Origin of the sequence: Corynebacterium lizhenjunii (assembly GCF_011038655.2) — a bacterium.
In the GTDB taxonomy this organism is placed as follows: domain Bacteria; phylum Actinomycetota; class Actinomycetes; order Mycobacteriales; family Mycobacteriaceae; genus Corynebacterium; species Corynebacterium lizhenjunii.
In genome coordinates this window covers 2,524,265-2,581,512 of the sequence record NZ_CP064954.1, presented here as the reverse complement: position 1 = coordinate 2,581,512, position 57,248 = coordinate 2,524,265, and the positions used below count along the sequence as shown (strand labels likewise).

The following is a 57,248-nucleotide window of genomic DNA, read 5'->3' as shown; positions in this document are numbered from 1 at the left end:
AGCGGGTCAGGTTTGGATAGGCGTTGCAGCATGGGTACACAGTGTACTGGCTGCGCAGGGTCTAATTAACGATATTGCGCACCGTAGAGCCGTCTGTTTCTACCTGGTATTCCGTCATTCCGCGTCCGGCGGGACCGCTGAGGACTTCACCGGTGGCAAGATCAAAGGTGCTGAAGTGGGAGGTGCAGATGGCATTGCCACCATCGATCTTGGTGATCGCATTGTTCTGGTGCGGGCAAGTTTGCGAGTAGGCCTTGAACTCGCCTTCCGTGGGTTGGGCGAAGATGACGCCGTCCAGGATAATGCCAGATCCCACGGGGATTTCAGTGGCGCTAATCTCCGCACTCGCCTCTTTACCACAGGCTGCCAAGTAGGCGCCGGCGAGCGTGGTGGCGGTGCCGAGGAGAAACATTCGTCGGGAGCAGGTTTGAGTCATGCCTCTACCCTAGCGCGTCTGGGCGCTCTATGAGGTTTCACGTGAAACCATGCAGAATGGGAATGACGTGAGGCCCCGCGCAACACTGAAGCCCTGCGCAACCTGAGGCCCCGCGCAACGAGGGGCCTCAGTGTTAGCAGCGAGTTAAAGCGAGAGGAACTTAAACTCGGCTTCGTAGTCGGAGCTGTACGCGTCGTGTGGATGATCGTCCGGCTTCATCTCGTGATCATGGTGGTAGTCAGCGCGCTGATGCTTGGCCCAGCTGTTTTCATGATCCAACTCCACGCGGCCCAGAGTGGTCTTACCGCCCTCAAGGTGATCCAGGGACCAGTCCTTGATCTCGGTCCAGGTGGTTCCACCATAGTCGCGGGAGCCGAGAGCCACGCCGATGTCAGAAATGAGGGTATCGGCAAGCTCCTCCAGGTTGTCGCCTGCGTTCTTGATCTTGCTTTCAATTGAATCTTCGTCAAAGTCGATCACCAAGAAGGCATCACCTACGCTGCGCACACACTCGTCAACATCAATGCAGTCATAACCAGCCTGGGTCAGGTTGGAACGCAGACCGCTGGCGTTGATCAAGTGCGCGGCGGAGCCGGAGGCAGCAGCGGTGGTACTTCCTGCGGTCTCGCTTGCGGAAGAAGTGGGGGCGGCAGAAGCGGAGGCCGCTGCCGAAGTGGTGGTCTCAGTCGGAGTTGCGGTCACGGTAACCGTCGAGGGGGACTCATTTCCGGGAGAGCAAGCGGCCAGGGCAAGTGAAGCTGCGCCGAGGATGGCGAGCGTGCGGAATTTTTGCATGCCCTCCATTGTGCCTTTAGAACCGGCCGATGTCATCCCGCCGCCCGGTTCCAGCTGAATTTGTGAGGCTTTAGGTCCACACTCCTCCTGCCTAAAGGATCTTCCCCACCCCTCGACAATCTTCCTCCACGCCTCTAATCTGGTTGGTGGTTCACAAACGCGGAATGCTCGGGGGTTGTTTCAGCTCCCGAGACTATGTGAGAGTGTAAGGTTATATCCCGATACACCTGATTGTTCCGACGCGTTGAATTCAACTTTTCAGTTCTGCGGCGAATTGTGGCGGGAATGACTCGCAAATCGACCCATCCCCATGGGACCCCCATCATTAACCGAATAGCGCCACAGTGCTAAAAAGGCGGGGACGGTTATACCGTCCCCGCGCACCTAGTTTTCGCCGTCAGTTATGGTCCTATTTGTGATCCGCTTGCTGGGCAGCCTGACGCAGCGCGCCCAGGTCCACTGCCGGAGCCGGTGCGGACTCGGCCTCCCCGTGGCCACCACAATTGCAGCTCTCCCCGCAGCCCCCCGCGGCATCCTTCTGGTTCTGGTGGAAGAGGTAGGCAGCACGGGCGCCTAAGTTGGCGCCCACGGAAACCGCCAGGACGGCGACTATCACGCTCACGATCGGCAGCAGCCACATCCAGCCCTGTGCAATGAAGGCGACGAGACCGCCAAAGAGTAGAGAGAGTCCGCCCAGTGCCCACACCGGACCGGCCACCGCGTGGGAGACCTCCCAGGCTTCTTGGGAAGCACGGGCCTCCTCCACGCGTAGACCAAAAACATTATTTCCCGGTAAGCGCTTGAGTGCAGCTAGCCCACCCACTATCAACAGAAACGCAGCGAACACCAGGAGGATAACACCGAAAACAGCCATGCTTAATAGTTTAACCGGCCTGGCAGGCAGAGGAAGCATCGGCGGCAGGGGCGCGGGAGAGGCATCGGCAGGCTAAGGATAGATATTATTCGCGCAATTTATAGGTATGCGCTGCCTGCAGGTACAGTCAATAACTGTTCGAGTGACAGATATTGTGATGTTGATTGTCGTGCGCTAGCGGCGCGGCAATCGGCGCAGGCTCGTACACCCATCTGTTCGTTTTGTACCTGTACTCTTTGTGGAAAGCGCTCTCATGACTCGCAAGAAAATTTCAGACAATCTGCTGCTGAAGATTGTCTTTGCCATCATCTTAGGTATCGCGTTCAGCTTCTTTATGCCAGAGTGGCTGGGCCGCGTGTTCGCCACCTTCAACGGGCTGTTCTCCGGCTTCCTCAGCTTCTTTATTCCGGTGCTGATCTTCGCCCTGGTGGCGCCGGCTATCGCCGGCCTGGGCCGCGGTGCCGGGAAGTGGTTGGGCATCACTGCGGGAATTGCCTATGGCTCCACCATTCTATCCGGCATCATCGCCTACGTTTTTTCCATTACCCTCTATCCCGTCCTGCTGGCGGGGCAGAGCATCAATACCGGCGTTTCTGATATTGACGAAGGCGCGCTGGCGCCGTACTTCACCGTGGAGATGCCCGCGCCCTTTGAGGTGATGACCGCCCTGCTGCTGAGCTTCTGCGTGGGCGTGGCCATGACCACCGTGAAATCCGAGAACCTCTTCAACCTGACCAAGGAACTCGAGGCCGTGGTGATCAAGGTGATTTGGGGCTTTGTTATCCCGCTGCTGCCGCTGTACATCTTTGGCATGTTCCTCAGCCTGGGCATGAATGGCAACCTGGCCGATGTCTTGGTGGCGTTCACCAAGGTGCTCATCGCCGCCGTCATCATGAGCGTGCTTTACCTGGTGTTGCAGTACCTGGTGGCTGGTGCCATCGCGGGCCGCAATCCTTTTAGCGCCCTGAAGGTCATGGCACCTGCCTACTTCACCGCCCTGGGTACGTCCTCGTCCGCAGCCACCATTCCGGTGACGCTGGACTCGGCGCTCAAGAACGGCATCTCTAAGCCGGTGGCCGGGTTTGTGATCCCGCTGTGCGCCACTATTCACCTCTCCGGCTCCATGATGAAGCTGACGCTCTACGCCTTCGCCATCGTGTACCTGACTGGCATGGATGTCAGCTTGGGCACCGCCCTGGGCTTCATCTTCCTGCTGGGCATTATGATGGTCGCCGCCCCGGGCGTTCCCGGCGGTGCCGTGATGGTGGCCGTGGGTCTGCTGCAATCCAACATGGGCTTCGATGACTCCCTGGTGGCGTTGATGATTGCCGCCTACATTGCCATCGACTCCGTGGGCACCGCAGCCAACGTGACCGGCGATGGCGCGATTGCCATGATCGTTGACCGCTTCGCGCGCGATAAGATTAGCGACCTCGAAGCTGAGGAGGATGCCGCAGCGGCCGCCACCACTGCGGAGACCGCCTAGGCTGTCACGGTTGTCTAGGCCAGGCGCGTCGCGGCCTTCATCGTGGCGACGAATTCCGTAACATCCGCGGCTAGGGCCGCAACATCTGCCACCTGGTGTGAAGCATCCAGGTGGCTTTCGATGATCTTGGTCAGTGCCGAGCCGGTGATGGCCCCGGCGGCGCCTGCGTGCACGGCAGCAGCCACGTGCTCCGGGGTGGAGATACCAAAGCCCAGCAACACCGGGGCGCCGCCAAAGCGCGCCACATTCTCCACTACTTCTTCCAGGCCCAGGGTCTGGGATTCTTTCTCCGTGCCGGTCACGCCATCGCGGGAGATGGCGTAGATATAGCCACGGGAGTGCTTGGCCACCCCGGCCAGGGTCTGCTCGGAGGCGCGGGCCGGGGCAATGAAGATCGGCGCAACACCGGCGCGCTCAGCAGCCGCGGCGAAGGGGGCGCCTTCTCGCACGGGGACATCGGGAAGCAAAATGGAGTCTGCACCCGCGGCCGCAAAGTCGGCGTAGAACTTGTCCAAGCCGCGAGTAAAGGCCACGTTGCCGTAGATCAGCAGGCCCAGGGGCAGCTCCGGGAATTCGGCGCGGATGGCGCGGACTTGCTCCACGGCGGCATCGACGGTGGCACCATTGTGTAGCGCGCGCACGTGGGAGGCCTGGATGGTGGGGCCGTCGGCCACGGGGTCGGAGAAAGGTACGCCGAGCTCCAGGGCGTCGGCACCGCCAGCTACTGCGGCACGCACCACCGCCAGGGCGGCTTCCGGGGTGGGGTCCCCCAGCATGATGAAGGGGACGAAGGCGCCCTCGCCGCGCTCGCGCAGGGCGGCAAAGAGTTGCTCATAACGGCTCATTAGTTGTCCTCCTTGGACACGTATTCAGGGTGTTGCTCCAGGGTGCGGCGCACGTGATCGATGTCCTTGTCCCCGCGGCCGGACAGGCACACCAAGATGGTGATGTCTTCTTCCTTGCGCTTGAGGGCGTAGGCCAGCGCATGCGAGGACTCCAGCGCGGGGATTATGCCCTCGGTGCGGCTGAGGATCTGGAACGCCTCCAGGGCCTCCGCGTCCGTGATGCCGACGTATTTCGCGCGGCCAGTCTGCACCAGGTGGGCGTGCTGCGGGCCCACGCCCGGGTAGTCCAGACCGGCGGAGATGGAATAGGACTCCTCCACCTGGCCGTCCGCTGTGCGCATGAGGTAGGAGCGTGCGCCGTGGAGAATGCCCACGGTGCCATTGTTGATGGTGGCGCCATGCTTCCCGGAGTCCAGGCCCTGGCCGCCGGGCTCCGCGCCCACCAGCTCCACGGACTCGTCTTCGATGAAGTCCGCAAACATGCCGATGGCATTGGACCCACCGCCCACGCAGGCGACAACCACGTCTGGCAAGCCGCCGGTGCGCTCCAGCATCTGCGCCTTGGCTTCCTCTGAAATCACCTTGTGGAACTCGCGCACAATGGTGGGGAACGGGTGTGGTCCAGCTGCGGTACCTAGTAGGTAGTGCGACTCGTGGAAGGTGGCGGTCCAATCGCGCAGGGCCTCATTCACCGCGTCCTTGAGGGTGCCGGAGCCGGCATCCACCGGGACCACTTTGGCGCCCATCAGCTCCATGCGGTAGACGTTGGGCTGCTGCCGGGCAACGTCTTTAGCGCCCATGTAGATCACGCACTCCAGATCCAGTAGCGCGCACGCCAACGCGGTGGCCGTGCCGTGCTGCCCGGCGCCGGTCTCGGCGATAATGCGCTTCTTGCCCATCCGCTTGGCCAGTAGTGCCTGGCCAATGACCTGGTTGGTCTTGTGGGCGCCGCCGTGCACCAGGTCCTCGCGCTTGAGGAAGATGCGCGCCTTTCCGCCCAACTTGGTGGCCTCCGTCAGCGGGGTGGGCCGGCCCAGGTAGTCCTTGAGGTACCCAGCCAGCTCCGCCCGGAACTCTGGGTCATTCTGCGCGTCCACAAACGCGCGCTCCAGTTGGTCTAGTGCGGGAATCAGCGACTCCGGCACAAACTGCCCGCCAAATTCCCCAAAGTAAGCCGGCAGGAGGGTCGCCCGCTCCGCCGATGTTTCACGTGAAACCGTCATTTTTTATCCTCTGTTGTTGTGCTGAATGCTCTCGCACCGCCGCCCGGAGGGGCTTAAGGCGCGTCCGTATACGTGCGAATGATGGAGAAGGTCTGCGCGATGAGCCCAGAATCCTTCACGCCCGGAGCCGTCTCCACTCCAGAATTAATGTCCAGGCCCAGCGTACCCACTGCCAGGGCTTCCTTGGCATTGTGCTTGCCGATGCCCCCTGCCAGCAACGCCAACTTCCCTACCGCAGGTGACACCGTGCCCCAATCGAAGGCGGTTCCGGTACCGCCCGCGCCGGAGTCCAACACCAGACGCTCCACGTACCCGGGGGCGTGCGGGCCGTCGGCGCTGAGCTCCGCCAGGTGTTGGGCTAGCTCCGGTCCGTGCTCGGCGGTCATGTCGATGGCGCGCCACACCTGCCGCCCGTCGGCGACGGCGCGCACTGACTCGATCAGCTTGGTCTCCGCCTGGACACTGCCTTGGTAAGGGGCGTGGATCTGCAGGGCGCTGATGCCGTCAAGGGCCAGCTCCTCCCAGCCGGTGGTGCGCCGGGAGACGGCGACATAATCCAGGCCGGGCTCCTGGGAAATAATGGCGGCGGCTTGCTCCGGCGTGACGCTGCGCGGTGAGGAAGCCTCAAAAACCAGCCCGCCATATACCGCACCGGCGGCGCGGGCGGCCTGGGCGGTGCGCGGGGAAGTCAATCCGCACACCTTATTTTCCCCAAACGCCAGCAGACGGCAGGCGCGGTCCACGTCCGGGGTGCCGGTGAGTTGCGAGCCCACCAGGAAAGCGTGCGCGTGCGCCCCCAGGCGGCGCACCGTGGCGTGGTCCCGAATGCCGGATTCCGAAACCACCACGCTGCCCTCCGGAATCCCACCGGCCAGACGCGCGGTGCGCTCCAAGTCAATGCTCAAGTCATGCAGATTGCGGTTATTAATCCCAATGACGTCCACACCGAAAGCCCGCGCGCGCTCGACCTCCTCTGCGGTAATCGCCTCCGTCAGCACATCTAGCCCTAGCGAATCCGCCAGGGCCTTGAGCTCCCGGAAGGTCTCATCATCCACAATGGACATCATCAACAAGATGGCGTCGGCGCCATAGTATCGTGCCGCATAGACCTGAATGGGATCAATGATGAAGTCCTTACATAGCACCGGCAGGTGCGTGGACAGCGCCACTGTTTGCAGGTGGTCATAGTCCCCGCCAAAGCGCTCCGGCTCGCAGAGCACCGAAATCGCAGAGGCATAGCGCGAGTAGATCCGCGCAATCGCGCCCGGCTCGTAGTGCGCGCGAATTACCCCCAGCGACGGCGAGGAGGACTTGCATTCCATAATGAAGCGGTTGGTTCCCCGCAGTGCTTCCGTAAAGGAGCGCTGCGAGCGCGGCAGGGCGTCCAAGTCCACGTGCGCGAGGCGCTCACGGATGGCGGGCAGGTGCGTGCGCCGCGCGGCCACAATGCCCTCGAGCACTGTGGGCAGCGCCGCCTGTTGGCTCTGGTCCATCTCCCCTACTCCTTGACCGTCGGCTCTGTCGCAGGGGCAGGCTCAGCCACAGGCGCAGGCTCAGTCGCTGCCGCCACGGATTCCTGCTGCGCCCCGTAGTTTGCGGCCTCGTGCTTAGCCAGCCACTGCTCCACTGCGCCGGAGGAAATCAGCTCCTTCGCGCGCTCAACGCCGTGCGCAATGCTGTCCGCCTGGCCGTCGAGGTAGAACATCGCCCCGGCGGTAGCCGCGATGGCATCCACGTGCGCGGGCTTACCTTGGCCTGCAAAAACCGCGCGAATGTGGCGCGCATTTTCCGCACCGTCCCCGCCGGCTAGGTCTGCAAGCTCGTGCTTGCCGATGCCCATTGCCTCCGGCGTAAGCTCATAGCTGTCAATGTTGCCATCCTTGAGCTCCCAGACAGTGGTGGTGCCATGGACGGCGATCTCGTCCGTGCCCGCACCGTGGACCACCAGGGCGCGCCGACGGCCGAGTTCACGGAAGACCTGGGCAATGAGCTGGCCTTGGGCGGGATTAGCAATGCCCATGATCTGTAGTTCCGGCCGGGCGGGTGAGAGCAGCGGGCCCATGGTGTTAAACAGCGTGGACACCCCTAGTGCCTTGCGCACTGGTTGCACGTGGGCCACCGCCGGGTTGTAGGCCGGGGCGAAGAGGAAGGTGAAGTTGGAGGCCTCAAATTGGCGCAGGGCGCGCTGTGGGTCTAAGTCCAGGGGGATGTTCAGGGCTTCCAGGACGTCGGCGGAGCCGGATTTGGAGGAGACCGAACGGTTGCCATGCTTGACCATTTTCACCCCGCCAGCGGCAGCCACCAGGGAGGCCGCCGTGGTGATGTTGATGGTATTGGCGCCATCGCCACCGGTTCCTGCGGTGTCCATTAGGCCCTCGCCGGTGACGGGGAAAGGATAACCGGCCTTGAGGAAGGCCTTGGCGGCACCAGCGACATCGGCAAAAGTCTCGCCCCGAGTGCGGATGTGGGTGAGCAACGCGGCGATGTGAATATCATCGTAATCCCCCACGGTCAGCGGGGTGAAGACCTCCACGGCCTCCTCCACGGTGGGAGCACGGTTATCCAGGAAGCGGCGCAGGGTGGTCAGGGAGTCAGTGTTTGTCATCAGTATCAACCTCTACTTGTGGTGGATGGGTTTAGCAGTGCGCACCTAGCGGGCGGTCAGTTGCGCAATGCAGCGCTCCAGCATGATGGGACCGGTGGGAGTCAGCACAGATTCCGGGTGGAATTGCACGCCCAGGGCCTTACCGTCTAGGGTCTCTGCGGCCATGACTACCTCGCCAATGTCCGTGGCGGTCGTAGCCAAGGCGCGCATGCCCTCGGGTACTGCGGTACAGCCCAGCGAATGATAGCGAGCCACCGGAACCTGGGTGCCCACGTAGTCTGGCTGGTCCGGCTCGGTATCAGTGGTTAGTCCGGTAAAGATGGGGTGCACCGCGCCCGCCGGGGTCAGCGTCATGGGAACGGAGACGCCATGCACCGGGCCGCAGGGCTCTACGGTGCCACCGTGGCGGTGCAGCAAAGCCTGGAAGCCCAGACAGATCCCCAGTACGGGGATCTGGCCCAGCACGCGGTCGAGTAGTTCCATCATGTTGCCCGCCTGGGTGGGGTGGCCCGGGCCGGGCGAAAGGCAAATCAAGTCCGGGCGGGCAGCCAGCACCTCATCGACCGGCACGGTATTACGAAAGACCGTGGTATTAAACCCAGCCAGGGCGTCTACCAGGTTGTAGACAAAGGAGTCATGGTTGTCGATCAGCACGACGTGTGGGCCGGTTGCGTTCATTAGCGGATCACCTCCAAGGTAGCGTGGTGGGCTTGGGCAATGGCGCCCAGGACGGCGTAGGCTTTGTGCAGGGTTTCATCGGCCTCGGATTGAGGGACGGAATCGCGCACTACCCCGGCGCCGGCTTGGACAACGGCGCGGCCATTCTTCACGTACGCGGAGCGAATCACAATGCAATTATCCATCGAGCCATCGCCCTTGAGGTAGCCCACTGCCCCACCATAGGAGCCGCGGCGCGTGCCTTCTGTCTGGCGGATGAGTTCAGTCGCCCGCAGCTTTGGCGCCCCGGTGAGCGTGCCCATGTTCATACACGCCCGGTAGGCGTCCAGGGCATCAAAGTCCGGGTGCAGCGTGGCGGTGACCCGGGAGACCAGATGCATCACCCGAGAGTAGCGATCCACTTGCAGTAGCTCTGCTACTTGGCGGGTCTGGGGCACGGCCACCCGCGCGAGGTCATTGCGCGCGAGGTCTACCAGCATGGTGTGCTCGGCTACTTCCTTGGCGTCGGTGCGCATGCCCAACTCATTGCGGATATCCAATTCGTGGTTTACGCTGCCATCGGGGTTCAGCCCGCGCGGGCGCGTGCCCGCAATCGGATAAAGCTGCACCTGCCGCGACTCTGCATCGAATTTCAGATTCGATTCCGGGGAGGCCCCAAAGAGCTCATAGTCCTTGCCGCGGACATAGAACATATACGGCGAGGGATTGGTGGCGCGCAGGGTGCGGTATGCGGCGAAAGTATCCGGGCAATCCAGCTCAAAAGAGCGTGCGGGCACTACTTGGTAGATGTCCCCCGCGTCAATGTCTTTTTGTAACTGTGATACAAAGCCGCGGAAGGTGGCATCGTCTACCGATGCCACCGCCTGCAGGCGATCCAGTCCCCCACCAGGGGTACCTGCGGGGCTGGGGGTTGCGGGGGCATCGGCAAGCTCAAGCTCTGCGGCAGTGGTAGCCGCGCGCTCCAGATCGGCCTGCAGCGCTGCGGGATCAACATTGACCCCATGCACGGTGGCCTGGCCGGTAAGGTGGTCGACCACCAGCAAGGTCTGGGCGACGACAAACTCATAGTCGGGATAATCATTCGGCCCCGGCGCCACCGACGGCAACTGCTCAAAGGTATCCAAAAAATCAAAGGCAAACCCGCCGCCCACAAAGGGCAACATCGCGGACTGGTAGCCCGCGTCCAGCTGCACGCTGCGCAGGACCTCCACGGTGGAGACGTCTAGCAGGCGCTGGCGCTCGTCGGCACTGTGGGAGCGGGCGAAGACAAACTCCTCGCCGTCGGCATACTCACGCAGCTGCTCGCGCAGGCGCTCACGCATAGCCTCCCCCGTGGGGGTCAGCGCGTGGACAGCGACCCGCTGGCCGTTGCAGGTAATCCGCAAGGCGGCCTGAACAATGGCCAAGCACTTGAGGTTCTTCTTTGACTCAATGTCCGCGGCCTCAAGCAGCAAACTATCGTGCGGGGTGGCCAAAGCCTGGAAAAGCTGCGCGGTATCAGTGTGGTAGGTGATGTCGCGCGAGCTGGTATGAAACGTCGCATGAGCCAACGGCATGGGCGCCCTTTCGCAGTAACGGGATGATTCTGACTAGATTTCTGTTGCTTGTTCTATTTTGTCAGGTCCGCGCGTTCTGCGAGTGCTCGGGGTTTAAAAACCGCCACAGGCCCGCAGTGCGCGGGCCCAAAATTTAGGGGAGCTGAAAACTGGCCCGCAGATTATGCGCGCCACCACCAGGACGCAGCCGCGGCCCGGTGTACCGGAAAGAGGATTCGGAGGTGTTTCACACCGCACACCTTAGCACAGTTTGAGGCTGGGGCAATATGGCTGCGCACGTGGCCAGCCGTCGGGGCAATATGGCTGCACACGCTGGTTGAAGCCGAAATTACCCCCTTTAGGACCCCCAAATGCGGCATTTCTACCGGCCAGCAGGTAAATTACCGGTCACATCAAACATTTCTTCCACTACAAGAAAGTCGACATAATGAAGATTCTTTCCCGTCCCCGTAAGGCTCTGGCGCTCATCGGCGCCTCCGCCCTCCTGCTCGCAGGCTGCTCCAGCGACTCCGGCTCCACAGATTCCACCCAGGGTGGCAAGGACGGCGAGTCCTACTCCATTGGCATCAACCAGCTGGTCCAGCACCCCGCTTTGGATGCTGCCGCAGAGGGCTTCAAGGAAGCCTTCGAGGAAGCTGGCGTAAACGTAGAGTGGGACGAGCAGAACGCCAACGGCGAGCAGTCTACTGCCCTGTCCATCGCCCAGCAGCTGGCTGGCAAGAAGCACGACCTCAACCTGGCCATCGCCACCCCGGCAGCCCAGGCTATGGCCAAGACTGTCAAGGACACCCCGGTGCTGTTCACCGCCGTCACCGATGCCGTGGCGGCCGAGCTGGTGGCCTCTAACGATGCCCCCGGTGGCAACGTCACCGGCACCTCCGACATCGCCCCCATCGAGGAGCAGGTCAAGCTGCTGCGCCAGCTGGTGCCGAACGCCAAGAGCATCGGCGTTGTCTACGCCTCCGGTGAGGTCAACTCGCAGGTGCAGGTGGACGAGCTGAAGAAGGTTGCCTCCGGCCTGGGCCTGGAGGTCAAGACTCAGACTGTCACCTCCGTTAATGAGATCCCGCAGGCTGCCCAAGCGCTGGGAGCGGTGGACACCATCTACGTCCCTACTGACAACATGGTGGTCTCCGGCATCGCCTCCCTGGTCAAGGTGGCAAATGAGAAGAAGATCCCGGTCATCGGCGCTGAGGCCGGCACTGTGGAGGGCGGCGCGGTAGCCACCCTGGGCATCGACTACGAGGCCCTGGGCCGCCAGACGGGCCAGATGGCCCTGAAGATCCTGCGCGAGGGCGCAGACCCGGCCACCACCCCGGTGGAGACCGCCAATGAGTTCACCTACGTGGTAAATAAGGAAGCCGCGAAGGCTCAGGGCGTTGAGATTCCCGCTGAGATCCTGGAGCAGGCTGAAACCGTATGATCGGCGCGCTGGAACTAGGCCTTATCTACGCGGTATTGGCCATTGGCGTTTATCTGACCTTCCGCGTGCTGGACTTTCCGGATCTGACGGTGGACGGCTCCTTTACCACCGGAGCCGCCACTGCCGCGGTGTTGATCTCCAACGATGTCAATCCCTTCGCTGCCAGCGTGGCCGGCTTTGCGGCGGGCTGCGTAGCCGGTCTGGTCACCGGCTTGCTGCACACCAAGGGCGGCATCAATGGGCTGCTGGCCGGCATCTTGACCATGATCGCCCTGTGGTCCATCAACCTGCGCATCATGGGCAGCGCCAACATTCCGCTGCTGTCCACGTCCAGCGTCTTTGACCCCGTGCTGGACCTGATGGGGACCTGGGCGGGCGTGGGGCTCCTGGCGGCATCGGCAGCAATTGTGGTGGCCGTGGTGGTGTGGTTCCTGTCTACCGACCTGGGCCTGAGCCTGCGCGCCACGGGAGATAATGAACAGATGATCACCTCCTTTGGCGTGTCTACCGATGCCACTAAGATGCTCACCCTGGCCTTGTCCAACGGCTTCGTGGGCTTGGCGGGTGCCCTGGTGGCCCAGTACCAAGGCTTTGCGGATATTTCCATGGGCATTGGCCTGATCCTGGTGGGTTTGGCTTCCGTCATCGTGGGTCAGGCACTGCTGCCCCAGCGCAACATGTGGCTGGTGGTTGGCTCCGTGGCTATCGGCGCGGTGGTCTACCGCCTGATCATTTTCGCCGCCTTGTCCGTGGGCCTGAACCCGAATGACATGAAGCTGATTAGCGCCCTGCTGGTGGTGGCCGCCCTGCTGCTACCCCGTCTGGGTGGCAGCGGCAATCTGCTGAAGCGAAAGGGTGCTCGTGCTTAAGATTTCTGGAGTATTCAAGACCTTCTTCCCCGGCACCGTCAATGAGCGCCGTGCCCTGGTGGACATCGACCTGGAGCTTGCCCCCGGGGACTTTGTGACCATCATCGGCTCCAACGGCGCGGGCAAGTCCACCCTGCTCAATTCCGTGGCCGGGCGCCTGCCAGTGGACCAAGGCAGCATCTCTATTGATGGCCGCGACGTTACCCGCCAGGGCGAGCACACCCGTGCCCGCGTGGTGGGCCGCGTCTTCCAGGACCCGATGGCTGGCACCGCCCCTCACCTGACCATTGAGGAAAACCTCTCTCTGGCCTATCTGCGCGGCAAGCCGCGGGGCCTGAAACTGGGTCTCAACTCGAAGCGCCGTGAGCTCTTCCGTGAGGAGCTGGCCAAGCTGGAGCTGGGTCTGGAGGATCGCCTGTCTGCCCGCGTGGGACTGCTTTCCGGCGGCCAGCGCCAGGCCCTGTCGCTGCTGATGGCCGGGTTTACCCGCCCCAAGGTCATGTTGCTGGATGAGCACACCGCCGCTTTGGACCCCCAGCGCGCCGAGCTGGTGACCGACCTGACCCAGCGCATTGTCGCCGAGGGCAACCTGACCACCCTGATGGTCACCCACAATATGGCCCAGGCCCTGCGGGTGGGCAACCGCCTGATCATGATGCACGAGGGCAGGATTATCTACTCTGCCGATGCCCCTACCAAGTCCCGCTTGCAAGTCGAGGACCTCATGGCCGAGTTTGCCAAGATCAAGGGCGCGACCTCCGACCGTACGCTCTTGCAGTAGCGCCGCCTGGCGGCGCAGAAGATGCGGCCGTAGCCCGCACTGTTCATCCAAGAGAAAAAGGCCGTGGTTTCACGTGAAACCACGGCCCTTTTGTTGCCAGCCCTGCGCTGTTAGCGGTTACGCAGCCGGTGCTGGCATAGGACTTCAGCCACGTGCCCCAACACATTGTGGAATAGCAGATTCTCTAGAAGTTCGGGGCGGATTGTCAATAGAGTAGACCAACGTCTACTCTTCCCGGTTTTCCTTGTTCCATGCAGATGGGGCCAGTTGGCTCAAAGCGAAGTCGCAGATAAGGAGAAACCATGGCTTACTCACCACCAATTCAGAAGTTTGCCGGGAACACTCTAAGTTTGGCACGTTGCGGGAGTAAATAAGATGCACGTTCCAAAATCACGATCTCTGATTCCTCTCGGAATCGCCGCAGCTGCAACAGTGCTCCTGGTCTTCGACGTTATCACCCCGAGCGGGTTTCTAGGGGCTGCAGGCGTCATGTTGATCGCTTCTACCATCGTCTTCATAATGGCAGTTGTAGGCCCACAGAAGGATGAAGAAGGGAGGCAGCACACTGACGGTTCTTTTTGACGGGCTAATGGTCAAAATGTGTTGGTGAATTTGTCTGTTTCTGTGCTCCGTGCTGGTGGTATTAGGAATGATTTACTGTTCTGGGGTAAATGAGCGGTCAATGCACTGAAATCCCACAGGCCACCGGCCAAGTGTGATATGGGGGCGTAGACGATGAGGGGATGAGTACTAAACATCCCCCATGTCCGGTGTGCGCCGGGCGAAGTATCAAGCATGGAACGACTACGAGTAGCCGCCAGCGTTGGCGCTGCAAGGAGTGCGGGCACACCTTTACCCGTTGCCACGACGACGCCGGCCAAGCGATGTGGTTTAGAGTCTTCGTTGACTGGCTCACCAGCGGAATTTCACTAAACACGCTGGCCAAGATACACAAGGTGAGCGTGTCGACACTCCAACGCCGCTTCGCTACCTTCTGGTACGTGCAACCACCAATGCCAGCAGACCCCCACCGGGTCTATGACCAGGTCTTTATCGATGGGACATACTTCAACACAAAATGCCTGCTTGTCCTAGCCGACTGCGACCATGTCATCTCATGGTTCTGGGGATACACCGAAGATTCCTGGGCCTACGGCCGATTACTCGACACTATTGCCCCGCCACTGATTGCAACGACAGATGGCCATAAAGGCTCAGCAAAAGCCATCCGAAACACCTGGCCTGAGACCAAAATCCAACGCTGCCTCGTCCACGTCAAACGAAATATCCAAACCGCTACAGGTCTTCATCCCACATCAGCAATGGGCAAGGCACTACGCCGACTATCCCTAGAGCTACTGCACATAGACGATCTCGACCAGGCCGCCGACTGGACGATAAAGCTGCAGAAGTTCGGTCAAACCTTCAACACGCAGCTCAATGAGAAAAGCTACGTCAAAGACACCCCGCTTGAGCAGATCCCGAAATCGAAGCGCCATAACAAAAGGTGGTGGTACACCCACTACACCCACCGAGCCGCCTACATGCAGCTGGTGCGACTTTCCAAGGCCGGTCACTTGTTTACCTACCTGACCGAAAAGCAGGGCACCATCGCCTATAAAAGCACCACCAACAGCCTAGAAGGTGGCATCAACTCCCCGATAAAAAGCCTCCTGCACGCCCACAGAGGCCTCAGAGATGAACATCAACGCATCGCCTGCGACTGGTGGCTCTACACCCACACACAACACCCACGCGACCCCGTAGACATCGCCAGAGAACAAAATTGGGGCAAGGACGCAACCGCCAAAGCCACGATCCTTGCCCACCACGAGCGCCAAACCGCCAACGGTCACGACGACGGGCGGCCCGCACTCCTCGACAACGCCATCGACGCTGACTACAACCACAGTATGGGAATCAGGAAAGGCACCATCCACTAACCCCCACCAACACATTCTGACCATTAAGACGACACGCCGAAAAACAACACATTTTGACCATTAGGCCTTTTTGACGCGTAGCGGAGGCCTGAAGGTGTATGAGCTAGATAAGGGATAATGGGGCGCACAGCGGCGAACAAGCGAGAGGAGGCGTATCACAGTGATTCAGGCCCGACTTCTAATTGTTGACGACGATCCAAGGCTGTTGGAGTACCTCACGGATTGCTTGACCCGGCACTCGAGGATAAATGTGGTCGGTTCAGCTGCTTCTGGACGTGCCGCGATAAACTGGCTCCAGTACAACTCCTGCGACGTCATCCTTTCGGCTCTCCGAATGCCCGATCTTGACGGATTTGAACTGCTCCGTCGTTCCCGCGAAATATCGCCATCACCTTCTTTTATCGCGATGACAGGCTTCGATACCGATGAGTCCATGATCGAGGCACTAGCCGGTGGGGCCAGCGGCTACGTTGTCAAAGGAGGTCAGCCATCTGAGTATGTCTCTGCAGTATTCGATGCCCTCGAGGGAGGTACAGCCCTTTCGCCGCAATGCGTAAGCAGGCTGGTTAATCGGACACTAGCTCCCCCACCATCAGCGAAGAATCTCTCCGAAGCCGAATTGCGGGTAGTCCGCCATGTTAGCCATGGCCTGAATACGCAACAGATTGCACAACAGCTCCACTACTCCACCGCGAACATCAAGAGACTTCTTACATCGATTTACCGCAAGATGAACGTGTCTAATCGAACAGAACTCATCATCAAGCTCAATCGATAACAAAAGCCCCTGCTGTTAGCGGTTGCGCAAGCGGTGCTGGCACAGGGCTTCAGCCACGCGCAGATCATAGGCGAACAGCCGCGGGGCTAGTTCGGCTACATCGGCAATCTTCTGCTGGTCCTCATTCAAAAGCGCCAGCACATCGGGTGCCTGGATCAGGCCGTTGGCTACCGCACGGAAGGCCAGCGAGTAGACATAGGAGATATACGGCATGGACGCCGCAGCGACGAAGGGGGTATCGCTACCCGCGAAGGCATTCAACGCCAGGAGCGTGTGGGCCACGGAAGTATCCAGACCCACTGCACCCAGATCTACCTGCAGGCGCTGCGCATTTTGCTGCAAATGGCTGATGGACCCCAGACGGAAGAAGTCCGCGTCCCGGTCGAAGCATTCGCGCAGCGCGGCCACACGGGCGGCCTCATCGCACACGGCAGAACTAGGCGGCGTGGGCACATCACTAGTAGCCTGCATAAGAATCAGCGGGCGGGTAACCCCATCCACGCCGGTGGCGGCAGCGGCCTCCAGTTCTGGAGATCCCTCAATGGGCGCGTCCCACGGCTGCGCAATAAGCTGTGTTTGCACTAGCGCGAGCACCTTGCCTGCAGGGCGCAGCGGCGGGGTGGTCTCCAGGCGCACCAGCGCCTCCACGGCCTCGCCCGGTTCCTGGTGCAGGCGCTCAATCACGGCCTTGAAGGCCTGACGCAGCGGGGCATCCCGCCCGTAGTGCGCCGCGGTCCGCAACGCCACGTACTCCTGCCAGACATCGGCCAGGGAGGCATCGGCAGGCTCGGAGCCCTCGGCGGCATCGGCAGACTCGTCGGGCACGCTCATCACCAGGGCACTGGGGGCCGGGCGGGCAGGGGCCAGCAGATCAGAGAGGTACTCATCCTCCCGCAAATCCAGAATCAGGGGCCCTTGGCCGGCGAGCTCCTCCGGGAAGGCAAAGCCGCCCTCGACGGGCTCCAGCGGCACCGGCGTGCTGGCAGGCTGGGCCAGCGGCCACGCCCAGCCCAACAGGTCCAGGTCCTCCTCGCCGGACTGCTCCACGGTAATGGTGCCCTCTTCCAGCACCGCGCGGAACACCAGCGGGGTGCGCTTGATGGTCGCCAGCGCGGCGTAGATGAGGTCCCGGGACGCGGATGCCTCATACTCAATCACCCGGCGCTGCGGCGGCTGCGCCTGATGCGTGGCCAGCTCTGCGGGCGAAAGGCTGTCCAGGTAGTCCTCGTAGGACAAGGTAGACCATAACAGGTAGAGCTCTAGCGTGGACTGGCGCTTGAGCGCCGCGCGCAGCGTGCGATTGGATACTGAGACGCTGTGGTGCGCCGCGGTGTCCCCGTGCGTGGTGGCCAGGTCCTTGATTTTGGCGCGCTTATCGATGGCCACAAACTTGGCCATCGGCAACGCCTTGGGCGCATGGACCACAAAGTTGGCGTCAATGTCCAGCTGGTCAGCATAGATAAGCTGCTTATCAAAGTACTCCACGGGTTCGGCGCCCGTGCGCTTGACGCGGCTGCGCAGCGTGGCCGGCAGCACCACAAAGTCCAGGCTATAGCCGGCCTCGCTGCTCACGGTCTCCACCCGGTAGGTCTCATCCGCCCCGAAGGTCCGCGTGCCCTTCTCAAAAACAATCTGCTTCCCCGGCGCTGAGGCCAGCGTGTAGCTAAACGGCGACAGCTGCCCTGCGGCATCAATAAACCGGAAGCCGGTGCCACGCGGGCCCTCATTCTTCGCGCGCATATGCAGCGCCTCCGCGATGGAAAACACGCGGGAATCTAGCTCCTCGCCGTCACGGAACACCGTGAACTCATAGCGGCCCACCCAGGGGTCCTCATAGGCGTCCGCAGGAAAGACCTCAAGCTCGCCGGGCTCGACGTCCTCTTCGGAAATCAGCTCTGGCTCCCCGCCCACCGGAACATAGACCAATTGGGTGCTCCACTGCCCTTCCGTGGCATTAATCCGCAGCGTTGGCGACTGCACAAAAACCGGCCGGTGGTCCAGGCCGCGGGCATTCGGCAGCGTCTTTTTGTCCGCATCCCACTCGAACTCTGGCGCCGCGGTTACCTCCCACGTCACCGCCCCATGCCGCGGCACGCTAACGCGCAGCTGCCCCGGCGCCGCGCCCGTCAGGTCCAGGGTGGCAATGTCCCAGCCGCCCCATTGGCCGTGGGCATGGGCGTTGCGCAGCACGGGGGCATCGGCAAGCTGCGCACTGGCCCCCTGCGGGCTAAACAGGCGGTAGGGCGCCGGGTACAGGCCGGCCTGCGGATTGTGCAGGCGCCCTGCAGCGTCCACCAGCAGGAGCGGCAGCTTGCCGATGCCCCCCTCTTCCCCACCAAAGCACACCTCACCCGTGGGTTCCTCCCCATCCAATAGCTGCACACGCAGCTGTGTGAAGGGCTCCGGCAGTGCCACCAGCAACGCCTCATCTTCACCGGTGGGCACGAAGAAGCGGCGCGTGTGGGCGCTGCCGTCCAAGCGCGTGGCGATGACCTGCCACAGCGGCTCCTCCAGCGGGTGCTCCGCCGCCAGCGGCGGGATATCCAACGCAATGGAATGCGTAGAGTTGCTCACCGTCAAATGCGGCAGACCGCGCAGATAAGGAGCATGAGCAAAAGTGGAAGACTGGTGGAGGCGATGGTCCTGACTCATTAGGACCATATTAGACAACCAGCCAGCCAATTTCGCACCCACCCGCCTAATGCCACACGCCGCCATGTTGTGGCTGGTAGCTCACGTGCTGGCGGGGTGCGAGTCGGGGTTTGGGTGGCCGGGGGTTTGGGGTGGTTTCACGTGAAACATTGGGGGTTGGGAGGTGAGAGGCTGAGTCATTTGAAGCCATGGTCAATTCCTGCGTGTGCGGTGATTTGGGGGTAGCCTATTGGCTGTTTGTGCTGCTAGAGTATTGAAGATGACCAAGCCGACTGTTCCTAAGATTGAGTTCGCTGCCTTTGACGCCATGTGTGAGGTGGCTTCATGGCTGAAGTCTGGTTTTTTGCGACGTGCCGCCGCAGCTGAGAAACATTCAATTCAGGAAGGGTACTGGATTGAGCAGGCGCGCCTTGTGAACAGTACTATGCGCGAGGTTGACCAAACAGATTTGGCGGAAATTACAGCGACGAGCGAATTTTTTGCGAGTCTGCTGGAGGTTGTCTGGCCAGAGGTATCTAGAAAGGCGCGAAAGTGAACTGCCAGGAACTATGCGAGGAGGTTCCCGTACATTAGGAAGTGGCGAACTTTCTAGCTCCCCTCGAGGTCTAGAGTAGCGGGCCGGGTCCTTGGCTGCGTGATTTGACGCGTCAGAAGAGGACCTGGCGTGGATTGCGCAGGGTTTGTGTTTCTGGAACCATTAAAAAATGTGGGGGTAAGGGATTATCGGCTACCGTTCCGGTAGCCGGAACGGTTCTGCCGTAGGGCTCTCGCTAACACTAGGGTGTGAATGTGTTAATGGCCACTGCCCTCAGGCGGTGGGGAAAGACCACCCTGGAGAGAGAAAATGAGCGTTGAGCTTATCACGATGTCCCACAGCCCGTTGTTGGGAATCAATGACCCTGCCCCTCAAATTGAAGTGAAACTCAATGAGGCTTTCGCTACCTTGAAGGAATACGCCAAGGATTATGACCCGGATTTGGTTATTGTCTTTACTCCGGACCACTTCAATGGCTTCTTCTACAACCTCATGCCGCCCTATTGCATCGGCTATTCGGCCGAGTCCATGGGTGATTACAAGACCACAGCGGGTCCGCTGAACGTTCCGGAGGAGGCAGCCTCCGAGCTTGCCCAATACGTAATTTCGCAAGGAATTGATGTTGCCATTTCCCGCGAGATGCTGCTGGATCACGGCGGTGCCCAGCCTCTTGAAATCCTCTTCGGGGAGTTGGATGCGAAACCGGTGATCCCGATTTTCATCAACGGTGTGGCACGCCCATTCGTGGAGATGGAGCGGGTGCGCAAGATTGGTCAAGCCGTAGGGGCATGGGCGAAGGAATACGCTGCCGCACATGACAAGAAGATTTTGATGATTGCCTCGGGTGGTCTCTCCCATGATCCACCACTGCCGCAGTGGGCGACTGCTACCGATGCCCAAAAGGACATGCTGCTGCACGGTCACCCGGACCAGGAGTCACGCGATGCCCGTGAAGCCCGGGTGATTGCTGCCGGCAAGGAGAACCTGGGCAAGGAGATGATCCAGGACATCAACCCAGAATGGGATAAGCAGTTCCTGGCGGATTGTGCTGCGGCGGACCCAACCGTATTCGACAAGTACACCGCGGATCAGATGGACGCGGATGCCGGGCATTCTTCCCACGAGGTTCGCACTTGGGTGGCGGCGTTTTCTGCGCTGCACACTGTGAATAATGGCTACAGCGTGAACTTTGAATTTTATGCGCCGATCCCGGAGTTTGTTGCTGGTTTCGGTATGACCATCGCTAAGTAATCACCCACCCCATAAGTTCGGAGATCCTCTCATGCCCTCTGCTACAGAATTATCTGCGGTAGCCCAAGCCTTGTATGCGGCTTACGCGTCTAAGAAGCCAGTTAGCCCGCCACGTGATACCCTGGCGAATCTCACCGTTGAAGACGCCTATGCCATCCAACAGGAGCAAGAGCGCGCTTTCGTAGCTGCCGGGCACACGGTAATTGGCCGGAAGATTGGCCTGACGTCGGTGGCCATGCAGCAGCAACTGGGGGTGGACTCGCCGGACTTTGGTTTCTTTACGGACAGGCTCTCCTTTGCGCCAGGCGAGCAGATTCCGGTGGACCGGTTCATTGCCCCGAAGGTGGAACCAGAGTTGGCTTTTAAGCTGAGCAAGGACCTAGGGCAAGGAGCGAGTTTCGATGATGTGCTGGGGGCCATCGAGTCTGTGCACTTAGCTGTCGAGTTGATTGACTCTCGAGTGCGGGACTGGGATATCACTTTGGCAGACACCATCGCGGATAACGCTTCTTGCGGTGCGGTGATTGTGGACCCGCGCCCGGCATCTATTGCACTTGAGGATCTCGAGGACGTTCCAGCCGTCATGTACCTCGATGGTGCGGAAGTAGGCCGCGGTTCGGGTTCGGCGGTAATGGGCCACCCGCTCAAGCCATTGGAGTGGCTGGCCAATGTCTTGGGCACCATGGGCGTACCGCTCAAGGCGGGACAGGTGGTTCTCACTGGAAGCTTCTGCGGCGCCGCCCCGGTAGCGGTCGGAAGCAAGCTGGTTGTGGATTACGGAATATACGGCAGCTTAGAAACCTCTTTCATCTAAAGACTCAATAAAGGAAAAACATGACGAAGAAGCTCACGGCAGCTATCGTCGGGCCAGGCAATATCGGTACCGACTTGATGCTTAAGCTGCTGAACCACTCGAAGAACATTGAACTGCTGTACATGGTTGGTGTTGTCGAGTCTGAAGGCATCAAGCGGGCACGCGAGAAGGGTATTGCGGCATCGGCAGAAGGCGTTGAGTGGCTACTGCAGCAGGACCCACTGCCGGATCTGGTCTTTGAAGCCACCGCCGCACCGGTACACGCAGTCAATGCGCCGCTCTACGAGCAAGCAGGGATCCGCGCAATCGATCTCACCCCGGCAGCTGTTGGCCCCTACCTGTGCCCCGCTGTGAATATGGATGGTTTGGACGGTGCCACCAATGTCAACATGATTACGTGTGGCGGCCAGGCTACTACTCCAATTGTGCGGGCTGTTACTGATGTAGTAGAGGTGGAGTACGCCGAGATTGTGGCGTCTATTTCCTCTAAGTCCGCAGGTCCAGGAACGCGCGCCAACATTGATGAGTTCTGCGAGACCACGTCCCGCGCCCTGGAGAAGATTGGCGGTGCAAAGCGCGGCAAGGCGATCATTATTCTCAACCCTGTGGAGCCTCCAATGCTCATGCGCAACACAGTGTACTGCTCTTTGCCTGCCGATGCCGCCACACCCGGCCCCCTGCAGGACCAGGTCCGGGCTTCCATCGCCAAGGCTGTAGAGACGGTTCAATCTTATGTGCCGGGGTACCGCCTGACCTCCGAGCCGCAGTTTGAAGAGGCCCGCGAGGAGTGGAACGGCTGGGGCCGTGTCACTGCCCTCATCGAGGTAAAGGGCGCTGCTGACTTCCTGCCCGAATATGCAGGAAACCTGGACATTATTACTTCCGCTGCTGTGGCTACTGCCGATAAAATGGCGGAGCTCCTGGACGCTTAAGGACAACCATGACCAAAATTCGTCTGAACGACACAACCCTGCGAGACGGCTCCCATGCCATGCGCCACCAGTACACCGAGCAGGAGGTACGGCAATTAGTGCGGGCGCTAGACGATGCCGGCATAGAGATGATCGAAGTGTCGCACGGGGACGGCATCGGTGGTTCTACGTTCAACTACGGCTTCTCCAGAACCTTTGATATGGACCTTATTGAGGCTGCAGCGCAGGAGGCCAAGAACGCCACAATTGCGGCGCTGTGCCTGCCTGGAGTGGGCTCTGAACATGACATGGAGGAGGCATGGAACCGAGGTGCGCGCATTATGCGAGTAGCCACGCACTGCTCTGAAGCCGATGTCTCTATCAATCACTTCCAGAAGGCACGCGAAATCGGCTTTGAAACCGCAGGTTTTTTGATGCTCTCGCACCGACTGGAACCGACGCAGTTGGCACAGCAGGCTCGAATCATGGTCGATGCCGGTTGCCAGTGTGTCTTCGTGGTGGACTCCGCTGGCTACTTGGTAGACGAGCAGGCGGCGCAGCGCGTGAGGGCTCTCTACGAGGAAATCGGTGCCGATGCCCAGGTGGGCTTCCACGCGCACATGAACCTGGGCTATGGCGTGGCTAACTCCGTACTGGCAGTCCAAAACGGTGCAACCCAGATTGATGGCTCGCTCTACGGCCTGGGCGCCGGCGCAGGCAACGCTCCATTGGAAGTGCTAGCCACCGTCTTCGAACGCAAAGGATTTGACTTTGGCGACGTTGACGTCAAGGCAGTCCAGGACGCGGCGGAAGATGTCCTGAAGCCCATCGCGCCGCGCCTGCCCCGCATGGACCGCGGGTCCATTGTGCAGGGACAGTGGGGTGTCTATAATTCTTTCCTTTTCCATGCAATGAACGCTGAGGAGCGCTACGGGGTCCCTACCGCGGACATCCTTGCGGAGGTTGGCCGCCGCGGTTACGTGGGCGGGCAGGAAGACATGATTATTGAAGTAGCGCTGGCGCTTCGGGGCCAGCAGTAGGCGCGTGGAATCCGAGGGTAAGCATGATGGGGCGGATTCCGGAAGCTAGCCTGACGCGCCGTGCCGGGTTTTCCGTGTGCGGCATTGTCATCATGATGGCCGGTACAGCACTTCTCACTCTGAGCCAATTGGGCACCGCCCCGGTGTCCTCCCCGGTCTGGGCCGTTACGCTCATAGGCGGATTGTCTTTCGGTGGCTGGACCTTCGTTCTGAACCTTTTCCTCATCGTGGCGCAGTACGTGATGTTGCGCCCTGCTTTCCCTAAGTCCGGGTGGTTGCAGTTGCCTGCCCTGTTGTGTGCGGCACCCATGTTGGACGTGTGGATGTGGCTACTATCCGGCCTGAGACCGGATAGCTATCTGGCCAGTTGTGGCTTGGTTGTATTGGGCATAGTCATCTTGGCTTGGGGAGTATCTTTGCTCGCGGCCAGCCAGCTCCTATTCTTACCCGGCGAGGGCTTTGTCTCTGCCGTATCCCAAAAACTGCAGCTTCCCTTCGCGAAGGTGAAGCTGCGCTTTGACCTGGGATGCGTCTTTGTGGCGCTCGTTCTTTCCGTGGGCGTTCTACATAGCTTCGACGTAGTACGCGAGGCCACTATTGCGTCTGCTGTGCTGCTGGGCCCTTTGGTGGGAGCACTGCTGCCAAGCAGCCGTGCTCTCGTTGGCACGTCTACTTGCGCAGGTTAATATACGCACGCGACGCTGCAGCGGCGACCTTCTTGACCACGTCCTTATACTCCTCCGGCTTGAAGTCCACGCACGGTCCAGAAACCGAAATGGCTGCTACCGGCACGTGCCCATGGTCAAATATGGGGGCAGCCACGCAGTTGAGGCCCAAACTGATCTCCTGCCGGTCATAGGCCACGCCATCTTCACGCACCGTGGCCAACACGGCCCGCAAGTCATCCGGGTCCGTGATGGTATAGGGAGTCCACTGGGGAAGCCCCGCAGCGATGACGGCGTCAATTTTTCCCTCATCCCAGGCAATGATGGCCTTGCCTACTCCGGTGCAAAATGCAGGCACCCTCCCTCCTATTCGTGAGGGGGCTTGCACCGAACGCAAAGAGAACAGCTTATTGGCGTAGAAGACGTCAGTGCCCACCACGTATCCCAGGTGGCACGTCTGGCGGGTGCGCTCAAAAATGGAGGACAAGAAGGGCGTGAGGATCTCCCTGATGTCGCTATGGTCGACATCGTTTTCTGTTCGCGTCAGATTGAAGAACAGCGGCCCAATCCTATATAGGTCTCCCGCTTTTTCCACTGCCCCATTAGCCACCAGAGTGGCCAGGAGGCGGAACGCGGTGGACTTTGAGAGATTTGCGCGCCGGGCCAGTTCAGACACGCCCACGCCTGTTGAGCCGTCGCTACCAAACGCATTGAGGAGGTCGAATGCTTTGTCAATCGCTCCTCGAGGTGTAGTGTTCATTGCCAACCTTCCTGCATGAGTGGAACCAGTATCTGAAAAGAGTTCCGAATTACACTACTTTGTGCCACGGAGTGGAACGCGCCGGACGGAACCTCGGGCGGTAGATAAGGTAAGGGTGCATGACCGAAATGCAAATTCCTGATTACACCACGGACGAGTTCTTCGGGCTCGAAGACAAGTGGATCGAAACCGCTCCTGGGGAGCTCACGCACTATCACGACCTGGGTGAAGGCGCACCCATCCTCTTCCTACACGGCTCCGGTACTGGAGTAACTGCCGCTGCTAACTGGTGGAACAATCTGCCGCAGATCGCGCAGGACTATCGATGTATTGCAATTGACTCCATCGGCTATGGGCAGTCCATTACTGCACCGGGTACCGAATACGGCATCAAAGAATGGGTGCGCCATGCCGTGCGGGTTCTCGATGCCCTGGGCATCGAGAAGGTCTGGATTGTCGGTAACTCCCTGGGCGGTTGGCTGGCCTTCCAGTTCGCTATTGATTTCCCGGAGCGTCTTTTGGGAATTGTCTCCATGGGTACCGGCGGAGCTAAGCTCACCAAGGCTCTAAAGGGGCACTCCAACCCGACACTGACCGAAGAGGGCATCCGCGAAACCCTCGAGCTGTTCGTGGTAGACAAGTCCTTGATTACGGATGAACTGGTGCAGCTGCGCTACCAGTCCGCGCTCAATGACACGGCCTCCTCGCGCCTCAAAGAGGTAGTCGCGGCCCGTGACCGTGACCGCTATGCCCTCCCCCTGGACTTTGACAAGCTGGCCGAACTCGACATTCCAGTCTTGTTGATCCACGGCACCAATGACAAGGTTATTCCCGTCTCCCGTACCTGGGACCTCTTGAATACGGTGCCCAATGCTGACGCCCACATTTTCTCGCAGTGCGGCCACTGGTCCCAGGTTGAGCGCGCGGAGGAGTTCAATCAGGTCATTACCTCCTGGCTGGCTACTCGCGTCTAATTCGCTGCGCGCGCAGGCTTTAGCCTTATACGCTAGAGGCATGTCTTATGGCGCAGAAGCAACCCGCATCCTGGCTTACGTTGCCGGGAATGAACCCGTTACCTCCCACCATGTCGTGGCTGAGGAGTTGGGTATGGATTTGATAACCACTGATGAAGCCCTGCTGCTCCTTGAGCGGCGGGGTTTGGTTGATTTTTGGATCAGTATGGTGGGCGATTATGTGACCATACAGACCACGGCGCAAGGTGCTGCTTTCGCACAAACAGGGCAACAGGTGGAATAGAAACACCACCTTGAGCTGGCTTTGTGCCAACCATTGGAACAGGGTTCTATTGCAGCTTTGAGGTCACGTAAGTTACTCCCCAACACCAGAATGGTGCATATCACAGTGGAGGGTAATGATGAGTCGAATCTCGGAGATGATCGATCCAGTTGGCGGCTTCGTCAGCGGCGCGATCTTCGCAGACCAGCAAATCTATGAGCAAGAACTGGAAAACGTCTGGCAGCGGACCTGGGTCTTCCTGGCCCACGAGTCCATGCTGCCCAAGCAGGGGTCATATATCCAGACCTACATTGGCGAGGACCCCGTCATCGTCGTACGGCAGAAGTCCGGCGCAGTCAAAGCATTTCTCAACCAATGCCGCCACCGCGGTATGCGCATCTGCCGTGCTGACCGCGGTCGCGCCAAGTCTTTTATGTGTTCCTTCCATGGTTGGGCCTATGACTTGGAAGGCAACTTGGTCTCCTTTCCGCACGAGTCCAATGCTTACCCAGAGGGCATAGATAAGTCCAAGCTCTCTGCAATCAAGGTTCCGAGGATTGAAAACTACAAGGGGTTCATCTTTGGATCGTGGGATGAGACCATCCCGCCCTTAGAGGAGTACTTGGGCAACGCAAAGTACTACTTGGACGGCTATCTAGACCGCTATGAAGGCGGAATGGAAGCTATTGCGGTCCACAAGTGGGTGCTGCCAGCGAATTGGAAGTTCAACGTAGAGCAGCCGACCTCTGATATGCAGCACTCGGAGATCTCCCACGTGTCTGCCGTGGAAGCTCTGGCTTCCGGCTCTGACACCTTTGACCGCAAGTCAGGACGCAAGAAAGTGCCGGAAGGCCGCCAGTTCCTTAGCCCCTATGGACACGGTGGCGCGTTCTTTGGCAAACGCGGTGAGGAAATCCCCAACACAGCCCCCGCGCTGGTGGATTGGGAAAACTCCGTGCGCGACAAGATTGAACAGCGTCTGGGAGAGTTCCGCGAGGTCCGCGGGCACATGAACGTTTTCCCCAACTTCATGATGTTGGGTAACTACACCTTCCGCGTCACCCATCCCCGCGGACCAGAGGAGATGGAGATTTGGTCCTGGGCTTTTGTGCCCAAGGACGCGCCGGAGGAGGTCAAAGAGGCCATCCGCGTGGACATTATGCGGACCTTCTCCCCGGGTGGCATGTTTGAGCAGGATGATGCAGAAAACTGGGAGGAGATGCAGCACATCCTGCGTGGGGCTAAGTCGCGCCAAACCGGCTTTACCTACAACATGCGCAGGCTACCGGTGGTCTATGACGATGACGGCTACCCCGGACAGTCCACGGCGCACGTTTACTCAGATAACGCGGCGTTGAATATGTATGGCTTCTACCGCGACTTGATGGAAGGCCACAGCTGGGAAGAACTAAAGCAGATGCGCCAGGGCGTCCCCGAGGTAGACAAGCGGGACTTTACCCGGGTGATGGATCCCGAAACCGCCGCAGCAGCCGCCCAGTCCGACGGCGCCTACTTCCCCACCGCAGACTCTTAGAGAGGAATTACCATGCCTGAGATTTTGGAACCCCTCGTCCCGGATGCACCCACGGAGACCTCCGCTTGGCCAGCCGGGCTAGAAGATACCCACAAGATTTCCCGCTTTCTCTATGACGAGGCCGAGCTTGTAGACAACATGCTGTTCGAAGACTGGCTGGACTGCATGCACGATGACGTTGACTATTGGGCTCCCGTCCGGGAGAACCGGGTTGCCCGCGAGCGCAAGGAGGAGTTCTACCCTCGGGGGACCTCTGTGTATTTCGAAGAATCCAAAGCCTTCTTGGCCCAGCGGGTCTTCCGGCTCAATACGCACATGGCGTGGGCTGAAGAACCCCCGTCACGTTCTCGCCATCTGGTCACGAACATCCGCGTGGACCAACGTTCTGACGGTAACTTCAACGCCCGCTCGAACTTCTTCATCTACCGCTCACGTGGGGAGAGGTACCAGGACACTATTGCCGGTGAACGCCGCGATGTCATAGTTCCCGCCCCGCAGTCACGCTATGGCTACCTGGTGCTCGAACGCGAAATCCGCTTCGACCAAGCCACCATTTTGACTAAGAACCTCAGCTTGTTCTACTAGGAGGACTGTTATGCGAACCACTCAACTCAAACGCATTGGCGTGGTGGTCAGCGACCTTGACCAGGCGGTGGCTAGCTACGGCAAGATTTATGGCATTCAGAGTTGGCAGTTTGCTGATGCCGCTCCTGCCGACGCCACCTCTCACGGCCGCCGCACCTTGCGCACCCCCGGCACATGGCGCAGTGCGCTAGGCACAACCCTGCCGCAGGAAGACGCACCCGGTCCCTTCGGTAATCCTGCTCAATCGGTTACCTTTGAGCTCATTCAGCCCACCGGTGGGGAGACGCCTTTTAATGAACAGCTGCTGTCTAAGGGCGAGGGCATCACCTTCATTCAGGTAGCAGCCGAGGGCGGGGACCCTGCAGAGCACTTCGCCCAGCTGGGAATCACCGCAGCGTACAGTGCGTCTATTGGCGGGCAGTGCAGGACGTGGTGGGATACCCGCAAGCAGTTGGGTGGATTCTACGTGGAGATGGTGCCCGTAGACGCTCCCGCTGCAGAACCTGCCCCGGCAGACACCGCTCTTTTGCCGGCCCAGGGGATTTACCACTTTGGTGTGCTGGTGGATGATGTCATGGAGGTCCTTCCCCACTACCGGGATATCTTCGGACTGGAGTCATTCGATATGAAGACGTGGGAGTCCGGCGAGGGCCGCCTGGATGCCCCTCAGTATCGCGGGAACACCGATCCGGTGGGCTACTTTACTGCCCAGGCACATGCCCAGGACTTCGGCTTTGAGATTATCTCTATGAAGTATGGCAGCTGCCATTACAACCGGGAGTTCCTTGATCACCGCGGCCCAGGTATCCACCACATTTTCGCGTGGATGACCACGCAAGAGCAGCAGTGGGAAGAGCTCACTTCGGCGATGACCGCAGCGGGCTATCCCGTTGTCATGGGCTCTCCGCTACGAGCCGGAGCGGCTGAGTTTGGCTACTTTGATACTTTCGACGCTCTGGGCGGATACTTGGTTGAGATTGTCATTCGCCGTTTCCAAGGCAAGCCAGAGCACATGAGTCCGGACTGGATTGTGGACTACTCGGAGGCGGTATAGATGCTGCGCTCAATCCATAGTGCCCAAACTGCCCCGGAGGGATTGCTTTCCGATGTCCGCGCTATTCGCCAGCGAGCAGGAATTCATCAAGCAGAACAGTATGTCAGCCTGGTTCCTGGCGAGTACGTCACCGCAGTGACCTTACTGGCTCAAGATGAACACAGCTTTTCTACCCTGATCCGTGAACTTGTGGACTACCCGGCCTTTCGCACCCTGCTGGAGACCGGGAGCACTGAACTCTATCAGCAGTGCACCTTTGAGATGCACGCCGGGAAATGGAGCCCTGCAGGCCGGGAGGGCTCAGTTATCCATTGGCCCGCTCAGGGTCCGGTCAGCATCCTTATCCAAGGTGCCTATGGCGCCAATGAGCATATGCGGGCTCTCACTATCCAAGAGATAGTGGACACCCGCCGAGAGCCAGGCTGCGAGTTTTATGCCTGGATGGAAAACGTCGAACTCCCCAACCACCTCATGCTGCTAGAGCGCTGGACAGACCAACAGATCTATGACGCCCATTGGTTGGGGCGCATGGCGACTAGTGACTATCGGGGCGATTCGGGCCGAAGCGCAGTCTCTCCTGTACGCGGGGTTGCCAGCCGCGAGTTCTACCGGCAACAACCATTCGAGTTTCATTACGGGCGGCTGCTGCCTGCAAACGTCCGTCACTATTCACACACCGTTACCTGGACCCCGCGTTAAGCGCCGGTCCCCTTCTAGGCACTGGAGGCCTTCACCATGACTTCCACTACCGCGGCAACTCCTACCCCCGGACAATTGCCCGCTCAAACCAAAGATCCTAAGGAACGTCGGATTGCATTGGCGTCCTCCTTCTTGGGCGCCACTGTTGAATACTATGACTTCCTGCTGTATGCAGCGGCGGCTGGCCTGGTCTTCCCGCAGCTGTTTTTCGACGGCATAGACCACAAACTCGCCACCACCTTGTCGTTCGTCATCTTGCTCACGGGTTACTTGGCCCGTCCGCTGGGTTCCATGGCCTTTGGGCACTTCGGCGACAAGTACGGGCGCAAGAACGTCTTGATTGTCACCCTGATGATGATGGGCTTTGTTTCGCTGGCAATCGGACTTATGCCTTCGTCATTGGTTATCGGCTCTGCGGCTCCCATCCTCCTAGTTATCCTGCGCATTACCCAAGGCGTGGCCATTGGTGGTGAGTGGGCAGGTGCCACCCTGATGGCCATGGAGCATTCCGCCAACGGCAAGAAGGGACTGGGGGCATCGATAGCCATTGCCGGCGGCCCGGCGGGTGCGGTGCTCTCCACTCTGGTGCTAGCCCTCTTCGCCGCGATTTCCGGCGAGAGCTTTGCTAACCCGGAAAAGTACTTTGCCACCGACTGGGGTTGGCGGGTGCCTTTCCTGCTGTCCTTCGTGATTGTCCTCATTGGCCTTTTTATGCGCGCCCACGTCAAGGAGTCGCCGGAATTTGAGGCGGCGCGTAGGGCAGGCAAGGTCCACACCGGCGTCCCCCTTGTACGCATGTTGCGTGAAGCTCCGAAGGATCTAGTGCTTGGCATCCTGGCCGGTGTCGGAGGTCTGTTTGTTCAGGGAGCGCAGGGCTCCTTTATGGTGCCGCACATCGTCGCGTCGACCGCCGCAATGGAAACTCCCGTTTCTCGCTCGAGTGCTTTGATGATGATTACGGTGGGGTCAGTCATGGCCATCTTCGTTATGCCGGCCCTGGCGGCACTCTCAGACCGGCTGGGGCGCCGTCGGGTTATGCTCGCCGGTGGTGTCGTCTCCGTGCTGGGAATCTGGGCGGTATTCGCGTTAATTGGGACAGGGGAACCGCTCAAGGTATGGATTGGCATGGTCTTGATGGTGGGTGTAGTCCAACCCGCGCAGTATGGCCCCATTGGTGCCTTCATTTCAGAGAAGTTCTCCCCGGAGCTGCGCTACACCGGCTCAGGCATCACCTTCCAAATGGCATCCATCTTGGGTGCCGGAATGGCTCCCTTGATCGCCAACAGGGTGGTGACTGTGGAGTCTGGCTTGACCCCGTTGGCGTGGGTGATTACCGGTGCGTTTGCTATTTCTTCCCTGGCAATTTTCTTGTCACGGGAGACCGCGCACCCGATGTCCCACGTCGAGCGTTTTGAAGAAACCAACCTATTTAAGGGCTAAACCCCCTGCTTAAGCGCTACATATTCCGTGTCGGGACATGCGTGTTCCGGCAGGCGGAACGCAGTGGCCTTAACCCTAGCGTTGTGTGAAATAGTGCTATGCATGCGGACGGTGTGAGTGCAATTACAAACGTGCAACAAGTTCCCCATGCGTTGCACTTCACACAGTTGCAGGTCCTTAGGCCGAAGAGAATGGAGTACATAGTGAGCTGTGCGCAAGCCCCACGCGGGAAGAACACGATAACGCGTCCCGAAGGACTCGACACCAACTTTGACGTTTCTGGGATGGTAGACCCCGACGGTGGACTTATCGATCGCCGCATTTTTTCTGATCCATTGATTTACGCCCAGGAACAGCGGCGAATCTTTGCCCGCTCCTGGCTGTTCATTGCCCACGACTCGCAATTTGAAAAGGCTGGAGACTTCTTCCAAACCTACATGGGTGAGGACCCAGTCATTGCGGTGCGCAACAAGAAGGGCGAGATCAATGTTGTGCTCAACAGCTGCCGCCACCGTGGCGCGCGCGTATGCCGCGCGGACTTGGGCCGTACCAAGAACTTCACCTGTACTTATCACGGCTGGGCCTATGACCTTGACGGAGAACTGGTCTCCGTGCCGAATGAGACCTACTATGACGAGTCCTTCAAGCGCGAGGAATGGGGCCTGGTGCGAGTGCCGCGGGTGGAGTCCTACAAGGGTCTGGTTTTCGCCAATTGGGATGAAAACGCAGAGCCGCTGGAAGACGCCTTGGGTGATATGCGCTGGTACATCGACGCCTTCATGGACCGTGACCCGGCTGGCACGTATGTGGTGGAGGGGGTAACCAAGTGGGTGCTCGAAGGCAACTGGAAGTTGGCGGCAGAGCAGTTTGCTACCGACTGGTACCACGTGACTATGTCCCATGCTTCGGCGTTGATGATTCTCTCCCCCACCGGAAAGGGCCCAAAGAAGGAGATTGCAGAGCGCAAGGGCTTGCAGTTTTCCGATGCCCATGGCAATGGCGCAGGTTTTCCCGTGCACCCCCGCAACCGCTTTGACGCCCAACCGGTTCACGAGTATTACGACTACGACTTCCTGCGCGAGCGTCTCTCGGAAGAGCAGGTCACAGGGCCATTGACCAATGGTCACGCAACGGTCTTCCCCAACTTCTCCTACCTGCCAGTTAATGGTTCTATTCGCGTATGGCACCCGAAGGGCCCCAACAAGATGGAAGTCTGGGCATGGACTGTGCTGGACCGCAGTATGCCAGAAGATGTAGCCCGAGCCCAGCGCCTGTATAACTTGCGCACTTTCGGACCGTCGGGTGTCTTTGAGCAAGACGACGGGGAAAACTGGTCGGAGTGCCAGGCCAATGCCCACGCGTTCATGGTGCAAAACACTACCTTGAACTATCAAATGGGCCTGGGCAGCGCTACTGAGCGCGAAGGCTACCCCGGCAAGACCTCAGAGTTGTACTCAGATGAAGCCGGGCGAAATCTCTACCGTCGCTGGCGGGAGCTGATGAATACCCCAGCCTGGCATGAAGAGTTCAAATAGTTCCCATCACCCAAACCCCAGATCCATAAGGAGTCCACATGACGCAACCGATTAAGGTCGCAGTCCTCGATGATATCGAGCAGGAAGAGGCAATTGTAGTTACCAAAGAGGTGACCGGCTACGAGGAACCAATTGCCCTCTTCCGTACCGAGGATGATGAGGTTTATGCTCTCAATGACACGTGCACGCATGAGACCGCTTCTTTGGCTGACGGCTGGATTGAAGGCTGCGAAGTGGAGTGCCCGCTCCACTCCGCCAAGTTCGATCTGTGCAGTGGCAAGGTACTGTGCATGCCGGCTACTGAGGACGCCCCAACGCACAAGGTGGAGCTGCGCGGGGAGGAAATCTGGCTCTACCCTGGCGTACCAGCTGTAGGGGCAGGTGAGTAACGTGACGGGAGGCACCACCATTGTGGGAGGGGGCATCGGCGGTTTCACGGTGGCTCAAGAGCTGCGGAAGTTGGATCCTGAGGTGGCTATCACCATCATTGACCCGGAGGGCTTGCCATATGACCGTCCGCCGCTGTCAAAGGAAGTGCTGGCTGGGGAAAAGACCTCGGAGGAGCTGCTTTTCGTTCCGGCCTCGTGGTACACGGATAACCACGTGGAGGTCATCACCGGCAAGGTAATTGGAGTTGATGCCGAGGTTGCGCAGCTTAGCCTTGAGGATGGCACCACCTTGGCTTACGAGAATCTGGTGCTGGCTACAGGTGGTTCTGCCCGCCGCGGCCAAACGCCAGGCTTCGAGGACAATACCCTGGTGTTGCGCACGCTTGCTGATGCCATCCGTTTGGCCGAGGGCCTGGGGCCGGGGTTACACCTGGGCATCATTGGCGCGGGACTTATTGGTGCGGAAGTTGCCGCACAGGCCAATGCACTTGGGGCGAAGGTGACCTTGGTGGAACCGCAGCCTGTATCTCTGATCCCTGCGGTTGGAGAGGATATTGCCACCCGGTTGCACGCCCTGCATGGTGCACACGGTGTGGACTATGTGCAGGGCATGACCACTAGCGTGGACAAGGACGAGTCTGGTTACACCATTGTTGTCGATTGTGCCGAAGGCGGAAACGCACACATCAGTGTCGATAAGGTGCTATTGTCCATCGGCTTGATTCCGGATGAGTCTCTGGCACGTGAGTTAGGACTCGACTGCGACAACGGTGTGCTGGTGGATCACCAGCAGCGCACTGCGGTGCCCAACGTTTGGGCCGTCGGTGATTGTGCCCGCAGGCGCAATGCGGATGGCACCTTGGAGCGGCGCCATGAGCACTGGGATTCTGCGGTGCAGGAAGGCCGCGCTGCCGCCTATTCTATCGCGGGTCAAGAGCCACCTGCAGAATCTGCCTCGTGGTTCTGGAGCGACCGCTATGGAGTCCACGTGGAAGGAACCGGGGACATGAACGTCGCGGGGCAGACCTATTTTCGCCCCGACGCCGACGGCAAACCCGCTGTGGCGTTCCGGGTCACCAATGATAACCACCTTGCTGGCGCAGCAGCATTCAATGACTCGATGGCTATTCGGGCTGCTCGACGGATTATTGATCGCAATCTCACGGTAGATCCCGCCCAGCTTATTGATCCAGCCGTGTCGCTAAAGAAGCTAGCCCGGTAGGCTCTGGTGCCCCGTCAAGCCCAACCGACCCGGCAGATTCCCCTGAACGACGAAGGATATCCTGATGACTGATTACTTAAGGCGCGAAGATATAGTGCTTGAGCGCCGAGTCGACGCAGAGACGTACTATGCGTTGACCAACTTCTACAACGATGAAGCCGCCTTGTTGGATGAGGGCCGCTATGTGGACTGGCTTGAGTGCTTTGACAAGGACCTCGAGTACTGGGCTCCCACGCGCACAAACCGCACACGCCGTCAGCAGGCTCTGGCCATTGCTGAGCGTGACGGACTCGCTTTCTACGACGAGACCTATGATTCCTTGGCCTGGCGCATCCGCCGCTTCGACACCGGCATGGCCTGGTCTGAGGATCCGCCTTCGCGCACCCGCCACCTGATCACCAACCTGATTGCTTTCCACGGCACTGATGGGCAGGGCAATGACGTGATCGAGGTCCGTACCAACTTCTACGTCTGGCGTACCCGCCTGGAGCGAGAGCAGGACACCTTCGTGGGTACCCGGACGGACGTGCTGCGCCAGAGCGGGGAGGGCCTCAAGATCTTTGACCGGCGCATCCTGCTAGACATCAACGTCTTGGACTCGAAGAACATCTCCACGTTCTTCTAGGTTTGCGGGCGAATCACGACAGATGAATCAGCACAAGCGGATTGAACACAGGCGGAGTGACGCATGATTGCAAACCAGCGAGTTCTCATTACTGGCGCGGGAAGCGGATTGGGCAAGGCCTTGGCGCAGCGCTTTGTAGAGCACGGAGCGCAGGTCGCCTTGGTAGACGTGGACCTGGACCGTGCCCGTGCTGCGGCAGAGGAGATTGGCCTAGAGTCCAGTTTGCCCCTGGCAGCAGATGTCCGCGACACGCATTCTTTGCACAGCGCGGTTGATCAGGCCGTGACGGCCTTCGGCGGCCTGGATACCGTGGTCCCCAACGCCGGAATTTGGGATTACTACCGCTCCATCACCCGGCTTAGCGGTGAGGAAATCGGCCAAATCTTTGACGAGGTTATGGCGGTCAACGTCAAGGGCTATCTGCTTACCGCAGAGGCCACGTGGCGTCACCTCTTGCGGGCTAAGGGATCGATGATCTTCACCCTGTCTAATTCAGCCTTCTATGCCGCTGGTGGCGGGGCTCCCTACACCGCCTCCAAGTTCGCAGCCCGCGGGCTGGTAATTCAGTTGGCACACGAATTAGCGCCGCACATTCGCGTCAACGGCGTTGCGGTGGGAGGCATGCGCACTAACCTGGCCGGTCCTGTGTCCGGCGGCCTGGAGGGGCGCACTGTTACCCAAGTCTTTGACGGGCGCCCGGAAGGCGGAAACCCCTATATTCCACTCCACGATATTTCCCTAGACCCCATCACTTTCACCGGCTCCTACTTGTTGCTGGCTGACCCAGAGGAAGCCGGCAACATTACAGGACACATCATTAATGCAGATGGCGGCATTGCCGCCCGAGGCTTCGCTCACGCAGCGGGGGGAGATGAATTATGCTGATCTACGGAACGCAACACAACGCCAATGAGCTAGACATTGGACCTTGCAACCAGCTGTACAGACACGCCAAGTACAGCCCCGAGCGCCCAGCGCTCGTATATGAAGGACAAACCTACACCTACCGTGAATTCACCACGGAGGTGCGCAAGTGGGCCGCTCACTTTGAGCAAGCTGGCGTCAACCAGGGTGACCGGGTGGGCTACATTGGCCTCAACTCGCGGTCTTTCCTCTTCGCCATGTTTGGCGCGTGGTGGGTGGGGGCAACCTTCATGCCCTTCAACTTCCGCCTGTCTGCGCCGGAGACCGCCAAGCTCTTCCTTCTCGGAACTCCGCATACCGTAGTGGTGGAGGGCTCCCATCTGGCTAAGGCCAAAAACGTCTTCGGTATTGAGCGTCACCATGTGGTGGTGGTTGATGATGATCCTGCTGCCCCAGTGGACGAAGTTGTCCCACTTTACTGGTCCGCCACGTCCAGCTTTGAGGAGCTAGATACGTCCATGGTCATGCGCCCACGTGCTGTGACTATGGAGGACTTGGCACTGCTGCTGTTTACCTCTGGCACCACTGGTTTGCCCAAGGGAGCAGAGCTTACCTTTGGTAACCTTTGGTGGAACTCAATCAACGTTGATTCGATGGTGGACACCCGCCCCGGGGATTACTCTTTGGCCACCGCCCCCCTATTCCACGTGGGTGCCCTCAACTCCTTCGCCATCCGCTCATTCTTCCGCGGCAACACTCTGGTGGTGCACCGCAAGTTTGACCCGGAGATCACCCTGCGTGACATGGTTACCTACAAGATTGCTTCAGTCTTTTTGGTGCCGGCTCAGCTTGCCGCAATGGAGAAAGCTCCCAGCTTTGAAAGCTCGGATCTGTCTACGCTCCGGGCAGTAATCTGCGCAGGCGCACCGGTCCCACCGGCAATAATTCGCCGCTTCGCGGATAAGGGCGTATCTGTCCAGCAAGCGTGGGGTCTGACGGAGACCTCGCCATTTGCCACCTATCTGCCTCCGGAGATGACCCAGGCTAAGCTTGGCTCTTGCGGAATACCCATGCCCCACACCCAAGTCCGCCTGATGAACCCGGATACCGGCGTTGAGGTCAAGGATCCGCATGTCACAGGGGAAATGTGGGTCAAGGGGCCCAACGTGGCCGTTGGCTACTGGAACAATCCGGAAATGACGCAGAAGGCCTATACAGCAGGGTGGTTCCGCTCCGGCGATATCGGCTACATGGATGAAGATGGCTACTTCTATATTGTGGATCGCCTTAAGGACATGATCATCTCGGGCGGTGAAAACGTCTACCCCGCAGAAGTAGAACGAATCCTGGCAGAAAACGACACCTTCGCCCGTTGTGCGGTGGTGGGCATTCCGGACGAAAAGTGGGGCGAGCGTATTGTCGCCGTCATTGAACACACCGGTGAGATTGACTTCACGGTTCAAGACATTCGCGACCACTGCGCCCGCCACCTAGCGCGTTACAAGCTGCCGTCCAAGGTCGTTGTTGTCGACGAAATCCCCCGCAATGCTGGCGGCAAGGTGGATAAAATCCTGCTGCGTCAGGGCGTGCGCGAAGGAACTATTGGAGAGGTGATCCCCTAATGAGCATTGTCTATGTCTCAGCCACTGAACTGCGCCACACCTATCCCTTCGGCACCCACGATGCCACCGTGGACTTCGCCGACGGCAAAGACTTGCAAGCGCGCGTCCGAGCAGTCTTTGCTGAGGACCCTAAGTGCCGCCGCGTGGTAGTCCAGGTTGCTCAAGACAACCTAGAGGACATCGCCGCCTGCGAGCGCGCGGGCCTGCGCTTTGTGGTCAACGTAGAGACCCGTTCTCGCAAAGAGATCGCTCTCATGGTTGCTGAGCCTGACTGGGTGCTGCAGCAACCCACCGAGGTAGAAGATTTGGAGTTGAACTGATGGCTTTCTTAGAAGACTGGGAGGAGTTCTACTCCCGCGTCCACGATGTCAAGGACACCCTACAGCTCTACCCCATCTCCGGTAATGCTGAAGAGGTCAAGCTGGGAATGCCCCTATCCCCGGCCATCATCCAACCGGCCGGTATGTTCTCCGCACCAGCACTGTTTGGCCTTGCGGACCTCTGTGGCACCTGGCTGGCCATGCAGCAAGTTCCTAAGGGAGTATTCCCTCTTGCCGTGGCCTCCTCCATCAATGTGGTCTCCAACAAGAAGAAGGGCGACGCCATCGCCACGGCCCGGATCGTGCGTGCCGGTCGGACTGTCATTGTCACCGACACCGAAATCCATTCTTCCATCGATGGTGCCATTTTGGCTAAGGTTACATGTACCTACACGCTGCCGCAGCCAGCGCCTAAGTCCTAGATCAGGGCTGCAACACCCAATTGACCTACTCCAGCCTACGCAGGTGGGAGTGGGTCAATTTGCCGTTTGCCAAGTGCGCGTATTTGGTAGGGGTGTTCCGGGAAGGTGGTCGGGGTGGTGTTCCGCTTTGTGGAACACCTCTTGCCTTGAATCGCGCCATGGATTGAAATGGCGATTATCCGCATTATGACGTCGGTTACTTTATGGATTGCAGGAGAGCGGCGCTACGCCAGGGAAGATTATGCAGTGAGGTAGGGCGCCAATCCCTCAGCATTCCTCATGCCAACTGAGAGCCCAGCCCAGAAAGGATTTAGCATGACTTCCTCTACTGCTTACGACACGGACGTACTTATCGCGGGTGCGGGTCCAACGGGGCTAACCCTAGCAACGCTGCTTGGAAACCAGGGGATTAAGGTTACCTTGGTGGAGGCCCGGCAAGACTTGATTGACTACCCGCGCGGCGTCGGCATGGATGATGAGTCCTTCCGGACAGTCCAAGCCATGGATCTCATAGATGAGATTGTTCCGTTCACAATCCCGCACCACATTATGCGCATTGTCAATGGCCAAGGCGAGGTTATCATGACCAATAATCCCAAAGGGGAACCATTCGGGTGGCCGCGTAAATTTGGCTTCCTTCAGCCTATGGTTGATCGTGCAGTCTTCGAGGGCCTCTCGCGCTTTCCGAATGTAGAGGTCCGCTTTGGCACCAAGCTCGTTGGAATTGACCAAGACCCAAACGGTGTTACTGCCACTCTCGAGCGAGTCTCTGGAGAAGACGGGCAAGTCTCAAGCGGAGAGACGGAGCAGCTCCGTGCCCATTACTTGGTTGGTTGTGAGGGTGGGCGCTCGTTTACCCGAAAGTGGATGGGAGTCGAATTTGAGGGGAAGTCTCCGTCCACGCGCTGGGTGGTAGTCGACTGCAATAATGATCCCTTGGGCTTCCCTAACGTCTATCTCGGCGCAGACCCGGCCCGACCTTATGTTTCCATTGGGCTTCCTCAGGGTGTTCGCCGGTTTGAATTCATGCTTTTTGACGATGAGCCCAGCGAACGCGTCGAAGACGATAAGTTCGTCGCAGAGCTCCTGCGTGATCACCTGCCCGACGACACTCAGCTTGATATCATCCGCCGCAGGGTATTTACTCACCACGGTCGCATCGCTAAGGAGTTTCGTAAAGGACGCGTGTTGATCGCTGGGGACGCTGCACACCTCATGCCCGTGTGGATGGGGCAGGGCTTTAACTCGGGCTACCGTGACGCAACAAACCTAGCCTGGAAGCTCAAGGCAGTAATCAGCGGCCAGGCGAAGCCAGATTTACTGGACACCTATTCAACTGAACGTCGCGACCATGCCAAAGCTATGGTTGACTTGTCCATGGCGATGGGAAACATTATTAAGCCCACGGACAGGCGCATCGCCTTTCTCCGTGATCGCGCCGCCGGCCTTGCAAATTCTTTACCTCAGGTTCGCTCCTATTTCGAAGACATGCGCTTCAAGCCTATGCCACGATACGGACGTGGAGCTGTGGTCGACCAGGAGAGTCTAGCGCCGGGATTCGCACACGGTAAGAACAGCCAGTCCCGGATTCCAAAGCTGATTCCGGCTCGCAATGCACTGCAGAAGCAGTCCCCCGTTGGCTCTCAATTCATTCAGCCAACGGTTGGCCTTGGGAACAGCGAAGCCAAGCTCGATAACGTGCTTGGTCAAGGATTCTCAATCATTTCGTGGGGCATTGACCCGCAGCGACTGTTCGACACTGGGCAACTTCAACAGTTTAGGCAGCTCGACGTCCGGCTGGTGTGTGCAGTCTCCCCGACGCAAGTTCCATGGGCACGTGAGCACTGCGCTAAGGGTGACGAGTCGAATCCGACTGTGGTTATCGCAGATGCTAGCGGCTCATTGAAGAATTGGTTTGATCAGCATGCTGTTGGGACCGTCTTCATACGTCCGGATCGCTTCACCGCTGCGGTATGCCTCAACGGCGACGCTAAGCGTGCATGGAACGCGCTGGTTGCGGCGACCCATCTGACCCCCTCCGCAGGCCATTGGGACTAGGCTCAACTAGTCGAAGGCTTGAAGGCCTCGACATCATCGGGATTGTCCTAACCCCAGTACACCAGTACTACCTCTAGGACATCCCTAGCCCCGGCAGGCTATACTTGCCTGCCATGGACCCTCTTTCCGTGCTGCAGCACTCGCCCTTGAGCCTCTCTGAGGTCTCGCGCCGCTCCGGCGTTTCGCGCAATACCCTGCATCTTTGGCTGCGCGGCGAGTCCCAGCCCAGCCTGGCCACCATGGACAAGATTATGCTGGTTCTCGGCCACCAGCTCAACGTCCAGGCGCAGCGCTTGAGTGATGCGGATGCCGCCACCGCCGCGCGCATCCTCGCCAACGATCTGCGCCCTGAGCTGGCAACTGCCGCTGTCGAGGCCTGGATGCAGCGCTTCGCCGACTGGGGCGATGCCGCCCACCCCCGCACCCTGCTCTCCCGTGCGGCGTGGGCCTCCCACCCCTACGGCCGCCCGGGCGCGCTGCACTTCCTGCCCACCAATCCGGTCACCGTGGCATCGTCTGCCGATGCCTCCGGCCAAACCTGGGCCTTCTCCGGCGCCTTTGCTCAGGGCAACCTCCAGCAGGCCGAGGCTCCGGAAGCCAAGCCCCACATCCCTATCCCAGATACAGCACATTCCACAATCATTTGGTGCGAAGACCCCGCGACCGCCGCCCCCAGCCTGCCGTCCCACGTGCGCCAAACCCCCCAACCAGTTCGCGGAGGGACCAGCCTGGTCCCCATCGGTGCCCATGAGTGCGCTCACGCCAGCAAACAGGGTGCCCTTCGCTTCGTCTCCCCCACCCAGCTGGCGATAGACATTTTGGCAGAGGCCCATCAGCCATCCCTGGGAGGCGCCGATGCTTAAGGCCACGAGCAGGGTGAGTTGGCAGGTGCGGGATCATGGGGACATCGGCAAGTTAGGTACGGAACGCGCCCTTTTCCGTTTGACCAAACAGCTGCCTGACTTGGTCTGGAATGCTGCGGCGCTAGAGGGTAATACCTTCACGCTGCCTGAAGTTCGTACGCTGCTCGACGGTGTAACTGTCGGCGGCAAGTCTCTCCCTGAGCAACAGCAGATTTTGGACCTTTCAGAGGCGTTTAACCTCTTGGCAGATCTTGTCCGCACTGAGCAATTCGACATCACTGCCCAGGTGAGCAACCAATTGCACCAGGCCGTCGCGGGCAATGAGGCGCTAGACGCTGGCATGTTCCGTGGTGATGGCGCCGTCACCGGCGACGGCGGCGGCGTCCGCCTGACCTCCGGCATGCATGTACCTTTTGACGCTGCGGAGCAACTGCACAGTGACTACCAGGCTCTCCTGGGCTCTCTCCACGCCCTGTCCAACCCCGTCGAGCGCGCCTTGGCTTACTTCTGCTCGGCTACTCGTAGCCAGTTCTATTTCGACGGCAACAAGCGCACCGCGCGCCTTGTGGCTTCCGGCATGCTGCTGTCTGCTGGCTACAGCGCGCTGAACATCCCGCACGCCCGCCGCCTGGAGTTCAACTGCGCCTTGGACCAGCTCTTTGCCACTGACGATGCCACCGACCTCATGGCCTTCCTCTACGACTGCCTGGTGGAGTCCTCGCGTGAGAGTAATGGAAGACTTTAAAGATGCAAGCCAAGCTGTCGGAATACGTCGAAGGGGTTGGCGCATGGGACGCCAAGTTGAACAGCTGCGTCAGGGATGAAAATCTTTCTCTTGGCGTTAGGGCTCGACTGTTCATGCGTGACGATGGTGTGCTGGCCTGCCGCGGCCTGAGCAATTAGCCATAGGTCCGCAGAGGCAGCAAACTCTTCAATTGCGCGCTCTTGAAACGAGCTTTCCGGGTTTTTCGCCCACTCCACCAGCTCAGTGGCGTTTTCAATGGCGGCTGCGTTTGGAGGCAACCAGGCACCCTGTAGTTGGGGTCGTTGGGCCCAGGAGGTTAGAGAATCCTCCATTCTCTTTAGCTCATCGTACACACTGCTGATGGAAGCGACTCTTTGCATTTGGCATTGTTCATCCAGCCAGGTCCAGAACGAAGGTGCTATGTCAAGTGGGTAGTACCGCCTATTGGCGTCAATAAACACGTTAGCATCGAAGAGGTACATCAGACTTGTCCCTCGATGTAGTCACCATAAGCGTCAAATGACTTGAAAGTTTTGATCCCAGTCAACTGAAGCGCATCTGTAGGAAGCAGTCGCCCAGAAGCGAGTTCTCGAATTACAGCTTGGGAAAAAGTTCTTCCGAGTCGGAAAGCACGTGAGTATTGTATATTCCCGCCGGAGTTATCTCCCTTGGCAGAACTTGCCAATGCGGATAAACGCTTAAGCTCAATCGGATATAATTCCTGAAACTCCTTTTCGGAGAGTATTCCACTTCGCTTGAGACCGTTGAGCACGACCAAAGTGCCACACTTGTAGACCTTGGCGAGGCTTTCAAGGATTTCAGGGACGCTTTCTGACTGATGTACTGGATACCTGGCTTTGAGATCGACCGCTGGAACGAGGAACTCGCTGGCCACTAAGTTGCACCATTGCTCGACTTCATTGGAGGATGTCGCATTCAATTTTGCATTTCCCAAGGCCCCTTTCCCGCGCCACACGTGCGCTAGCTCGTGGGCGAAGGTAAACAGCTGACCGTTGATAGTTTGCTTAGCATTGACGAAGATCAGGGGAGCAACAGGGCTCACTAGAGAGAACCCCCGAAACTCGTCTGGGTTCAATGGCCGATAAACGTTGTCATTAACCATCGAGTTGAAAGCGGTCAAGCCTCCGAGTAACTCAAACTGGGAGATGAGATACCTCCGTTGGCTACTGGCGTCGCCCTTCCGATCATTGACCTCATATTTTAATGTCTTGCGCATATGGGAAGCGGTCTCTTGTGCATTCCAATCCGCAGCAATACCCACCACCCAAACGGGTTCGATGCCGATGGATTCGGCGTATTCCTGGTACCAATCCTGACGACGTTGGCAAGTATTTAGCGTCGCCCATAACTCGGGTGAATCTTCTCGAACGCCGGGATCAAATCCGTCCCTAAAGTCCGCGATCGGAAGCTGACGCCGAGGCACTTCGCTGAGAAGAAAATATCCCATTGGGGTGTCGACCCTGTTGGAGAACTCCTGGAGCTGCTTAAAAGTGGGTTGGCTCTCCCCGGCGATCCACTTTTCGAGATGGGGATGGCGCTTAAGGAGGTTCTCAGAGCCGCCAGCACGCGCAGCAGCCCAGCGGACGATCTCCGGGTTGACGGGTATGCGAACAGTCACGGTTTACCTCCTCTAGCCTTGGTGTTATCGAAAAGTGATGTGTATCAGCATAACGGACAATTGCCCCTGTCGCACGGAATTGAGGCGATTGGCAGCCCAAATCTCTGAGCGGCAAAGGCTGGGCGCACCACTCCATGTCCGGGGTTCGGCTTATGCTGGTGGGCATGATTACTGGCGCATTGAAGAACAGCGTTGATCGCATCTGGGATACCTTTTGGTCCGGGGGTATTTCTAACCCGATTTCGGTGATTGAGCAGTTCACCTACCTGCTGTTTATCCGGGAGTTGGATACCCGCCAGGCTTATATTGATACCCGCCGCAACCTGGGCGACCCCACCGCCACCACCGATATTTTTAATACTTCCCAGCAGCACTTACGCTGGCGCAACCTGATTGAGGATGCTGACCTTGCCCGGCGTAAAGCCATCATCACTGCAGAGGTCTTCCCGTTTATCAAAACCATGGGCGGGCACGGCTTCCAACAACACATGGCTAATGCCTCCTTCGACATCGAATCAGAAGCCACCTTAGGCCGGGTGATGGAACTTATCGACGCCCTAGAGTTCGCCAACAAAGACATCGCCGGCGACTTGTATGAATACATGCTGGACAAACTATCTACCTCCGGTACCAATGGGCAGTTCCGTACCCCTGGCCACATCATCGAACTACTAGTAGCGTTGATGGCCCCAACCCCGGCCCTGCGCATTATTGACCCCGCGTGTGGCACCGCAGGGTTTTTGGTGGCGGCTAATGACTGGATTAAAACCCACCACCAGGACCAGTTGTTTGACAAACCCACCCGGGATACTTTCCTGGAGCAGGGGCTAACGGGGTTTGATTTTGATAAAACCATGGTGCGTATCGCGGCAATGAATATGTTCATGCATGGTTTTGATGAACCTGCCATCGCCTACCAAAATTCCCTCACCCACCTTGATGCCCAGCACTATGGGGCCTATGACCTTATTCTGGCTAATCCTCCTTTTGCTGGAAGCTTGGATAAAGACGCCATTGACCCAGCACTGAAATCTGCTACTACGGCGAAGAAGACTGAGCTGTTATTTCTCCACCGCTTCCTGCAATTACTCAAACCCGGTGGGCGGGCTGCGGTTATTGTTCCGGAGGGTGTGCTGTTTGGTTCCACCAAGGCACACAAAGTGCTGCGCCAACACCTCGTTGAGGATCAGCGCCTGGATGCAGTCATCAAACTACCCTCCGGGGTGTTTAAACCGTACTCCGGGGTGTCGACTGCGATTGTGTGTTTTACCCGGACTGATTCTGGTGGTACGGACCAGGTGTGGTTTTATGATGTCACTGCTGATGGGTACTCGTTGGATGATAAGCGCACCCCGTTGCTGGAGGCGCGCCTCTTAGGCCCTGCCCCGGTTTCGCATGTTCAGGATCTTGATGACCCCAACTGTGCTGCTGACCCCCACCCGGTGGCCCTGAGTGCTGAGCAAGCAGTACTCAATAACCTGCCGGATGTGGTGGCTCGCTGGCATCAGCGCACCACCACCGAACGGGACCGGGCACGCACAGAGTGCTCGTTTACAGTGCCCCGGGAAGAGATTGTGCGGGCTGGGTATGACTTGTCGATGAACCGGTACAAAGAAATTGTTCTGGAGGCCACGGAGACCCGGGACCCGCTAGAAATCATTGCCGAGATCGAAGCCCTCGACCACGACATCGCTACCGGCCTGGCTAAGCTGAAGGCCATGCTCACGGAAGGCAAATAACCATGACCACCACACAGCATGATTGGCCCATGGTGAAGCTAGGGGAACTGATTCAGTCTGTAAAGCCTGACCGCGCTCAAGATGGTGAGTTTCCGGTTTTGTCGATCACTCGAGAACGCGGACTCGTATATCAGGATTCACGTTTTAAAAAACGTATCGCGGGAGCGGATCTGTCCAATTACAAGGTCATTGAACATGGGCAATTGGTCGTCGGATTCCCTATTGACGAGGCTGTCATTGACTTTCAGACGCTCTGTGAGGCGGGCATCGTGAGTCCCGCGTACGGAGTTTGGCAGATTACCAACGGCGCAGCCGTCGACCGTGAATACCTCCGCAAGTTTCTCCGGTCAGATACCGTGATAAAGCACTACAAGTTACGCCTCCGTGGGACTACGGCTCGCCGTCGCACCCTGACAAACGAAGCCTTCTCATCGATCCCTGTCCCCCTCCCACCGCTCGAGGAACAACACCGCATCGCAGGCATCCTTAATCACGCAGGGAACATTGTCGGCGCGCAGCGGGGCCTAATCGAGGCTGTGGAGGAGTTGTCGCAGACAACCCTTAACGCTCTGTTGAGCCATGAATCAAGGACGACAGTTGAACTCGCGGAGATTGCCGATATTCAATCGGGCATTACGAAAGGCCGAAAGGTTCCCGCGGGACAGTCCACCGAAAGCGTCCCTTATCTGGCGGTATCGAACGTCAAAGATGGATTTCTACAGCTGGAACAAGTCAGCGAGATTGAGGCTACTAACAACGAGATTGCGAAATACCTGCTAAGCGCGGGGGATTTGGTGCTGACCGAAGGCGGAGACCCTGACAAGCTGGGGCGTGGGACGGTATGGAACGAGGAACTGCCGCGGTGCATTCACCAAAACCACATCTTTCGGGTTCGTATTCGACCGGAGTCGAGTGAGATAACCCCTGAAGTACTAGCAGCCGCACTGCGGACCCCCAGCTTGAAGCAGTACTTCTTAAAGTCCGCCAAGCAAACCACTGGTATAGCGTCCATTAACAAGACACAGCTGTCTCAGGCGCCAATACCGGTCTTGAACAGTGACGAAGTTGGGAGTATTGCCGAAACCATCGTGGCGTTGCAAGCTGAACTGGCACTCGAGCGAAAGCGTCTGGACTCCCTGATAGGGTTGCAGAAGGTACTCAGTATTCGCGCTTTCCAAGGAGAACTCTGATGGCGACTTTGAAGTGGGACGGATACCTCATCCCGGTCCTGGAAGTATTGGCCTCAGATGGGGCTGTGTGGAAGCGATCCCTACTTATCGAGGCTACCGCGTCGCGGGTAGGGATTAGTGAAGAGGAACGAGCGGAAGTCATTCCCTCCGGCCAAACGGTCTACGCCAATCGCATTGGGTGGGCGCTGTCCTACTTGAAGAAGGCCGGTGCTGTTACCTCGCCTTCACGGGCGCATTTCCAAATAATGGAGCTGGGACGTGACCTGATAGTCCGCTACCCCTCCGGCATGACGGAGAAAGACCTACGGATCGAGGCTGTTGGCACGGACCAAGGAGGCACCACCTGGCAGGCGCTGGGGAAAGCTGAGGGACGAGGGGGCATCGGCAAGCTAAGCAGCCAACCGGAAGAAGAAACGGACCTGGACCCCATTGAACAGGTGGAAACCGGTGTGGCGCGCAACGATGCCTTTGTGGCTGAGGAGCTGCTGACGAGGCTGCACGAGAACGAACCGGAGTTCTTTGAGCAAGCCGTGCTGGACCTGCTGATGGCAATGGGGTACGGCGGCACGCAGGGCAAGGCGACGCGGACGCAGCTGTCGAACGACGGGGGTATTGACGGAATTATTGACCAGGACGCCCTGGGGTTGTCGCGGATTTATGTGCAGGCCAAGCGGTACGGGCTGGACAGGAGCATCGGGCGGCCAGATATTCAAGGGTTTGTGGGTGCTTTGCAAGGCGCGCAAGCTGACCGGGGCGTATTCCTGACCACCGGGAAGTTTTCTGAGGGCGCGAAGCAGTACGCAGAAGCCGTGGCGTCACGCGTGGTGCTTATTGATGGCGTGCGGCTGGCGCAGTTGATGATTCGCTACGGCGTAGGCGTGCAAGTCAAGCGGACCGTGGCGATTGTGGAAGTGGATGAGGATTACTTTGAGTAGGGGTTGCAGCTGGGATTGAGCGCGCGCGTTATGTCCAGGGGCGCGAGTATGCTGCGTAGAAACAGCGAAACTGAGTCCTAAGGAGGTGGACATGACAAGCGCAATGAAGAATACGGGGGGCGTGCGGACGGTGAGTCTTAAGCTGCTTGGGGGCACGCGGAACATGGAGTTTGATTGCCTGGCGAAGGCCGAAGAAGTGGTACGCGAGCTGTCTGGGGCGGGGAACGAACCGGTGGATTGGACTTTTCGGAGGAAGGCTGCCGGTGGCGCGCAGATTGAGCTGGAAGTATCAGCCGACGTTGCGGCGGCTTGGGACGAGGGCCTGACCGCACTGCAGGAAGGGGGCGAACTACCTGAGCTGTGGACCCCGGCAGCTATTAAAGCCTTGATTGAGCTTGGGGAGCTTGGTGCTGCTCAGGGGGATACGACTGTGGAATTGAGTATTGCGGAGCGCAGGGTGGCTCTCAATGAAGAGCTGGTAGAGGCAGCCAAAAAGTGCGCAGTTGTTGAGCATCTTTCCTATGGTGGAGTCAGTGGCCGCTTGTACCAGTACTCAAACCGCGACGGTGATGCGACGGCGCTTCTGGAGGATGAGGAGACCGGCGCAGCGGTGACTCTCTATATTCCTCCCGAATTAGAGGAGCAGGTTAAAGCCAAGCTGGAGAGTGAGGTGGAGATCTGGGGTCTGAAAAGGTACTGGCGTGACAGCTACGACCTTGTTGATGTTGAGGTGGCAAAGATCTGGGATGTAGTTCCCCCACCGGTTGAGCGGATTCCGGCAGAGGATTTCAGGGGGATATTGGGCTCTGATTGGCTTGAGGGCTTGACCCCGGTGGAATTAGTAAGGAGGGAGCGTGATGCCTAGCGGGACGGGAGGGAAGCTGCCGCTTATTGTGCTCGATACCAACGTTTGGGTTTGGTACTTGACAGACGTGGACCCGGCGGTAACTCGATGCATAGGAACGCTGATTAGGGGGCATGGATGTGATCACCTGATTGTCGTTCCGCTAGTGGTCCTTGTTGAGACCGTAGGCGTTGTAAGAGGAAGGGCGAGCCGTCCAGCGGAACAGCGACAGCGGTCCGAGGAGGCGCTTCGATTTTTCCGGAGCCAGCCTTTAATCTTCGTAGATCTGAATCAACGAACAGCGTTTCGGGCCGCAGAATTGTGCGGTGAGCACCTGCTGAAGGGGGCGGATGCGGCAATCCTAGCGTCTGCAGAGTTAATGGGGGCTCAGGTCCTATATACGTACGATAAGGGCTTAATAAAGGTTGGCCGTGCGCTAAAGGGGTTGGACGTTCGCCGGCCTACGGAGTTGGAGCTTATTGAATAGGTGGATAACGGTGTGGAGCGCAAGCCGACTGCGCTGGACTCGGTCGGGCTGTAAGAAGTCATAGCCAGTGCAAAGCCCCGAGTGCATATCCATTGATAGAGGCAACATCGGGGCGTACGGGCACTACGATAGCATCCGGACAAGGAAACGTAAAGCCTAAAGCCTCGTTATCTAATGAGGGTAAATCTTTGGGAAAAAGAAGATAGCCCACAGCTGAAGAGCTGAGGGCCAGAGCTTATTTGCCTTGCGGCTTGATGTACGTGAATCATACAGCATTTTGACCATTAGGCAATTAGGCCACATAGACCCCGGGTCGGAGGATGGACAACGGTCAGGCCTCACGTGTTCCGCCAAAAGCAAACGCCCCACTTCAGCGTGGGGCGTCGCAGTAAGTGCGGTAGTAAATGCGGCTTGCTCAGCCGCCGTCTGCGGGCAATGAAACTGAAGCTCAGCCCGGCGGGCCAGGCGTTGAATTTATGCCGCCTTAAGCCTTGCGCCCCTGCTGAAATGGGCTAAAATAATTTCTATCTTGCGTTAGGTCTACACCCGGAATCGGTAGGATTGCGCAATGTTTCACGTGAAACCTCGTCATTCTGAAAGTTCTTGCATATGACTACCCCTACTACCCCATCGGGTGCGCCGTTAGGAGCACGTAGCAATTTCTCCTTCTTGCATTATGTCTGGCCGGTGGCGCTGCGGGAATGTGTGCAGGCGGAGCGGGGTGTGGACGCGGCGCCGGTGGTGTCCTGCATCTTGGCGCGCAAGGTGTTGGAGCGGGTGGTTCACCACATTTGGGCGTTCCGGGAATTGGGGCAGTCGCAGGGCGAGCCGCTGGCTGGCCTCATGGCAGATCGCGACTTTCAGGCCACGGTGGCTGATCGGAACATTCTGAATAAGATGCACATTGTCCGTAAACGTGGCAATGATGCTGCACATGCCACTGAGCTGGAGGGGGGTCGCGAGGTTCTGGGGCCCAAGACTGCCCGCCAGGTAGTGATGCACCTGTATGACGTGCTGGTGTGGGCAGTGGCAAAGCACTCCGCGAACCCTCACCTGGCGCCGGGACCGAACCAGGCCTTCCGGCAGGAGTTGCTGGGAGCAGGCGGTGCGGGGGGCACGGGCAATCCGGGGCAAAGCCAGACCGAGATTGCGCAGCATGTGCGGGAGCTTAAGCGGCAGCAAGAGCAGCTCAAGGCGCAGCGGCTCATGCTGGACGATGCCCAGCAGAGGGCGAAGGATGAGCGCGAGCAACACCTGCGGGAGGTTGCGGCGTTTGAAGAGCAGCGGCGGCGTGTGGAGCAAGAGCAGGCGGGCCGGCTGGCGGATGCCGAAGCACGGGCCGAGGAAGAGCGTCAAGCCCGGGAGGAGCTGAATGCGCAGCTGGCTAAACTGCAAGAACAGCTGGCAAAAGAGCAGGCCAAGAAGGCGGTCGATGCAGGTCAGCCGACTGCGCCGCTGGCGATCAGCGAGGAGGAAACCCGCAGGCAGCTAATTGATCCGCTGTTGGCGGACGCCGGATTTGTGGGGGACGGAATTAGCCGCGAGCTGGAGCTGCGGGGAATGCCCAGTGCGTCCGGTGTGGGCTATGCGGATTATGTGCTGTGGGATGATGACCGCCGACCATTGGCGGTGATTGAGGCGAAGAAGGCCTTGGAGTCCATGGCGGCGGGCGCGCAGCAGGTAAAGCTGTACGCAGACTGCATGGAAAAACAGTTTGGGCAGCGGCCAATCATGTTTGTGACTAACGGCTACCACATAGACCTTATTGATGATGCCGCACATTTGCCGCGCTCCGGTGCAGGGTACCCGGCCCGGGAGGTAGAGGGCTTCCCCACTGCGCGCCAGCTGCGGCGAATGATTCGCCGTAGGAGCCAGCGGGCAGATTTGACCACCACCCAAGTAGACGCGGACATTGCGGGTGGGCACGGGCGCGACTACCAGCGGGCGGCTATCCAGGCGGTAGCGGAGTCGCTACAGGACAAGCGCCACAGGCAAGCATTGCTGGTTATGGCCACCGGAACAGGCAAAACGCGCGTGGCGGTGGCCACGGCTAAGCTGCTGCGGGAGGCCGGCTGGGTGGGCAAAGTGCTCTTCCTGGCAGACCGCACAGCGCTGGTAAAGCAGGCCCACCGCGCGTTTGTGAACCTCTACCCGCAAGCGGCGCCGGTGAACGTGCTGGAGAGCCCCACGCAGGTGGGTGATGTGTATGTGAGCACCTACAACACCATGATGAACCTGATTGGGGACGACGGCACTTCCCCGGCCACGTTTAGACCTTTTGACTTTGATCTGATCATTGTGGATGAGGCCCACCGTTCGGTCTACAACCGCTTTGGGCGGATTCTGGACTATTTTGACGCCTACGTGGTGGGCCTGACGGCAACGCCGAAGTCCGACATTGAACATGACACCTATGCGCTTTTTGGCCTAGATGATAAGACCCCGACGTTTGCCTACGAGTTCCCGCAAGCTGTGGACGAAGGCCACCTGGTGCCATATAAGACGGTTCTGCAGGGCACGAAGTTCTTGGACCAGGGCATGCACTACGCACAGCTCACGCCCGAAGAGCAGCTGGAATGGGATGCCGCCGAGTGGGGCACCGACGAAGACGGCCAGCGCCTGGACCCGCCGGGGGATGTCAGCTCTGCGGACATCAATCGCGTGCTCTACAACCGGGACACCATCCGGCACGTGTTGAAAACGGTGGTGGAGCGCGGCATTCGCGTTGGCGGCGACCAGCTGGGCAAGACCATTATTTTTGCCCGCAGCCAGCGCCATGCGGAGTTGATCAAGGAGGTCTTCGACGCCGGATTCCCGGAGTATTCCCTGGAAGGCGCGTCCGTGATTACAAACCGCACCAAGTACGCACAGTCAGCGTTGGATGAGTTCGCGCGGCCCGACGGCCCGGTAAATATCGCCATCTCAGTGGACATGCTGGACACCGGCGTGGACGTCCCAGAGGTGGTTAACCTGGTCTTTTTCAAGCCGGTTTACTCCCGGACCAAGTACTGGCAGATGGTGGGCCGTGGCACGCGCTTGCGCCCGGATTTGTTTGGGCCGGGCATGGATAAGGAACACTTCCTGATTTTTGACTTCTGCGGTAACGTGCAGCGCTTTGGCACCCCGCAGGAGGAGGAAACCCTGGTCCGTCGGCCGCGCTCGCTGTCGGAGAAACTCTTTGTCGCCCGCGTGGAGCTATTGGCGCAGCTTGCGGCTGGGCAGGAAGGCTCGGCGTTGCGTACACAGCTTGCCGATGCCCTCCATTCCGCCACCGCCGCAGTTCCCCCAGGTCACATCATGGTGCGCCCGGAAGATAAGGAAACCTTGCTGCGGTATGGGCATCGGCAAGCATGGGAGCAATTGACGGCCGAGGATGTAGCAAAACTTGAGGGGCATGTGGCGCACCTGCCGCTGGGCACCATGAAGGAATCAGAGTCCGCTAAGCGCTTTGACCTGCTGATTGTGCAATTGCAGTTAGGGGTGTGTGCCTGGCCGGATGTCTCTGCGGATGTGCCGCTGCTGCGCGAGCGAGTGGTCAAGATTGCCGATGACCTGCTGGCGGTCAGCGATAACCTGCCGGTGGTGGCCGAACGCCGCAGCTTCCTGGAGCGAGTGCTGAAGCCTGAGTGGTGGGAAGAAGTCACCGTAGATGAGCTGGAGGCGGTGCGCAAGGGCATGCGGGATTTGGTCCAGTTTATTCCCAAGGGCAGCCGCAACGTGGTGATTTTGGATATTGCTGACGAAGCCGGCGAGGTGGTTGTGGATGAAGCTCCCTCGCTGGCCGGCGCGGGCAGTGGCTCCTACCCTTCTCTGGTGGAACGGCGGCTGCGTGAGCTGTTGGCGAAGCACGAGGATGACATTGCCCTGCAAAAGCTGCGCCGAGCGCGTGAGCTGACAAACGACGACATCGCGGCGCTGGAGGCCATGGTGGCTGAGGCTGGCAATGGGGAGCCGGGCTATGCGGAGGGGGTGGACAAGCTACGCGCCAGCATGGGCGATGTCACCATCCCCGCGTTCATCCGCCGGTTGGTGGGCCTGGATAAAGACGCTATGAAGGAGAAATTCCAGGACCTATTGGAGAATAACAACTTCAATGCGGTGCAGATTCGCTTCCTTAATCTGCTGGTAGATGGCCTAGCGCAAAATGGTGGCCTGAAATTCAACGAGATTTTTGAGCGCCCGTACGACGTAGAGGGTAACGTCATCGATATCTTCAAGGGCAGCCTGGACGTAGTAACTGACATCCGCAAACGCCTTGAGGATATAGACAACACTGCCTAGTTATGTGCCGGGCCCGGGTTGCCGTGCGCGCCCGGCCCCGCCAGATAGCTACAACCGAAAGGGGTTGGTACATGAACAAGTTAAGCAAGCTCGGCGTGGCTCTCTCCAGCCTTGCACTCATCTTGTCCATCATCAACATCATCCTGGTCTTGGTCAACGACATCGGCATGGTCCACGTGTGGACCTCCGCCTTCATTGCAGTGCTCTGCTGCGTGCATATCTACTTGCATCTGTCCCGCAAGGGCGAGTCGGACCAGTCCTAGCCGGGGTTTTGTCGGCGGGGCTTGCCTCCGCGGCGATTTCGCGCAATTTTGTTAGATTACGACCCCGCTAATCTAACACTGTTGTGGCGATTCGGCGGATCATTGTTAGATTAGCACCCCCTCTAATCTAACATTCCTCCGGCGATCTTCCGGATCCTTGTTAGATTACGGCCCCGCTAATCTGACACCGGCGCCGAATGTACCTGAGGCAGTGCTGTGTTGTGTCAGTATCCTTATTGCATTGCGGCGTCACGCACGTAACGCGCGCCGCGACCCTGACCCACAGCCTTAAGGTGTCCCAGGTCTACGTGGAAGTCGAGTAGTTTCTTTGCGGTTCCTCTAGAGATACGGGCCAGGGTCATCAGCTCCCCGGTTGTGATTGCCGGATAGATCTCTAGCCAGGCGTCAATAGTTGCGCGCGCTTGGTCTTCATTCGTGGTTGCATATTCGAGCAAAGGTCGGGGGTCTTGGGGCTGCATGTTCCCCTGGACAATCTGGAACGCGGCATCGCCAAGCAGCCAGACGTCGCGGAATGGTCGAAGAACTGGCTGACCGCCAATTGCAGTCTGATTGGCCACGTCGATAGCATTTCGCGCGGACTCCTTGGTCGATTGCAGGGCCCGTGCCAGGGACTCCAAGGAAATAAATGGCCGGTGGAGTAATTCATAGAGGATGATGGCCAAGCGGTTGTCCCGCTGTAATTCTATTGGCCGGATTGCGTCTTTAAGCTCAAGTACAGGGGTGTGGGGCTGTCCGCCTCGCAGAGTGACGTGGATGCTTTGCCCAGGTAAGAGCTCGATATTTGGGGGTCGGTGTCCCATAAAGATCATGGATCGGTACATACGGTCGATCCCCAGGCCCTGTTTATCTACGAGCTTGATGGCTCGCAGTAGATCGGCTAGGGCGGGGTACCTGGGCGCGCGCGTACTCAGTACGTTATCTGCATCAACGCCACCCACGAATCCGCCGGGGCTGGTCACCTCGAGCTGCGAATCGAACCTAATCCACCGGACCGAGGTCGCCTCGTGGCGCTCCCAATCTCTGTGCGCGAGGCCATTAATAACGGCCTCGCGCACGGCATCTTCGGGTATTCGCCGCACTGGGTGGTGAGCGGGGCCCTTTTCAATTGTCACTAGGGTGTTAACGTGTTGGAGTGCCGAAAAGACACTGTGCATTTGCTCAGCTAGTGATGTCTCAGCAGGTGGTTCGAATACATCGATGACGTTTCCGCCGGCTACGTCAAGAGCGCAAAAGTCGACTGCAACTCGCCCCATTGAACACAGTAGAAGGGCAGCGGCAGTGGTTAACTGTCCATCGCTGCGCAGGGCACCGGTGGTACGCAGTAGTTCCTCGTCGGTTAGTGATTGCGCTTCTGGTCCGTACCATTGCCGGACGATGTCCATTGCGGCCTGACGAATCGATGCTGGCCGAAGCCCGGAAGGCTGTGCCATGATGTCTACTTCGCGAGAAGCCTCGCGGTGTTGCCACCATTCTGAACGGTCCACTGGGACGCACTTGTCATTTACCCGCCATCGGAATTGGTTGCCCGTGTTCGGCACGGGTTCAATTGCTTGAGCAACATAGATGACCAGTACGCGAAGACCATCGATTTCTCGCTCATGGATGTCTGGAGCAACACCAACTTTGTTGTTGATTTGTTCTCGCAGCCATTCGGAATCCAACTGGGTGCCCAGTAGGCGCCCTGAGCGGTCCTCGACCCCTACGATTAATGCACCGCCGCCAGGTGTGTTGGCCATGCAGGCAACTTCATCGGCTAGTTTGGTTGCTGCCTCAGGGTTTGTAGGCCCTCCGGGGATGAACTCACGCTGTTTGCCAATTCGGCGCCCTGCCTCTTCTTTGAAGTCCACAGAGCGAGTCTCTTCGTTCCTGGTAAGCGTCCCGTTGTTGGCACTCGCTAGGATCTCCTCGACGGATGCACTCAACTCGGCACGCCGTTGTGCCCAGCCGAAACCTATCGTTGCGTTCATAGTGCGTCCTTTCGCCCGGGAGATGAGAGGTCTGCCAGCAAATATACCCGGATTGTTAGATTAGCACCCCCCTTAATCTCACACTGATCGTCGTTTTTCCAGATCGGTGTTAGATTAGCGCCCCTCTAATCTAACAATGTTCCGTACATTTGCCGGATCAGTGGGAGATTAGGGCGCCGCAACCCGCAACCCCTAACCAGCCGCGCGCAGGGGCCGGTGACTACACTGTCTAGGCATGACTAACCCCAGCGAAACGACAGCCCACCGCTACACCCCGGAGCTGGCTGCGCAGATTGAAAAGACCTGGCAGCAGTACTGGAAGGACAATGGAACCTTCCACGCGCCGAACCCCGTGGGCCCGCTTGCGGACGGCACCCAGGAGCTGCCGAAGGAAAAGCTCAATATCCAGGACATGTTCCCCTACCCGTCGGGCGTGGGCGTCCATGTGGGGCACCCGCTGGGCTATATCGCCACGGATACCTACGCGCGTTATAACCGCATGTTGGGCAAGAATGTGCTGCACACCCTCGGTTATGACGCTTTTGGTCTACCCGCGGAGCAGTACGCCATTCAAACGGGCACGCACCCGCGCACCACCACCATGGCCAATATCGCGAACATGCGCCGCCAGCTGGGCATGCTGGGCTTTGGGCACGACCCGCGGCGCTCGGTGGCATCGACAGACCCAGAGTTCTATAAGTGGACGCAGTGGATCTTCCTGCAGATTTACAATTCTTGGTTTGACCCGCAGCAACAAAAGGCGCGCCCGATTGCGGAGTTGATTAAGGAACTCGAGGTGGGCAAGCGCACCACCAAGGATGGCCGCTATTACGCGGACCTGACGCCAGCGCAGCAGCGCCAGGCGGTGGATGAGTTCCGTTTGGTATACCGCTCCAACTCTACGGTCAACTGGTGCCCGGGCCTGGGCACGGTGCTGGCCAATGAGGAGGTCACCGCAGAGGGCAAGTCCGAGCGCGGTAATTTCCCGGTCTTCCGCAAGAACCTGTCGCAGTGGATGATGCGCATTACGGCCTACTCCGATCGCCTCCTCGATGATCTGGAGCTGCTGGATTGGCCGGAGAAGGTCAAGTCCATGCAGCGCAACTGGATTGGCCGTTCCCGCGGCGCGGAGGTGGATTTCACGGCGGAGGGCTATACCATCACGGTGTTTACCACCCGCCCAGATACGCTCTTTGGTGCCGAGTATGTGGTGTTGGCACCGGAGCATGAGCTTGTCGATGCCCTCTTGTCCCCCATCCCCTATGACTCCGACGTTGATTCCCGCTGGACCTATGGCCATGATGATCCGAAGGAGGCGGTGGAGTCCTACCGCGCGGACATTGCGGCAAAGTCGGATCTGGAGCGCCAGGAGAATAAGGAAAAGACTGGTGTCTTCTTGGGCACTTACGCCACTAACCCGGTTAATGGCAAGCAGGTGCCGATCTTTATTGCAGACTATGTGCTGACGGGTTATGGCACCGGCGCCATTATGGCGGTGCCGGCGCATGATACGCGCGACTACGAGTTCGCCACCGTCTTTGGCCTGCCCATTACGGAGGTGGTTGCTGGCGGGGACATCGCCAAGGAAGCCTACACGGAGTCCGGCACGGCGGTGAACTCTGCCAATGACACGCTGGATTTGAATGGCAAGTCCAAGGATGACGCCATTGCGGCCATCATTCCCTGGTTGGAGGACCAGGGTGTGGGCCGGGAGAAGATCCAGTACAAGCTGCGCGATTGGCTCTTTGC

General features: G+C 59.0%; 52 protein-coding genes and 1 pseudogene (2 of these 53 running past the window's edge). 38 read left to right on the top strand and 15 right to left on the bottom strand.

What is annotated here, in order from left to right:
• The 4 genes from G7Y31_RS11745 to G7Y31_RS11730 all read right to left on the bottom strand — a co-directional run.
• Positions 1–32: the start of a bile acid:sodium symporter family protein gene (locus G7Y31_RS11745; protein WP_165009345.1), read on the bottom strand. 955 nt of this gene lie to the left of the window's left edge; 32 of the gene's 987 nt are visible here — the first part of the coding sequence; the start codon lies at positions 30–32; its stop codon lies off the left edge, out of view.
• A 29-nt stretch (positions 33–61) separates the two neighbouring features.
• Positions 62–412 (bottom strand): Rieske (2Fe-2S) protein, encoded by a 351-nt coding sequence (locus tag G7Y31_RS11740; protein WP_196823669.1) that lies wholly within the window; start codon positions 410–412, stop codon positions 62–64.
• Positions 413–580: 168 nt separating this feature from the next.
• Complete coding sequence (locus G7Y31_RS11735) at positions 581–1,231, bottom strand: hypothetical protein (protein WP_165009349.1); 651 nt, start codon at positions 1,229–1,231, stop codon at positions 581–583.
• A gap of 409 nt (positions 1,232–1,640) precedes the next feature.
• Positions 1,641–2,105 (bottom strand): SdpI family protein, encoded by a 465-nt coding sequence (locus G7Y31_RS11730; protein ID WP_165009351.1) that lies wholly within the window; start codon positions 2,103–2,105, stop codon positions 1,641–1,643.
• 253 nt (positions 2,106–2,358) lie between these two features.
• On the opposite strand from G7Y31_RS11730, the gene G7Y31_RS11725 reads away from it, so the two are divergent.
• Positions 2,359–3,591: a dicarboxylate/amino acid:cation symporter gene (locus G7Y31_RS11725; protein ID WP_165009353.1), complete on the top strand. Its 1,233-nt coding sequence runs from the start codon at positions 2,359–2,361 to the stop codon at positions 3,589–3,591.
• Between the two features lie 14 nt (positions 3,592–3,605).
• On the opposite strand, the gene trpA is transcribed toward G7Y31_RS11725, so the two are convergent.
• From trpA to G7Y31_RS11695, 6 genes and pseudogenes are all read right to left on the bottom strand, one after another.
• Entirely contained in the window at positions 3,606–4,436 is an 831-nt protein-coding gene (trpA, locus tag G7Y31_RS11720; protein ID WP_165009355.1) for a tryptophan synthase subunit alpha, read from the bottom strand.
• The gene (trpB, locus tag G7Y31_RS11715) at positions 4,436–5,659 is read right to left on the bottom strand and encodes a tryptophan synthase subunit beta (RefSeq protein ID WP_165009357.1); all 1,224 of its coding nucleotides are present in this window, start codon (positions 5,657–5,659) and stop codon (positions 4,436–4,438) included. Before trpB ends, trpA begins: the two co-directional genes overlap by 1 nt.
• Before the next feature lie 53 nt (positions 5,660–5,712).
• Positions 5,713–7,152, bottom strand: a complete 1,440-nt coding sequence (gene trpCF, locus G7Y31_RS11710) for a bifunctional indole-3-glycerol-phosphate synthase TrpC/phosphoribosylanthranilate isomerase TrpF (protein ID WP_165009359.1) — start codon at positions 7,150–7,152, stop codon at positions 5,713–5,715.
• Positions 7,153–7,229: 77 nt separating this feature from the next.
• A pseudogene (gene trpD / locus G7Y31_RS11705) lies at positions 7,230–8,264 on the bottom strand (anthranilate phosphoribosyltransferase); the annotation flags it as partial.
• Between the two features lie 45 nt (positions 8,265–8,309).
• On the bottom strand, positions 8,310–8,942 hold the full coding sequence (locus tag G7Y31_RS11700) for an anthranilate synthase component II (protein ID WP_165009363.1): 633 nt from the start codon (positions 8,940–8,942) through the stop codon (positions 8,310–8,312).
• On the bottom strand, positions 8,942–10,498 hold the full coding sequence (locus G7Y31_RS11695) for an anthranilate synthase component 1 (protein ID WP_165009365.1): 1,557 nt from the start codon (positions 10,496–10,498) through the stop codon (positions 8,942–8,944). Before G7Y31_RS11695 ends, G7Y31_RS11700 begins: the two co-directional genes overlap by 1 nt.
• Positions 10,499–10,925: 427 nt before the next feature.
• Between G7Y31_RS11695 and G7Y31_RS11690 the strand changes: the two genes are divergently transcribed.
• From G7Y31_RS11690 to G7Y31_RS11670, 5 genes are all read left to right on the top strand, one after another.
• A complete protein-coding gene (locus G7Y31_RS11690; RefSeq protein WP_165009367.1) occupies positions 10,926–11,921 on the top strand; it encodes an ABC transporter substrate-binding protein in 996 nt (331 codons plus the stop codon).
• Positions 11,918–12,790, top strand: a complete 873-nt coding sequence (locus tag G7Y31_RS11685) for an ABC transporter permease (protein WP_165009369.1) — start codon at positions 11,918–11,920, stop codon at positions 12,788–12,790. The genes G7Y31_RS11690 and G7Y31_RS11685 overlap by 4 nt, the downstream gene beginning before the upstream one ends.
• A complete protein-coding gene (locus G7Y31_RS11680) occupies positions 12,783–13,571 on the top strand; it encodes an ABC transporter ATP-binding protein (protein ID WP_165009371.1) in 789 nt (262 codons plus the stop codon). Before G7Y31_RS11685 ends, G7Y31_RS11680 begins: the two co-directional genes overlap by 8 nt.
• Positions 13,572–14,314: 743 nt before the next feature.
• Positions 14,315–15,514, top strand: a complete 1,200-nt coding sequence (locus G7Y31_RS11675; protein WP_196823576.1) for an IS1249 family transposase — start codon at positions 14,315–14,317, stop codon at positions 15,512–15,514.
• A 160-nt stretch (positions 15,515–15,674) separates the two neighbouring features.
• On the top strand, positions 15,675–16,292 hold the full coding sequence (locus G7Y31_RS11670; protein ID WP_165010001.1) for a response regulator transcription factor: 618 nt from the start codon (positions 15,675–15,677) through the stop codon (positions 16,290–16,292).
• A gap of 15 nt (positions 16,293–16,307) precedes the next feature.
• Here G7Y31_RS11670 and G7Y31_RS11665 read toward each other — a convergent pair whose 3' ends face one another.
• Positions 16,308–18,944 carry a hypothetical protein gene (locus G7Y31_RS11665; protein WP_165009999.1) on the bottom strand — a complete coding sequence of 879 codons (2,637 nt, stop codon included), beginning with the start codon at positions 18,942–18,944 and terminating at the stop codon, positions 16,308–16,310.
• 259 nt (positions 18,945–19,203) lie between these two features.
• Here G7Y31_RS11665 and G7Y31_RS11660 point away from each other — a divergent pair, with 259 nt between their 5' ends.
• From G7Y31_RS11660 to G7Y31_RS11635, 6 genes are all read left to right on the top strand, one after another.
• The gene (locus G7Y31_RS11660; protein WP_165009997.1) at positions 19,204–19,479 is read left to right on the top strand and encodes a hypothetical protein; all 276 of its coding nucleotides are present in this window, start codon (positions 19,204–19,206) and stop codon (positions 19,477–19,479) included.
• Between the two features lie 309 nt (positions 19,480–19,788).
• Positions 19,789–20,730, top strand: a complete 942-nt coding sequence (locus G7Y31_RS11655; protein WP_165009995.1) for a 3-carboxyethylcatechol 2,3-dioxygenase — start codon at positions 19,789–19,791, stop codon at positions 20,728–20,730.
• A 31-nt stretch (positions 20,731–20,761) separates the two neighbouring features.
• Complete coding sequence (locus G7Y31_RS11650; protein ID WP_165009993.1) at positions 20,762–21,544, top strand: 2-keto-4-pentenoate hydratase; 783 nt, start codon at positions 20,762–20,764, stop codon at positions 21,542–21,544.
• A 20-nt stretch (positions 21,545–21,564) separates the two neighbouring features.
• Entirely contained in the window at positions 21,565–22,476 is a 912-nt protein-coding gene (locus G7Y31_RS11645) for an acetaldehyde dehydrogenase (acetylating) (RefSeq protein WP_165009991.1), read from the top strand.
• A gap of 8 nt (positions 22,477–22,484) precedes the next feature.
• Positions 22,485–23,495, top strand: a complete 1,011-nt coding sequence (dmpG, locus tag G7Y31_RS11640; RefSeq protein WP_165009989.1) for a 4-hydroxy-2-oxovalerate aldolase — start codon at positions 22,485–22,487, stop codon at positions 23,493–23,495.
• 23 nt (positions 23,496–23,518) lie between these two features.
• A complete protein-coding gene (locus tag G7Y31_RS11635) occupies positions 23,519–24,181 on the top strand; it encodes a YczE/YyaS/YitT family protein (protein WP_165009987.1) in 663 nt (220 codons plus the stop codon).
• Here the strand turns inward: G7Y31_RS11635 and G7Y31_RS11630 are convergent.
• A complete protein-coding gene (locus G7Y31_RS11630) occupies positions 24,165–24,920 on the bottom strand; it encodes an IclR family transcriptional regulator (protein ID WP_165009985.1) in 756 nt (251 codons plus the stop codon). The two genes, G7Y31_RS11635 and G7Y31_RS11630, sit on opposite strands and share 17 nt — an antisense overlap.
• A 119-nt stretch (positions 24,921–25,039) precedes the next feature.
• Between G7Y31_RS11630 and G7Y31_RS11625 the strand changes: the two genes are divergently transcribed.
• The 18 genes from G7Y31_RS11625 to G7Y31_RS11540 all read left to right on the top strand — a co-directional run bounded on the left by G7Y31_RS11625 (position 25,040) and on the right by G7Y31_RS11540 (position 42,133).
• Positions 25,040–25,894: an alpha/beta fold hydrolase gene (locus G7Y31_RS11625; RefSeq protein WP_165009983.1), complete on the top strand. Its 855-nt coding sequence runs from the start codon at positions 25,040–25,042 to the stop codon at positions 25,892–25,894.
• Between the two features lie 40 nt (positions 25,895–25,934).
• Positions 25,935–26,177 (top strand): hypothetical protein, encoded by a 243-nt coding sequence (locus tag G7Y31_RS11620; RefSeq protein WP_165009981.1) that lies wholly within the window; start codon positions 25,935–25,937, stop codon positions 26,175–26,177.
• A gap of 115 nt (positions 26,178–26,292) precedes the next feature.
• Positions 26,293–27,690 carry an aromatic ring-hydroxylating oxygenase subunit alpha gene (locus G7Y31_RS11615; protein ID WP_165009979.1) on the top strand — a complete coding sequence of 466 codons (1,398 nt, stop codon included), beginning with the start codon at positions 26,293–26,295 and terminating at the stop codon, positions 27,688–27,690.
• A 12-nt stretch (positions 27,691–27,702) separates the two neighbouring features.
• The gene (locus G7Y31_RS11610) at positions 27,703–28,275 is read left to right on the top strand and encodes an aromatic-ring-hydroxylating dioxygenase subunit beta (protein ID WP_165009977.1); all 573 of its coding nucleotides are present in this window, start codon (positions 27,703–27,705) and stop codon (positions 28,273–28,275) included.
• A gap of 10 nt (positions 28,276–28,285) precedes the next feature.
• Positions 28,286–29,329 (top strand): VOC family protein, encoded by a 1,044-nt coding sequence (locus G7Y31_RS11605; protein ID WP_165009975.1) that lies wholly within the window; start codon positions 28,286–28,288, stop codon positions 29,327–29,329.
• A complete protein-coding gene (locus tag G7Y31_RS11600) occupies positions 29,330–30,028 on the top strand; it encodes a putative quinol monooxygenase (RefSeq protein WP_165009973.1) in 699 nt (232 codons plus the stop codon).
• A 36-nt stretch (positions 30,029–30,064) separates the two neighbouring features.
• A complete protein-coding gene (locus tag G7Y31_RS11595; RefSeq protein ID WP_165009971.1) occupies positions 30,065–31,468 on the top strand; it encodes an MFS transporter in 1,404 nt (467 codons plus the stop codon).
• Between the two features lie 203 nt (positions 31,469–31,671).
• Complete coding sequence (locus G7Y31_RS11590; RefSeq protein ID WP_244977401.1) at positions 31,672–33,003, top strand: aromatic ring-hydroxylating dioxygenase subunit alpha; 1,332 nt, start codon at positions 31,672–31,674, stop codon at positions 33,001–33,003.
• Between the two features lie 38 nt (positions 33,004–33,041).
• On the top strand, positions 33,042–33,392 hold the full coding sequence (locus tag G7Y31_RS11585) for a non-heme iron oxygenase ferredoxin subunit (protein ID WP_165009967.1): 351 nt from the start codon (positions 33,042–33,044) through the stop codon (positions 33,390–33,392).
• Positions 33,385–34,614, top strand: a complete 1,230-nt coding sequence (locus G7Y31_RS11580; RefSeq protein WP_165009964.1) for an NAD(P)/FAD-dependent oxidoreductase — start codon at positions 33,385–33,387, stop codon at positions 34,612–34,614. Before G7Y31_RS11585 ends, G7Y31_RS11580 begins: the two co-directional genes overlap by 8 nt.
• Before the next feature lie 64 nt (positions 34,615–34,678).
• Complete coding sequence (locus G7Y31_RS11575; RefSeq protein ID WP_165009962.1) at positions 34,679–35,239, top strand: aromatic-ring-hydroxylating dioxygenase subunit beta; 561 nt, start codon at positions 34,679–34,681, stop codon at positions 35,237–35,239.
• Between the two features lie 63 nt (positions 35,240–35,302).
• Positions 35,303–36,124, top strand: a complete 822-nt coding sequence (locus G7Y31_RS11570; protein WP_165009960.1) for an SDR family NAD(P)-dependent oxidoreductase — start codon at positions 35,303–35,305, stop codon at positions 36,122–36,124.
• Positions 36,118–37,725, top strand: a complete 1,608-nt coding sequence (locus tag G7Y31_RS11565) for an AMP-binding protein (RefSeq protein ID WP_165009958.1) — start codon at positions 36,118–36,120, stop codon at positions 37,723–37,725. Before G7Y31_RS11570 ends, G7Y31_RS11565 begins: the two co-directional genes overlap by 7 nt.
• Positions 37,725–38,045 carry an acetyltransferase gene (locus G7Y31_RS11560; protein ID WP_165009956.1) on the top strand — a complete coding sequence of 107 codons (321 nt, stop codon included), beginning with the start codon at positions 37,725–37,727 and terminating at the stop codon, positions 38,043–38,045. The genes G7Y31_RS11565 and G7Y31_RS11560 overlap by 1 nt, the downstream gene beginning before the upstream one ends.
• Positions 38,045–38,467, top strand: a complete 423-nt coding sequence (locus tag G7Y31_RS11555; RefSeq protein WP_165009954.1) for a PaaI family thioesterase — start codon at positions 38,045–38,047, stop codon at positions 38,465–38,467. The genes G7Y31_RS11560 and G7Y31_RS11555 overlap by 1 nt, the downstream gene beginning before the upstream one ends.
• A 315-nt stretch (positions 38,468–38,782) precedes the next feature.
• Entirely contained in the window at positions 38,783–40,525 is a 1,743-nt protein-coding gene (gene mhpA, locus G7Y31_RS11550; protein WP_165009952.1) for a bifunctional 3-(3-hydroxy-phenyl)propionate/3-hydroxycinnamic acid hydroxylase MhpA, read from the top strand.
• Between the two features lie 113 nt (positions 40,526–40,638).
• Positions 40,639–41,388, top strand: a complete 750-nt coding sequence (locus G7Y31_RS11545; protein WP_165009950.1) for a helix-turn-helix domain-containing protein — start codon at positions 40,639–40,641, stop codon at positions 41,386–41,388.
• Positions 41,381–42,133 (top strand): Fic family protein, encoded by a 753-nt coding sequence (locus G7Y31_RS11540; RefSeq protein ID WP_165009948.1) that lies wholly within the window; start codon positions 41,381–41,383, stop codon positions 42,131–42,133. The genes G7Y31_RS11545 and G7Y31_RS11540 overlap by 8 nt, the downstream gene beginning before the upstream one ends.
• Here G7Y31_RS11540 and G7Y31_RS11535 read toward each other — a convergent pair.
• The gene (locus G7Y31_RS11535; protein ID WP_165009946.1) at positions 42,130–42,615 is read right to left on the bottom strand and encodes a DUF4411 family protein; all 486 of its coding nucleotides are present in this window, start codon (positions 42,613–42,615) and stop codon (positions 42,130–42,132) included. The two genes, G7Y31_RS11540 and G7Y31_RS11535, sit on opposite strands and share 4 nt — an antisense overlap.
• Positions 42,615–43,772, bottom strand: coding sequence for an ImmA/IrrE family metallo-endopeptidase (locus G7Y31_RS11530; protein ID WP_165009944.1), 1,158 nt, complete (start codon positions 43,770–43,772; stop codon positions 42,615–42,617). The genes G7Y31_RS11535 and G7Y31_RS11530 overlap by 1 nt, the downstream gene beginning before the upstream one ends.
• 164 nt (positions 43,773–43,936) lie before the next feature.
• Between G7Y31_RS11530 and G7Y31_RS11525 the strand changes: the two genes are divergently transcribed.
• The 7 genes from G7Y31_RS11525 (at position 43,937) to G7Y31_RS11495 (ending at position 53,511) form a co-directional block, all read left to right on the top strand.
• On the top strand, positions 43,937–45,511 hold the full coding sequence (locus G7Y31_RS11525; protein WP_165009942.1) for a class I SAM-dependent DNA methyltransferase: 1,575 nt from the start codon (positions 43,937–43,939) through the stop codon (positions 45,509–45,511).
• Positions 45,512–45,513: 2 nt separating this feature from the next.
• The gene (locus tag G7Y31_RS11520; RefSeq protein ID WP_165009940.1) at positions 45,514–46,701 is read left to right on the top strand and encodes a restriction endonuclease subunit S; all 1,188 of its coding nucleotides are present in this window, start codon (positions 45,514–45,516) and stop codon (positions 46,699–46,701) included.
• The gene (locus tag G7Y31_RS11515; RefSeq protein ID WP_165009938.1) at positions 46,701–47,636 is read left to right on the top strand and encodes a restriction endonuclease; all 936 of its coding nucleotides are present in this window, start codon (positions 46,701–46,703) and stop codon (positions 47,634–47,636) included. Before G7Y31_RS11520 ends, G7Y31_RS11515 begins: the two co-directional genes overlap by 1 nt.
• A 91-nt stretch (positions 47,637–47,727) precedes the next feature.
• Complete coding sequence (locus G7Y31_RS11510) at positions 47,728–48,501, top strand: hypothetical protein (protein ID WP_165009936.1); 774 nt, start codon at positions 47,728–47,730, stop codon at positions 48,499–48,501.
• On the top strand, positions 48,494–48,967 hold the full coding sequence (locus tag G7Y31_RS12110; protein ID WP_165009934.1) for a type II toxin-antitoxin system VapC family toxin: 474 nt from the start codon (positions 48,494–48,496) through the stop codon (positions 48,965–48,967). The genes G7Y31_RS11510 and G7Y31_RS12110 overlap by 8 nt, the downstream gene beginning before the upstream one ends.
• 609 nt (positions 48,968–49,576) lie before the next feature.
• Positions 49,577–53,248: a DEAD/DEAH box helicase family protein gene (locus G7Y31_RS11500; RefSeq protein ID WP_165009932.1), complete on the top strand. Its 3,672-nt coding sequence runs from the start codon at positions 49,577–49,579 to the stop codon at positions 53,246–53,248.
• 71 nt (positions 53,249–53,319) lie between these two features.
• A complete protein-coding gene (locus G7Y31_RS11495; protein WP_165009930.1) occupies positions 53,320–53,511 on the top strand; it encodes a hypothetical protein in 192 nt (63 codons plus the stop codon).
• A gap of 233 nt (positions 53,512–53,744) precedes the next feature.
• Here the strand turns inward: G7Y31_RS11495 and G7Y31_RS11490 are convergent, their stop codons facing one another.
• Positions 53,745–55,499, bottom strand: a complete 1,755-nt coding sequence (locus tag G7Y31_RS11490; RefSeq protein ID WP_165009928.1) for a DUF5635 domain-containing protein — start codon at positions 55,497–55,499, stop codon at positions 53,745–53,747.
• 235 nt (positions 55,500–55,734) lie between these two features.
• On the opposite strand from G7Y31_RS11490, the gene leuS reads away from it, so the two are divergent.
• Positions 55,735–57,248, top strand: partial view of a leucine--tRNA ligase gene (gene leuS, locus G7Y31_RS11485; RefSeq protein WP_165009926.1) — the 5' portion only. Its footprint extends 1,330 nt past the window's final position; the window shows 1,514 of its 2,844 coding nt (coding positions 1–1,514); its start codon is at positions 55,735–55,737; the stop codon falls past the right edge of the window.

What these genes read in the sequence shown, in the direction of transcription:
- G7Y31_RS11510 (WP_165009936.1), top strand. Translation starts at nt 47,728, where the DNA reads ATGACAAGCGCAATGAAGAATACGGGGGGCGTGCGGACGGTGAGTCTT.
- G7Y31_RS11740 (WP_196823669.1), bottom strand. Translation starts at nt 412, where the DNA reads ATGTTTCTCCTCGGCACCGCCACCACGCTCGCCGGCGCCTACTTGGCA.
- mhpA (WP_165009952.1), top strand. Translation starts at nt 38,783, where the DNA reads ATGACTTCCTCTACTGCTTACGACACGGACGTACTTATCGCGGGTGCG.
- G7Y31_RS11625 (WP_165009983.1), top strand. Translation starts at nt 25,040, where the DNA reads ATGACCGAAATGCAAATTCCTGATTACACCACGGACGAGTTCTTCGGG.
- G7Y31_RS11525 (WP_165009942.1), top strand. Translation starts at nt 43,937, where the DNA reads ATGATTACTGGCGCATTGAAGAACAGCGTTGATCGCATCTGGGATACC.
- G7Y31_RS11500 (WP_165009932.1), top strand. Translation starts at nt 49,577, where the DNA reads ATGACTACCCCTACTACCCCATCGGGTGCGCCGTTAGGAGCACGTAGC.
- G7Y31_RS11635 (WP_165009987.1), top strand. Translation starts at nt 23,519, where the DNA reads ATGATGGGGCGGATTCCGGAAGCTAGCCTGACGCGCCGTGCCGGGTTT.
- G7Y31_RS11630 (WP_165009985.1), bottom strand. Translation starts at nt 24,920, where the DNA reads ATGAACACTACACCTCGAGGAGCGATTGACAAAGCATTCGACCTCCTC.
- G7Y31_RS11730 (WP_165009351.1), bottom strand. Translation starts at nt 2,105, where the DNA reads ATGGCTGTTTTCGGTGTTATCCTCCTGGTGTTCGCTGCGTTTCTGTTG.
- dmpG (WP_165009989.1), top strand. Translation starts at nt 22,485, where the DNA reads ATGACCAAAATTCGTCTGAACGACACAACCCTGCGAGACGGCTCCCAT.
- G7Y31_RS11555 (WP_165009954.1), top strand. Translation starts at nt 38,045, where the DNA reads ATGGCTTTCTTAGAAGACTGGGAGGAGTTCTACTCCCGCGTCCACGAT.
- trpA (WP_165009355.1), bottom strand. Translation starts at nt 4,436, where the DNA reads ATGAGCCGTTATGAGCAACTCTTTGCCGCCCTGCGCGAGCGCGGCGAG.
- G7Y31_RS12110 (WP_165009934.1), top strand. Translation starts at nt 48,494, where the DNA reads ATGCCTAGCGGGACGGGAGGGAAGCTGCCGCTTATTGTGCTCGATACC.
- G7Y31_RS11650 (WP_165009993.1), top strand. Translation starts at nt 20,762, where the DNA reads ATGCCCTCTGCTACAGAATTATCTGCGGTAGCCCAAGCCTTGTATGCG.
- G7Y31_RS11595 (WP_165009971.1), top strand. Translation starts at nt 30,065, where the DNA reads ATGACTTCCACTACCGCGGCAACTCCTACCCCCGGACAATTGCCCGCT.
- G7Y31_RS11675 (WP_196823576.1), top strand. Translation starts at nt 14,315, where the DNA reads ATGAGTACTAAACATCCCCCATGTCCGGTGTGCGCCGGGCGAAGTATC.
- G7Y31_RS11540 (WP_165009948.1), top strand. Translation starts at nt 41,381, where the DNA reads ATGCTTAAGGCCACGAGCAGGGTGAGTTGGCAGGTGCGGGATCATGGG.
- G7Y31_RS11665 (WP_165009999.1), bottom strand. Translation starts at nt 18,944, where the DNA reads ATGAGTCAGGACCATCGCCTCCACCAGTCTTCCACTTTTGCTCATGCT.
- G7Y31_RS11695 (WP_165009365.1), bottom strand. Translation starts at nt 10,498, where the DNA reads ATGCCGTTGGCTCATGCGACGTTTCATACCAGCTCGCGCGACATCACC.
- G7Y31_RS11600 (WP_165009973.1), top strand. Translation starts at nt 29,330, where the DNA reads ATGCTGCGCTCAATCCATAGTGCCCAAACTGCCCCGGAGGGATTGCTT.
- G7Y31_RS11560 (WP_165009956.1), top strand. Translation starts at nt 37,725, where the DNA reads ATGAGCATTGTCTATGTCTCAGCCACTGAACTGCGCCACACCTATCCC.
- G7Y31_RS11545 (WP_165009950.1), top strand. Translation starts at nt 40,639, where the DNA reads ATGGACCCTCTTTCCGTGCTGCAGCACTCGCCCTTGAGCCTCTCTGAG.
- G7Y31_RS11570 (WP_165009960.1), top strand. Translation starts at nt 35,303, where the DNA reads ATGATTGCAAACCAGCGAGTTCTCATTACTGGCGCGGGAAGCGGATTG.
- G7Y31_RS11685 (WP_165009369.1), top strand. Translation starts at nt 11,918, where the DNA reads ATGATCGGCGCGCTGGAACTAGGCCTTATCTACGCGGTATTGGCCATT.
- G7Y31_RS11655 (WP_165009995.1), top strand. Translation starts at nt 19,789, where the DNA reads ATGAGCGTTGAGCTTATCACGATGTCCCACAGCCCGTTGTTGGGAATC.
- trpCF (WP_165009359.1), bottom strand. Translation starts at nt 7,152, where the DNA reads ATGGACCAGAGCCAACAGGCGGCGCTGCCCACAGTGCTCGAGGGCATT.
- G7Y31_RS11690 (WP_165009367.1), top strand. Translation starts at nt 10,926, where the DNA reads ATGAAGATTCTTTCCCGTCCCCGTAAGGCTCTGGCGCTCATCGGCGCC.
- G7Y31_RS11610 (WP_165009977.1), top strand. Translation starts at nt 27,703, where the DNA reads ATGCCTGAGATTTTGGAACCCCTCGTCCCGGATGCACCCACGGAGACC.
- G7Y31_RS11725 (WP_165009353.1), top strand. Translation starts at nt 2,359, where the DNA reads ATGACTCGCAAGAAAATTTCAGACAATCTGCTGCTGAAGATTGTCTTT.
- G7Y31_RS11575 (WP_165009962.1), top strand. Translation starts at nt 34,679, where the DNA reads ATGACTGATTACTTAAGGCGCGAAGATATAGTGCTTGAGCGCCGAGTC.
- G7Y31_RS11605 (WP_165009975.1), top strand. Translation starts at nt 28,286, where the DNA reads ATGCGAACCACTCAACTCAAACGCATTGGCGTGGTGGTCAGCGACCTT.
- G7Y31_RS11585 (WP_165009967.1), top strand. Translation starts at nt 33,042, where the DNA reads ATGACGCAACCGATTAAGGTCGCAGTCCTCGATGATATCGAGCAGGAA.
- G7Y31_RS11700 (WP_165009363.1), bottom strand. Translation starts at nt 8,942, where the DNA reads ATGAACGCAACCGGCCCACACGTCGTGCTGATCGACAACCATGACTCC.
- G7Y31_RS11660 (WP_165009997.1), top strand. Translation starts at nt 19,204, where the DNA reads ATGACCAAGCCGACTGTTCCTAAGATTGAGTTCGCTGCCTTTGACGCC.
- G7Y31_RS11535 (WP_165009946.1), bottom strand. Translation starts at nt 42,615, where the DNA reads ATGTACCTCTTCGATGCTAACGTGTTTATTGACGCCAATAGGCGGTAC.
- G7Y31_RS11490 (WP_165009928.1), bottom strand. Translation starts at nt 55,499, where the DNA reads ATGAACGCAACGATAGGTTTCGGCTGGGCACAACGGCGTGCCGAGTTG.
- G7Y31_RS11735 (WP_165009349.1), bottom strand. Translation starts at nt 1,231, where the DNA reads ATGCAAAAATTCCGCACGCTCGCCATCCTCGGCGCAGCTTCACTTGCC.
- G7Y31_RS11565 (WP_165009958.1), top strand. Translation starts at nt 36,118, where the DNA reads ATGCTGATCTACGGAACGCAACACAACGCCAATGAGCTAGACATTGGA.
- trpB (WP_165009357.1), bottom strand. Translation starts at nt 5,659, where the DNA reads ATGACGGTTTCACGTGAAACATCGGCGGAGCGGGCGACCCTCCTGCCG.
- G7Y31_RS11620 (WP_165009981.1), top strand. Translation starts at nt 25,935, where the DNA reads ATGTCTTATGGCGCAGAAGCAACCCGCATCCTGGCTTACGTTGCCGGG.
- G7Y31_RS11520 (WP_165009940.1), top strand. Translation starts at nt 45,514, where the DNA reads ATGACCACCACACAGCATGATTGGCCCATGGTGAAGCTAGGGGAACTG.
- G7Y31_RS11615 (WP_165009979.1), top strand. Translation starts at nt 26,293, where the DNA reads ATGATGAGTCGAATCTCGGAGATGATCGATCCAGTTGGCGGCTTCGTC.
- G7Y31_RS11495 (WP_165009930.1), top strand. Translation starts at nt 53,320, where the DNA reads ATGAACAAGTTAAGCAAGCTCGGCGTGGCTCTCTCCAGCCTTGCACTC.
- G7Y31_RS11515 (WP_165009938.1), top strand. Translation starts at nt 46,701, where the DNA reads ATGGCGACTTTGAAGTGGGACGGATACCTCATCCCGGTCCTGGAAGTA.
- G7Y31_RS11645 (WP_165009991.1), top strand. Translation starts at nt 21,565, where the DNA reads ATGACGAAGAAGCTCACGGCAGCTATCGTCGGGCCAGGCAATATCGGT.